Here is a 55,655-nt window from a genome sequence, read left to right as displayed (position 1 = left end):
GTGTTCTCGATCATGCTGTGGATGCCCTCCTGGGGCGGCATGATCAACGGCCTGATGACGCTGTCCGGCGCCTGGGACAAGATCCGCACAGACCCGATCATCCGCATGATGGTCATCGCCATCGCCTTCTACGGCATGTCGACCTTCGAGGGCCCGATGATGTCCATCAAGGCCGTCAACTCGCTCAGCCATTATACCGAATGGACCATCGGTCACGTTCACTCGGGCGCTCTCGGCTGGGTCGGCATGATCACCTTCGGCGCGATCTACTACCTGACGCCCAAGCTCTGGAACCGTGATCGCCTGTACTCCATGCGTCTGGTCAACTGGCACTTCTGGCTCGCCACGCTCGGCATCGTCGTCTACGCCGCCGTCTTGTGGGTTGCCGGCATCCAGCAGGGTCTGATGTGGCGCGAATATGATGCCCAGGGCTTCCTGGTCTACTCGTTCGCCGAGTCCGTCGCCGCCATGTTCCCCTATTACGTCCTCAGAGCTGTCGGTGGTGGCATGTATCTGCTGGGTAGCTTGATCATGGCCTACAACATCCTGATGACCATCCTCGGCTATGAGCGCCAGGAAGCCCCGATCCCCGGTTCGGTCGCTCCCGCCGCCGTTCCGGCTGAATGAGAAGGAAGGTTTCCATGTCCATTCTTGATAAACACGCAATCCTCGAGAAGAACACGAGCCTTCTCTTCCTCGGTTCGCTGCTGGTGGTCACCATCGGCGGCATCGTGGAGATCGCCCCGCTCTTCTACCTGGAGAACACCATCGAAAAGGTAGAGGGCATGCGCCCCTACTCGCCGCTCGAACTGGCCGGCCGCAACATCTATGTCCGTGAAGGCTGCTATGTCTGTCACAGCCAGATGATCCGGCCGTTCAAGGACGAGGTCGAGCGTTACGGTCACTACTCGCTGGCTGCGGAGTCGATGTACGATCATCCGTTCCAGTGGGGGTCGAAGCGCACCGGGCCGGATCTCGCCCGCGTCGGCGACCGCTACTCCAACGAGTGGCACGTCCAGCACCTGAGCGAGCCGCGCGATGTCGTGCCGGAATCGATCATGCCGAGCTACTCCTATCTCAAGGAGACCCCCCTCAAGGTCACCAATGTTCAGATGGACCTGAAGGCGAACCGCCTGGTCGGCGTGCCCTATTCGGACGAAATGGTCGAGCTGGCAGCGGCCGATCTTGCCGCCCAGGCCGATCCGAATGCCGATACGTCGGGGCTGCTCGCGCGGTATCCGAAGGCCAAGGTCGGCGACTTCGACGGCAATCCGGCCCAGCTCACCGAAATGGATGCGCTGATTGCCTATCTGCAGATGCTCGGCACTTTGGTGGACTTCTCCACCTATGACGACGCGACCGGTTACCGCTGAGGAGAGACCCATGGAAACCTATACCGCCATGCGTCACTTCGCCGACAGCTGGGGCCTGCTCGCCATGGCGCTGTTCTTCGCCGGCGTCGTCGTCTTCACACTCCGTCCGGGCGGCAAGAAGTCCGCCGATGATGCAGCCAGCATCCCTCTCAAGGAGGATTGAAAAATGGCAGACCAAAAACACATCGACGAGATCAGCGGCGTCGAAACCACCGGTCACGAATGGGATGGCATTCGCGAACTGAACAATCCCATGCCGCGCTGGTGGGTCTGGACCTTCTACGTGACCATCCTCTGGGCGATCGCCTATACGGTCTTCTATCCGGCCTGGCCGCTTCTCACGAGCAACACCAAGGGGCTGCTGGGTTATTCCAGCCGCGCCGAAGTGGCGCAGGAACTGGCGGCAGCCAAGACCTCGCAGATGGTCTATCTGGACAAGATCGCGGCCCTTCCGCTCGACCAGATCGTCGCTGACAAGGAGCTCAACCAGTTCGCCATTGCCGGCGGTGCAGCCGCCTTTAAGGTCAACTGCGCGCCTTGCCATGGTTCGGGTGCCGCCGGTGGCCCCGGCTATCCGAACCTCAACGACGACGATTGGCTCTGGGGTGGCGATCTCGAATCGATCCACACCACGATCGCCCACGGCATCCGTTATGACGGCGATGCGGATACCCGCGTGTCTGAAATGCCGGCCTTCGGCGAAATCCTCGACGCTGATCAGATCAAGCAGGTGGCAGCCTATGTCATCAGCCTGACCGGCACGCCGAGCGATGCCGCTCTAGTCGAACCGGGCAAGCAGGTCTTTGCCGACAACTGCGCCTCCTGCCACGGCGAAGATGCCAAGGGAGGTCGTGATTTCGGTGCCCCGAACCTTGCCGATGCCATCTGGCTCAAGGTCGACGGCGAAGCCGGGATCGCTGCCCAGGTGCGCCAGCCGCGCCACGGCGTGATGCCGGCCTGGACTGCGCGTCTCGGCGACAGCACGGTCAAGCAGCTCACCGTCTTCGTGCATTCGCTGGGCGGTGGCGAGTAAGCCTCGATCCTCTCAATCGATCAACGAACGAAGGCCGCATCCCCGATGCGGCCTTTGTCTTTTCTGCTGGTGTCCGGTCCGTCGCGGGGATTGCGGCGCTTCGCCGCTGCTTGACTTAAGTCAAGGCGGGGTGGCGGTGGAGGTGGGACAACGCGAGCATCAGAAAGGGTCCTTGTGCCATGAACATACATGCCGATCAGAACCAGGCCGCCGAGGCGGCCGAGATCGAAAGACATGATGCCGAAGCGGTCATGTCCGCGAAGAATCGCAAGCCGCTCTACGAGGCGCGCAAGAAGATCTTCCCCAAGCGTGCCAATGGCCAGTTCCGCAAATTCAAATGGATTGTCATGGCGATCACGCTCGGCATCTACTACCTGACGCCGTGGCTGCGCTGGGACCGTGGACCCTATGCGCCGGACCAGGCCGTTTTGATCGACATCGCCCATCGCCGCTTCTATTTCTTCTTCATCGAGATCTGGCCGCAGGAATTCATTTATGTCGCGGGCCTGCTGGTCATGGCGGGGTTCGGCTTGTTCCTGATCACGTCAGCGGTCGGGCGCGCCTGGTGCGGTTATACCTGTCCGCAGACCGTTTGGGTCGATCTCTTCCTTGTGGTCGAACGCTTCATTGAGGGTGACCGAAACGCCCGTATCAAGCTCGAAGGTGCCCCCTGGACCTTCGACAAGATCTGGAAGCGGGTGAGCAAACATATCGCCTGGATTGCCATCGGGGTCGCGACCGGTGGTGCCTGGATCTTCTATTTTGCCGATGCGCCGTCTCTTGCCGTCGATTTCTTCACCGGCCAGGCCGACCCGGTCGCCTATATCACCGTCGCCATCCTGACGGCCACGACCTATGTCTTCGGTGGGCTGATGCGCGAGCAGGTCTGCATCTACATGTGCCCCTGGCCGCGCATCCAGGCGGCGATGCTCGACGAGAAGTCGCTTGTCGTCACCTATAACGACTGGCGCGGCGAGCCGCGCACCCGGCATGCCAAAAAGGCGATCGCAGCCGGTGAGCCGGTTGGCGATTGCGTCGACTGCAATGCCTGCGTCGTCGTCTGTCCCATGGGCATCGACATCCGCGACGGCCAGCAGCTCGAATGCATCACCTGCGCGCTGTGCATTGATGCCTGTGACAGCGTCATGGACAAGACCGGCAAGCCGCGCGGCCTGATCGCCTATGCGACGCTCGAGGAATACCAGTCGAACATGGCGCTCGCCACCAATGGCAATACGACACCCATCCAGCCGTCCAAGGTTCGCAATGCCGACGGATCCTTCTCCGACAAGATCCGCCACTTCGACTGGCGCGTGATTTTCCGGCCGCGCACCTTGCTCTACATGGGTGTCTGGAGCGCGGTCGGGATCGGACTTTTGATCTCTCTCGTCGGTCGCGACCGGCTCGAGGTGAACGTATTGCATGATCGCAATCCCCAGTTCGTCCTCGAATCGGATGGTTCGATCCGCAACGGCTACACGGTTCGCCTGCTCAACATGATCGCGACACCGCGCGAGATTGAGGTCACGCTCGACAATCTTCCGGAGGCGGTCATGAAGATCAATGGCGTCAACGAGCCGCCGGCCCGCACTTTCACCGTTTCCGTCGAGCCGGATGAAGCGACCACGCTCAAAGTCTTCGTCACGCTGCCTGCCGAATATGCCAAGTCCGCGACCCAGGAAGTCACCTTCATCGCGAAGGACAAGGACAGCGCCGAGCAGGACAATTACACTGCCATCTTCAATGCCCCGGGAGCCAAGAAATGACCGCCAGAGCCGCAAAGCCGTTCACCTTCACCGGCCGCCACATGCTGGCCGTCATGATCGCCTTCTTCGGCATCATCATCGCCGTGAACTTCACCATGGCCTATCTTGCGACGTCGACCTGGAGCGGTCTGGTGGTTGCCAACACCTATGTCGCCAGCCAGCAGTTCAACGGCAAGACCGAAGCCATCCGCCAGATGCTGGCGACGGGGATCAATGGCGAACTCGCCGTGAAGCGTGACGGCATCCGCTATCATCTGACCCTCCCGGGCAATGTGCCCGTGGTCGCCGACAGCGTCATCGCCCATTTCAAGCGCCCGGTTGGCGAACATCAGGATTTCGAACAGGTTCTGACACCGGCCGGCGACGGCGTTTATCTCGCCAGCCGCGAGGTTCTCGCCGGGAGCTGGATCGTCGAAATGAAGGCGGAGAAGGACGGTAAACTGGTCATGCATGAAGCCCACCGGATCACCGTTTCGGGAGAATGACGATGAGTTGCTGCGCAGCCGGATCGGAAGGGGCACTCGATATCGAGCGGGCAGGGCATGCGCTGCCGTCCGCCGAGGAACTGAGGCTGTCGAGCCGCGCGGTTGGCCCGGGGCTCTGGCAGGTCGATCTGAGTGTACCGGCGGTTCATTGTGGTACCTGCATTACGACAGTCGAGCATGCGCTCAAGGCGCTGGCGCAGGTCGAGCGTGCCAGGGTCAATCTTTCCACCAAACGCGTTTCCGTCGTGTGGAAGGAAAGCGTCGACGGGGTGGAGACCGACCCCGTTTCGCTGCCCCGCGCCATCGCCTCCACCGGCTACGAGTCGCATCTGTTCACGGCAGCCGAAGAAGCGTCCGATTCTTTGCGCAATCAGCTGATCCGTGCAGTTGCCGTCTCCGGTTTCGCCGCCACCAACATCATGCTGCTGTCGGTTTCCGTCTGGTCGGGAGCGGATGCCGCGACACGTGATCTGTTCCACTGGATCTCTGCGATGATCGCAGCGCCCGCGCTCATCTATGCCGGCCGCTTCTTCTACCAATCCGCCTGGAGTGCCCTGAAACATGGCCGCACCAACATGGATGTGCCGATCGCCATCGGCATCACGCTGTCCTATGCCGCCTCGCTGTGGGAGACCATCCATCACGGCGAACATGCCTATTTCGATGCCACGGCTTCGCTGCTGTTCTTTCTTCTGATCGGTCGCACGCTCGACCACGTCATGCGCGACCGCGCCCGCTCGGCGATTTCGGGGCTTGCACGCCTCAGCCCGCGTGGGGCCATGGTGATCGGTGATTTCGGCACCCAGGATTACCGCGCCGTCGAAGACATCAAGGTCGGCGACCGTATTGCAATTGCCGCAGGCGACCGCATTCCTGTGGATGGCGTGGTGATTGCGGGTAACAGCGATCTCGACGTCTCGATCGTCAATGGCGAAAGCGCCCCGCAATCCGTGGGACCGGGCAGCGCCGTTCAGGCCGGCACCTTGAGCCTGACAGGCTCGCTGACCATTTCGACGACCGCCACCGTCACCAATTCCTTCCTCGCAGAAATCATTCACCTGATGGAGGCGGCCGAAGGGGGCAGGGCACGTTACCGCCGGATCGCCGACCGCGCCGCCCAGTTCTATTCGCCCGCCGTGCACCTTCTCGCCATCACCTCCTTCGTCACCTGGGGCCTCTATGACGGCGACTGGAAGCACGCGATGATGGTTGCGATCGCCGTCCTGATCATTACCTGCCCCTGCGCGCTTGGCCTCGCCGTGCCTGTCGTGCAGGTCGTTGCCGCCGGCCGGTTGTTCAAGGCCGGCATCATGGTCAAGGATGGCTCGGCGATGGAGCGGCTGGCGCAGGTCGATGCCGTCGCCTTCGACAAGACCGGAACGCTGACCCTTGGGCGTCCGCGCCTCGTCGATGGTCCCTCGGTCACGGCCGAAGCTTTTGCGGTTGCCGCAGGCCTTGCCGCCCATTCCCGCCATCCGCTGTCGCGGGCTCTGTGGAGCGCCTATACGCTGCAGCCGCGCAGCTTCGACGGCGTGCGCGAGGTTCCGGGTGCCGGCGTCGAGGCCGCAACTTCTGAAGGCATTTGGCGGCTCGGTCACCGTGCTTTCGCCTGCGGCGAGGCGAAGGCCGAACTTATCGCCACGCCCTATTCGGAAGTGGTGCTGTCGCGCGATGGCGCGGAGATCGCCACCTTCCATTTCGAGGACATTCTGCGTCCGCGCGCCGAGACTGCGGTTCGGCAGCTGAAGGCCTCCGGCTTCCGGCTCTCCATCCTGTCGGGCGACAGGGCCGTGGTCGTTGCCAAGATCGCTCGCGAACTCGGGATCGACAGCTGGCGTTCGGGGCTCAATCCGCGCGAGAAAGCGGAAGCCTGTGCGGAAGCTGCCGAACAGGGGAGCCGGCTGTTGATGGTCGGCGACGGCATCAATGATGCGCCGGCGCTTGCGGCCGCCCATGTCTCCATGGCACCGGCGACGGCCGCCGATGTTGGCCGTCAGGCCGCCGATTTTGTCTTCATGCGTGATGGGCTGGAGGCCGTCCCCTTTGCCATCGAGGCCTCTCGCCGCGCCGGGCGGCTGATCCGCGAGAACTTTGCCCTCGCCATCGGCTACAACGTCATTGCCGTGCCGATCGCATTGCTCGGCTATGCGACCCCGTTGATCGCGGCGGTCGCGATGTCGACCTCTTCGATCATCGTCGTTGCCAACGCGCTCAGGCTCAATCGCCTGACCCTTAAAGAGGTGCAAAGCGGAGAGGTCGAAACGGGCGCGCGCGCCGCTAGCCCCACCGCACAGCCGAGGCTTGCCGCATGAATATGCTGATCTTCCTCATTCCGATCGCGCTTTTCCTTGGCGGTCTCGGTCTCTTTGCCTTCCTCTGGTCGCTGAAAAGCGGCCAGTATGACGATCTAGACGGCGCTGCATGGCGCGTGATTACCGACGACGAAGACAAACCCGCATCGTGACAGGTCCTTTACCGTCCGATCAAATTTCTGCCTTGCCGCCAAGCGCCATGAATGCGAGAAAGCCCGCGTTCTTGTATTTTGCATAGTGAGGTCTCGTCGTGCAGCAGGCAGAAATCGGACTGATCGGTCTCGGAGTCATGGGCTCCAATCTCGCGCTCAACATTGCGGAAAAGGGGAACCGGATTGCCGTCTTCAACCGAACGCCAGCGCGCACGGACGAATTCCTCGGCGAGGCCGGCGATCTTGCCGGGCAGATCATCGGCTGCCACACGATCGAAGAGTTTGTCGCTGCCATCCGCCCGCCGCGCCCGATCATCATCATGATCAAGGCCGGCGACGCCGTCGACCAGCAGATGGCCGCCCTGATGCCGCATCTGGCACAGAACGACATTATGATCGACGCCGGCAATGCCAATTTCCGGGATACGGTCGCTCGATTCGAGAAGCTCGCCGGCACCGGCTTCACCTTCATCGGCATGGGGGTGTCCGGCGGTGAAGAAGGCGCCCGTCATGGCCCGTCGATCATGGTCGGCGGCACGGAAGAAAGCTGGAAGCGCGTCGAGCCCGTGCTCACCTCGATTGCCGCCAAGTTCAATGGGGACCCTTGCGTCGCCTGGCTCGGCACCGATGGCGCCGGCCACTTCGTCAAGACCATCCATAACGGCATCGAATATGCCGACATGCAGATGATCGCTGAAGTCTACGGCATTCTGCGTGATGGCCTGAAGCTCTCGGCCCACGAGATCGGCGAGATCTTCGGCCAGTGGAACAAGGGCCGCCTCAACTCCTACCTGATCGAGATCACCGAGAAGGTGCTGAAGGCGACCGATCCGGAAACGGGCAAACCGATGGTCGATATCATCGTCGATGCCGCGGGCCAGAAGGGTACGGGCAAGTGGTCGGCCATTGAGGCGCAGAACCTCGGGGTCGCGGCCTCCGGCATTGAAGCTGCCGTTGCCGGTCGCGTGTTGTCGTCGCTGCGCGAAGAGCGCATGGCAGCCGAGACGCTGTTCGGCCTGCCCGCCGCCGTTGAAGCACCGAAAGATCGTGCCGCCTTCATCGCCGATCTGGAGAATGCGCTGCTGGCTGCCAAGGTTGCCGCCTATGCTCAGGGTTTTGCTGTCATGACGGCCGCATCCGGCGAGTTCGGCTGGTCCCTGCCCATGCCGACGATTGCCCGAATCTGGCGCGCCGGCTGCATCATCCGCTCGCAGTTCCTCGACGAGATCACCTCGGCCTTCACGAAGGACCCGAACGTGCCGAACCTTGTGGTGACGCCGGCCTTCGCCTCCATCGTCAAGGACACCGACGGGGCGCTCCGCCGCGTCGTGGCCCATGCCGCCTTGGCAGGGCTGCCGATCCCGGCCTTGTCTTCGGCCCTGTCTTACTTCGACACCTATCGTCGCGGGCGCGGCACGGCGAACCTCATTCAGGCCCAGCGCGACTTCTTCGGCGCCCATGGCTTCGACCGTCTTGACGGCAAGGATATTCACCACGGTCCGTGGGCCGGGCAATTCTGATAGCGCTCACGTCCTGCCTCAAGCTTAGCAGCCCGCCTCCATCAGAGGCGGGCTTTTTCGTGCCGGAATGCGCACAAGCGTCTTCAGTCTCCAAGACCCGCCAGCACGCTAGGATTGCGCTGAAGAGGGCTGTGTAGAAACCTGGATCGTTCAAATCCTAATGATTACATTGAGGAGTGTTTAAAGCCTGCGCCCTAGCGTTGTCACACGGTTAATGTCGTTGTGCGCAATCGAGGCTTTTCTTTATGTCCTTTGTAAACGTTCCCACCATCATGCTCTGCGGTTTCCTTGTGCAGGCAGTGTTCGCCTGGCTGTTCTGGCGCAACTGGCGGACGGAACCGGGCCGGCAGGAATTTCTCGTATGGTCGGCCGCTGCCAGCACGGCCTCTATCGGTTCGCTACTGATGGCCTTTTATCCTGGCGCCTACAGTCTCGGCAGCGTCACCATTGGCCCCGGCCTCGTGCTGATGAGCCTCGCGCTTGCCTGGCAGGGGTCCCGGCGCTTCGACCACCGCGATGTCGATCTCAATCTCGCGTCTGCCGGTCCGCTCTTGTGGATGGCGCTCACCAGCATCGTGCCGATCTTCCAAACGGGCATCATTGCGCCCCTGGTGCTCTGGGGTGTGCTGACCGGCATTTATGCGGGTCTCGTCGTGCAGGAGCTTCGCACATCCGTGCGGGAGGAGCATCTGCCCAGCCGCCCGATGGTCATGAACTGGTTCGGCGCGCATGGGGCCATCGCCATGCTTGCGGTCCTCATGGCTCTGGCCTGGTCGTTGACGGGCGAGGGGGCCTCCCTGCCGCAACAGTCGCTCTGGTTCGGCCTGCTTGCGCTTGAGCTTCTCTTACATGGGATCGTGACCGCAGTTTCGCTCCACATCCTGGTCAAGGAGCGGTTGCAGCTTGAGCATCATTGGGCGGCGGCGACCGACACGCTGACCGGCCTTGTCAATCGCGGCACCTTCCTCGACATGCTGCAGACGCTATCAATGAAGGTCCGCGGCGAGGGCGCCTTCCTCTATGTCGACGTCGATCACGTCAAGCGGATCAATGATCGCTTCGGTCATTCCGGCGGCGACCACGTGTTGAAGACCTGTGCCGATCTCATCGCCCGCGAACTGCCGCAGCATGCGCTGCTCGGACGCCTCGCCGGTGCGGAATTCGCGGCCTATATCCCCTTTTGCGATCTGGAAAAGGCGGAGGCGCTCGGGCATGTGATCTGCGAAAGTGTCGCCCAGCAGATCTTCGCGCTCGGCGACGCCCTGGTCAGCGTGACCGTCAGCGTCGGGGTCGCCCATGGCGCGGTGCAGGTGACGCCTGACGAATTGCTGAAACGGGCCGACGCTGCCCTCCACTCGGCAAAGGTGAATGGCCGCAATTCCGTTGTCGTCTGGCACGAGGGCGAACGGCCGTCTTATGCCTGAGTGGGCGCAGGCGGGGCTGCAACCCCGCATACCCGTCGCCAATGCGTTTCCGGCAGGATCAGTCCCAGCGAGGCTCGCTGATACTCTGCAGCAGTTGCGGCTCGACACCGTCGATGCGGGCGATCACTGCTTTGGCAAGTTCGCGCCCCGCCTGCCGCACATCCTCATGCACCGTGATGATCTCGGGCCGGATCCATTTCAGGATCGGCGTGCTCTGCTTGGCAACAAGATCGAGATCGCGGCCGATCCTCAAGCCCGCTGCCTCGATGCCGGCGTTGGCGGCAATCGCACTGCTGCCCGACGACGAAACCAGCCCGTCCGGAGCATCCGGCCCGCTCATCAGGTCTTGCACCCGAGCGCGGATCTGCTCGAGCGGCGCGTCGATGTTGATGTGCAGCGGCACCTCTTCCGCCCCGAATGCCCTCAGTCCCCGCATGAAGCCGTTGAAGGTGTGTTCGTAATAGGTGAGTTTGCTCGGCGGCGGCAGAAGCGCAATCCGGCGGCGCCCCTTTTTCACCAGCCGCTCGACGGCGCTGAAGGCGAAGGCCTCATTGTCGAAATCGTGATAGGGATGGGCATCGCGCATGTTCGTTCGCCCATGGGTGGCGAACGGCATGTTCTGCTCCATCAGCAACTGAACCCGCGCGTCGTCGGGCTCCGTGCGGGAAATGATCACGCCATCCGCCGATCCCGTCTCCAGGATGTAGCGGACCGGCAGCATCGGATCCTTGGTATGGGCATGCGGCGTTACCACGATATGGTAAGGCGTGCCGGACAGGACCTCCGAAATTCCAACGACCATCTGGTTGGAGAAGCCGAGGATTTCCTCGTCGATGCCGAGAACAAGTGCGATGACATTGGTCTTTCCGGTTCGCAGACGCACGCCCGCACGGTTAGGCTGATAGCCCAGCTGCCGGGCCACCATACGGACGCGCTCTTTCGTCTCCGCGCCGATATCGGGCGCGTCCTTCAGTGCCCGGGACACGGTTGTGATGCCGAGACCCGTCATGAAGGCGATCGTTTTCAGCGTCGGCCGTTCCTTCGGTGCCGTCGACCGGTCCATGACCCCGCTTGCCTGCTGTTCTGTCATCGTGTCCCCGCCATCGCATAAGCCCCGCTTATAATTGGCTTTTCCCCGACTGCAAACCCACGGTCCCGGAGCTCCTCCCGATCACGCAGAGGAAAAATCTGAAACGATACAGTCGATTTGTCGAGCCTTTTCTTATGCTGCGCTGCGAAGCTGTTCAACCAAAGGTGGGTAATCCCCAAGCGTGGAACCTGGCATCGGACGAAACACAGGTTCCTACCGTTTCGCAGCATATTCATGCGGTAAGTTGCCTAAAGTCCCGGCTGTTAAGCGTTATTCTTCTGCTGCAGCGCAAAATTCATTCGTCTCAAAGCGTTTTGGATTGACTGCCTTACAGGCCGTTTCCGACCGGATCACTGTCTTCAGACATTTTTTCTCGAACACGTGGTTGCGCTTCAAAATTCTTTGACATAAGTTTTTCCGGCAACGTTTCAGTGAGGGAGGAGACTCATGAATTACCGTAGCTTCGCGGCAGCTTTGGCCGCAACCGTCGTTATGCCGTTCGCAGCAGCGCAGGCAACCGATCTCGAAGTCACGCATTGGTGGACGTCTGGCGGCGAAGCCGCAGCGGTCGCCGAGCTGGCAAAGGCATTCGATGCCACCGGCAACAAGTGGGTCGACGGCGCCATCGCAGGTTCGGGCGGCACCGCCCGCCCGATCATGATCAGCCGCATCACTGGCGGCGATCCGATGGGCGCCACTCAGTTCAACCATGGCCGTCAGGCTGAAGAACTGGTCCAAGCCGGCCTGATGAAGGACCTGACGGCTGTCGCCGAGAAGGAAAAGTGGAAAGAGATCGTCAAGCCGGCGAGCCTGCTCGACAGCTGCACCATCGATGGCAAGATCTATTGCGCACCTGTAAATATCCATTCCTGGCAGTGGCTGTGGCTGTCGAACCCGGCCTTTGAAAAGGCGGGCGTGCCTGTGCCGAAGAACTGGGACGAGTTCGTCGCAGCCGCTCCGGCGCTCGAAAAGGCAGGCATCATTCCGCTCGCCGTCGGTGGTCAGCCGTGGCAGTCCGCTGGTGCTTTCGACGTTCTGATGGTCGCCATCGCCGGCAAGGACACCTTCTACAAGGTGTTCAAGGACAAGGATGCCGACGTCGCTGCTGGCCCCGAGATCGCCAAGGTCTTCAAGGCTGCCGACGACGCCCGCAAGATGTCCAAGGGCTCGAACGTCCAGGATTGGAACCAGGCCACGAACCTCGTGATCACCGGCAAGGCTGCCGGCCAGATCATGGGTGACTGGGCCCAGGGTGAATTCGCGCTCGCCGGCCAGACCGCCGGCAAGGATTACACCTGCCTTCCGGGTCTGGGTGTGAACGAAATCATCTCGACCGGTGGTGACGCCTTCTACTTCCCCGTCTTGAAGGACGAGGCCAAGTCGGCGGCACAGGATGTTCTTGCTGCCACGCTTCTGGCGCCGGCAACGCAGGTCGCCTTCAACCTGAAGAAGGGCTCGCTTCCGGTTCGCGGCGACGTGGATCTGGCAGCCGCCAATGACTGCATGAAGAAGGGTCTCGAAATCCTCGCCAAGGGGAACGTGATCGAGGGAACCGACCAGCTGCTCTCGGCCGATAGCCAGAAGCAGAAGGAAGACCTGTTCTCCGAATTCTTCGCCAATGCATCCATGACCCCGGAAGATGCGCAGAAGCGCTTCGCCGAGATCATCGGGTCTGCCGATTGAGCTGAATGGTGACACGACCGGCAGGAGCCTTGGGGTTCCGGCCGGTCGCTGCCAGCAACTTGACCGGGAGGACGATGCCGATCGTCATGGTGGCCGCAGGCGTTTCGCGCCATGCCGTTCCGCCGTCTTCTTCCCCCCGTGTCCAGGACCAGGAGGACTGACCCATGGCGACGCGTGTGCATGCCGGGCGACCCAGCAAACTGTTTCGCAATCTGAACGCCAAGATTGCTTCCATACCGATGATCCTGACGGCTCTCGTCATCTTCCTCGGCGGGACCATCTGGACGGTGGTCTATTCCTTCACCAATTCCAAGCTTTTGCCGCGGCTGAAATTCGTCGGGCTCGACCAGTATGACCGATTGTGGGATTCGCCACGTTGGGTCATGTCGATCTCAAACCTCGCCATTTACGGCATCCTGTCGCTGATCTTCAGCTTGGTGATCGGCTTCCTGCTGGCGGCGCTCATGGACCAGAAGATCCGCTTCGAGAACGCTTTCCGCACGATCTTCCTTTATCCCTTCGCGCTGTCCTTCATCGTCACCGGCCTTGTCTGGCAGTGGATCCTCAACCCGGATTTCGGGGTGCAGTCGATCGTGCGCTCGCTGGGCTGGGAAACATTCGTCTTCAATCCGCTCTACAATTCCGACATCGTCATCTACGGCATCCTGATTGCTGGCTTGTGGCAGGGCACGGGGCTCGTCATGTGCCTGCTGCTTGCGGGGTTGCGCGGCATCGACGAGGACATCTGGAAGGCCTCGCGCGTCGACGGTATCCCGATGTGGAAAACCTATCTTTTCATCATCATTCCAATGATGCGGCCAGTCTTCATCACCACGCTCGTCATCATCACCTCCGGCATCGTCCGTCTCTACGACCTCGTCGTTGCCCAGACCAGCGGCGGCCCCGGCATCGCGTCCGAAGTGCCGGCGAAATATGTCTATGACTACATGTTCCAGGCTCAGAATCTCGGCCAGGGCTTTGCCGCCTCGACGATGATGCTGCTTACCGTCGCCATCGTCATCATCCCCTGGGCCTATCTGGAATTCGGAGGCAAGAAACGTGGCTAATCCCGGTTCTCTCAACACAACCGCCGCCGGCTTCGACGCCGTCACAGATCGTGTCGCTTCCGATCGCCTTGCCTCCGGGCCGCGCGGGGCTCGTCCCAAGCGCGTCTTTTCCGGGCGCAACATCATGCTCTACGGCGCGCTGATCTTTTTTGCGCTCTATTATCTCCTGCCGCTCTACGTTATGATCGTGACGTCGCTGAAGGGCATGCCGGAGATCCGGCTTGGCAACATCTTCTCGCCGCCGGTCGAGATCACCTTCGAGCCCTGGGTCAAGGCCTGGGCCACCGCCTGCACGGGCCTCAATTGCGATGGTCTGTCGCGCGGCTTCTGGAACTCGGTGCGCATCACCATCCCCTCGACGCTGATCTCGATCCTGATCGCCTCGGTCAATGGTTATGCGCTCGCCAACTGGCGCTTCAAGGGTGCCGACCTGTTCTTCACCATCCTGATCATCGGCGCCTTCATCCCGTATCAGGTGATGATCTATCCGATCGTCATCGTGCTGCGCGAACTCGGCATCTACGGCACGCTCACCGGCCTGATCATCGTGCACACCATCTTCGGCATGCCGATCCTGACGCTGCTCTTCCGCAACTATTTCACCTCGCTGCCGGAAGAGCTTTTCAAGGCGGCCCGCATCGACGGGGCAGGCTTCTGGCAGATCTATTTGAGGATCATGCTGCCGATGTCGCTGCCGATCTTCGTGGTCGCGATGATCCTGCAGATCACCGGCATCTGGAACGACTTCCTGTTCGGCGTCGTGTTCACCCGGCCTGAATATTACCCGATGACGGTCCAGCTGAATAACATCGTGAACTCGGTGCAGGGCGTGAAGGAATACAACGTCAACATGGCCGCCACGCTGCTCACCGGCGCCGTTCCGCTCATCGTCTACTTCATTTCCGGACGCCTGTTTGTCCGGGGCATCGCCGCCGGCGCAGTCAAGGGTTAAGCTCATGTCGCACAGTGTATCGATCAAGGACCTCTCGCTGAGCTTCGGCGCCGTCACGGTTCTGGAAAATCTCAATCTGGACATTGCCGAGGGCGAGTTCCTGGTCCTGCTCGGCTCTTCCGGCTGCGGCAAGTCCACGCTTTTGAACTGCATCGCCGGCCTGCTCGAGCCGACCGACGGGCAGATCTACATCAAGGGCAAAAACGTCACTTGGGAAGAGCCGAAGGACCGGGGCATCGGCATGGTGTTCCAATCCTACGCACTCTATCCGCAGATGACGGTGAAGAAGAACCTCTCATTCGGCCTGCAGGTCGCCAAAATGCCGAAGGAGGAGATCGAAAAACGCGTGCAGCGTGCCGCCGATATCCTGCAGATCGGCCCGCTGCTCGACCGCAAGCCGTCGGCACTGTCAGGCGGTCAGCGCCAGCGCGTGGCGATCGGCCGTGCCCTGGTGCGTGACGTCGACGTCTTCCTGTTCGACGAGCCGCTCTCCAACCTTGACGCCAAGCTGCGCTCGGAGCTGCGCGTCGAAATCAAGCGCCTGCACCATAACCTCAAGAACACGATGATCTACGTCACCCATGACCAGATCGAGGCGCTGACGCTGGCCGACCGCATCGCCATCATGAAGAGCGGCGTCATCCAGCAGCTTGCCGATCCCGGCACGATCTATAACCGGCCGAAGAACCTCTTCGTTGCGGGCTTCATCGGCTCGCCGTCGATGAACTTCCTGCATGGGGAACTGATCAACGAGGGCGGCCAAATCTATTTCCGCACCAACGATGTGCTCTTTTCGATGAACGGCTACGAAGCGCAGGAGCCGCTTTCGGGCGGCCGCAAGGTCATCCTCGGCGTCCGGCCGGAGCATATCAAGGTCGATGAGGAAAACGGCATCAGTGAATTGCACGAGGCCACGGTCGACATCGAAGAGCCGATGGGCGCCGACAATCTGCTCTGGCTCAACCATGCCGGCCACACCATGTCGGTGCGCATCAGCGGCACCCGCCGCTATGCGCCCGGCGCGAAAGTCCGCCTCGGTTTCGACATGGGCGTTGCGTCTCTCTTCGACGCCAAGACCGAAGAGCGCATCTGACAAGCTCCCCCTCTCGTCCCGGCTTCGGCCGGGGCGTCTTTTTATTCTGCAAGGACTGGTAGCATGAGTGAGACGGCAAGCGGCAGCGTCATCGATCTTCACGGGATGTGGGAGATTTCCACGGGCGAGGGGGATCATCAGACCGCCATGGCCGTGCCGGGCGACGTGCATTCCGCACTCCATGCTGCTGGCGTCATTCCCGATCCTTATTTCGGTCGCAACGAGGAAGTGGTCCAGTGGGTTGCCGAGCGCGACTGGTCGCTGGAACGGCGCTTCGTGCTCTCCGACATCTTTGGCAATTGGTACCTCGACATAGACTTCCTCGATACCGTCGCTGTCGTCTTCATCAACGACGTTCCGGTGCTATCCGCCGACAACTGCTTCCGCCGTTATCGCCCCGATGTCAGCCATGCGCTGCAGCCCGGCGAGAACACGATCCGCATTCACTTCCACTCCAACATCACGGCGGGTGCCGAGCGTCAGGCGCGCCAGCCCTTTTACATTCCCTATTCGACCGGCAATTGCCCGATCCCCAACGGCAACATGCTGCGCAAGCCGCAATGCCATTTCGGCTGGGACTGGAACATCGCGATCGCGCCGCTCGGGATCTACGGCACGCTGTCCTTGAAGAAGCTCGATCCGGCCCGCATCGAACATGTCGAGACCGAGCAGGTGCACCACGCGGACGGCCGGGTCGATCTCAAGGTGACGGCCACGCTCTATGCCCCTGAGCCTGCCGTCGTTCCCGTCCATTTTGCGCTGGAAGGCGAGCGCGTGCGCCTTGATGTCGGCATTGCTGCCGGCGAGACGAAGGTCGTCCATGTTTTCGAGATCGACAGCCCGCGCCTCTGGTGGCCGGCGGGATCTGGAGAGCAAGCGCTTTATACGCTGACGGTCGATCTGCCGAGCGAAACCGTGACGCGCCAGATCGGTCTGCGTACGGTCGAGCTGATCACTGGTCCGGATGCGGCCGGCAGCCGTTTCGCTTTCAAAATCAATGGCTTCGAGATCTTCTGCCGGGGTGCCAACTGGATACCGGCCGACGCGCTCTTTTCGCGTTCTTCCGAGGAGAAGACCCGCGATCTGCTGCAGTCCGCCGTCGACGCTCACATGAACATGATCCGCGTCTGGGGCGGCGGCTTCTACGAGGCCGACTGGTTCTACGACCTCTGCGACCGGCTCGGCCTGATGGTCTGGCAGGACTTCATGTTCGCCTGCAATCTCTATCCCTGCACCGACGACTTTCTCGACAATGTCGCGCACGAGGTCGAGTACCAGGTCAAGCGCTTGTCCAGCCACGCCTCGATCGTGCTCTGGTGCGGCGACAACGAGCTTGTTGGCGCGCTCACCTGGTTCCCGGAATCACGCGACAACAGAGACCGCTATCTTGTCGCCTATGATCGGCTCAATCGCGTTATCGAACAGGGCGTGAAGAAGACCTTTCCGCAGGGGCTGTGGTGGCCGTCGAGCCCGGCCTCCGGCTATCTTGACTATGGCGATGCCTGGCATGCCGATGGCTCCGGCGACATGCACTACTGGTCGGTCTGGCACGAAAACAAGAGCTTCGATAATTACCGAACTGTCAAACCGCGTTTCTGCTCGGAATTCGGCTTCCAGTCCTACACCTCGCTGCCGGTGATCGAGAGCTTCGCCGACAAGACCGACATGAACATCGCCTCACCGGTCATCGAGCTGCACCAGAAGAATGCCGGCGGTAACGAGCGGATCGCGGGCACCATGTTCCGCTATTTCCGTTTCCCCAAGGATTTCGCCAATTTCGTCTATCTGAGCCAGATCCAGCAGGGGCTCGCCATCAAGACGGCCGTCGAATACTGGCGCTCGCTCAAACCCCATTGCATGGGGACTATCTACTGGCAGCTCAACGACACCTGGCCGGTCGCGTCCTGGTCCAGCCTCGATTACGGCGGCAGCTGGAAAGCCATGCATTACATGGTGCGCCGTTTCTTCCAGCCGGTCGCCGTCGCGGCCATTCCGTCGGAAGATGGAACGAGCATTGCTCTCTCCATGGTCAACGACACGCCGGATACCGTGACCATCGACGCCAATCTCTTCGTGTTGACGCTATCTGGCGATCGCATCCCGCTGAAAAGCGTGCAGGGCGACTGCGGCCCCGACGCCGCCGACGTGCTCGTTACGCTCGACGCCAGCGAAATCCCGGCCGGCGGATTGCTGGCCTGGAGCTTCATCGCCTCCAACGGCATGAGCGGGGAGGGGCACTTCCTCAACGGTACCTACAAGTCGCTTGATCTCGAACCATCACGTCTCGAAACCGCAGTTACACCAACCGTGGATGGCGGCTTCGAAGTCACCGTGACCGCTCATGGCCTCGCGCTCTTCGTCATGTTGGAGAGTGTGACCGCCGGGCGCTATTCCGACAACGCCTTTGACCTCTCGGCCGGCGAAAGCCGCCGTATCATCTTCAAGCCGGAGACGGCTCTGCCCGCAGGCGAGCTACCGGAGTTTCGCATCTACGATCTCTACACCTGCCAGTCGGCGGACTGACAGCCATCATATTTAAGGTCCTGGGCGCCCGATCCAGGACCAAGCGAGGAGGAGACTACCCATGACAACGCTCGGCTTCCAGCTCTACAGCGCCCGCAATTTCCAGCCCTTCAGCGGCATCTATCCGAAGCTTCAGGCCGCCGGTTACGGCGAGGTCGAGGGTTATGGCGCGCTCTACGCGTCGCTTGCCGATGGCGAACTGAACGCCTTCCGCAAGGAACTCGACGAGAACGGCCTGACCATGCCGACGGCGCATTTCGGTCTCGACATGATCGAGAACGACCCGGCGCGCGTCATCAAGATCGCCAAGACGCTCGGCATCGAAGCGGTCTACTGCCCCTATCTGATGCCCGACCAGCGCCCGTCGGACGCTGCCGGCTGGTTCGCTTTCGGCCAGCGCCTGCAGGCGGCCGGCAAGCCGCTGCGCGATGCGGGCCTGGTTTTCGGCTGGCACAATCACGACTTCGAATTCGCAGCACTGCCCGACGGTTCGACGCCGCAGGAGCAGATTTTTGCGGGCGGGCCCGAGCTCGACTGGGAAGCCGATATCGCCTGGGTCATCCGCGGCGGTGCCGATCCCTTCTCGTGGATCGAAAGTTACGGCAAACGCATCAGCGCGGTCCACGTCAAGGATATCGCACCGGCAGGTGAAAACACGGACGAAGACGGCTGGGCCGATGTCGGCCATGGCACTGTCGACTGGAAGGGCCTGATCGCGGCGCTGAAGAGCACGCGCGTCAAGCATTTCGTGGTCGAGCACGACAACCCGAAGGACATCGACCGGCTGATCACCCGTTCGATCGCTTCCTTCAACGCCTATTGATCCCATCGCAGCAAGCAGGACATTTCCATGGCACGCGAACTCGGCGTCGGCATCATCGGATGCGGCAATATCTCCACTACCTACTTTTCGCTGGCGCCGCTGTTTCGCGGCCTTAAAGTCGTCGCCTGCGCGGATATCAATCCAGCAGCGGCGGAAGCCCGGGCCGCCGAATACGGCGTGAAGGCACAAAGCATCGACGAACTGCTCGCCAATCCCGAGGTCGACATTGTCGTCAACCTGACCATCCCCGACGCCCATTACCCGGTGTCCAAGCGCATCCTCGAAGCCGGCAAACACGTCTATTCGGAAAAACCGCTGGTTCTCTCGCTGGAGCAGGGCGAAGACCTGCGCCGCATTGCCCGTGAGAAGGGCCTCTCGGTCGGCTGCGCACCGGACACTTTCCTCGGCGGCGCGCACCAACTGGCGCGTGCCTTCATCGACAAGGGCGGCATTGGTCGCGTGACCTCCGGCACCTGCCATGTCATGAGCCCCGGCATGGAGATGTGGCATCCGAACCCGGACTTCTTCTTCCTGCCAGGCGGCGGACCCATCCTCGATCTCGGCCCGTATTACATTGCCAACCTGATCAACCTGATCGGTCCGGTGAAGCGTGTGGCGGCACTCACCTCCATGGCCAACGAGACCCGCACGATCACCAGCCAGCCGCGCAATGGCGAGACGATCCCGGTCAAGACCCCGACCAACATCCATGCGCTTCTCGAATTCCACAACGGGGCGACGATCACGCTGTCCGCCAGCTGGGACGTCTGGAGCCACCGCCACGCCAATATGGAGCTCTACGGCACCGATGGCTCGCTCTATGTACCCGATCCGAATTTCTTCGGCGGTCAGGTCGAGGCGTCCGGCCGCAACAAGGACATCCAGCCGCTCGACGCCTGGGATCATCCCTTCGGCCGTAACAATCAGGAAAGCCCGCAAGGCCCGCGCGCCAACTACCGCACCGCTGGTCTCGCCGACATGGCGGTTGCGATCCTCGAAGGCCGCGATGCCCGCTGCTCGCTCGAGCGCGCGCTGCATGGCGTCGATGTCATGGTCTCGATCCTGAAGTCCGGCGAGACGGGTGAATTTGTGACTTTGTCGACAACCTGCACCCAACCTGCCGCTTTGGGTATCGACGAAGCGCAAGCTCTGCTTAGATAAGGCATGTGATGTTGCTTGCCCCTCATCCCCCTGCCGGGACCTTCTCCCCGCAGGCGGGGAGAAGGGGGCACGCGGCAGCCGCATTGGCCTTCTCCCCGTTTACGGGGAGAAGGTGGCGGCAGCCGGATGAGGGGCAACATCGCGCCAATGACCTTCTGGGAGAGAACCATCCATGACCTATACCCCCGCCGAAAACCGCTATGAGCGGATGACCTATAATCGCTGCGGCAAGAGCGGGCTGAAGCTGCCGGCGATCTCGCTCGGCCTCTGGCATAATTTTGGAAATGATACGCCGCACCAGACGAAACAGGCGATTTGCCGTAGGGCTTTCGACCTCGGCATCACCCATTTCGACCTCGCCAACAATTACGGTCCCCCGGCAGGTTCCGCAGAGGAAGCCTTCGGCGAGATCCTGAAAACCGATTTCCGTGGCTACCGTGACGAGATGATCATCTCCTCCAAGGCCGGTTACAACATGTGGCCCGGCCCTTACGGCGAATGGGGTAGCCGCAAATACCTTATCGCCTCCTGCGACCAGAGCCTGAAGCGCATGGGCCTCGACTATGTCGACATCTTCTACTCGCACCGCTTCGATCCCGACACGCCGCTCGAGGAGACCTGCGGTGCACTCGACCATATCGTTCGGTCGGGCAGGGCGCAGTATGTCGGCATCTCCTCGTATAATTCCAAGCGTACGCGCGAGGCCTATGACATCCTCAAAAGCCTGGGGACGCCGCTTCTCATTCACCAGCCCAGCTACTCGATGATCAACCGCTGGATCGAGGAAGACGGGCTGATCGACACGCTGGAAGAGCTCGGCGTCGGCTCGATCGTCTTTTCTCCGCTTGCCCAGGGCATGCTGACCTCGAAATATCTGAACGGTATCCCTGAAGGCACTCGTGCGACACAGGACAAGTCGCTCGACCCGAATTTCCTCAACGAGCGCAACATCGAAAACATCCGCGGCCTCAACCGCATTGCTGAGAAGCGGGGCCAGACCCTGGCACAGATGGCGCTCTCCTGGGTGCTGCGGGGCGGCCATATCACCACGGCGCTCATTGGTGCTTCCAAGCCGTCTCAGGTCGAGGACTGCGTCAAGGCAATCGACACGCCGGAGTTTACAGCGGAAGAGTTGGCTGAAATCGACGTCTTCGCCAAGGACGCCGACATCAATCTCTGGGCGGCGTCAGCCGAGCGCAAGGGTCCGCCGCGGAAGAAGAAGTAAGGCACAACTTCACCCTCCCCTTGAGGGGGAGGGTCGAAGCTAAGCTCCGGGGTGGGGTGACGTGCAGGAGGTTGGCTTCACCGGACGGTGTCGCACTCATGGCTCATCACCGCCACCTGCCGCTTTGCGGCGACCTCCACCGTCAAGGGAGAGGTGGGTATCGCCGTCAGCGACTTATCTCCCCCCTTGCGGGGGAGAACGGGATTTCAGCGGCTTAGCGTCAGCTAAGCGCTAGAAATCCCAAGAGAGGGGCTTGTCAGTCAGGCTTGCCACTCTCCTGAAAAATCTAGGGCTTGAGCCTTCGGCTAAGACCCTGATTTTTCTTCCTCTCCCGCAAGGGGAGAGGTCACTGCGGAGGAGAAACACGCCATGATCATCAACCCCATCCTGCCGGGCTTCAATCCGGACCCGTCGATCTGCCGCGTGGGCGACGACTACTACATCGCCACCTCCACCTTCGAATGGTTTCCGGGTGTGCAGATTCATCATTCGCGCGACCTCGCCAACTGGGAGTTGGTGACCCGACCGCTTAACCGCGCCAGCCAGCTCGACATGCGCGGAAACCCGGACAGCTGCGGCGTCTGGGCGCCGTGCCTGTCCTATGCTGATGGCCTGTTCTGGCTCGTCTACACCGACGTGAAACGCTTCGAGGGCTCCTTCAAGGACGCGCACAACTACATCGTCACGGCACCCTCAATCGAAGGCCCCTGGTCCGACCCCATCTATGTGAATTCCTCCGGCTTCGACCCCTCGCTCTTCCACGATGACGACGGTCGCAAGTGGTTCCTCAACATGCAGTGGAACCACCGCCCCGAAGCCCGCAACACGATCGGCCACGCCAAGTTCGACGGCATCCTGCTGCAGGAATGGGACCCACAGACGCAAAAGCTGGTGGGTCCGATCAAGAACATTTTCGAGGGCAGCAAACAGGGCCTGGTCGAAGGCCCGCATGTCTTCAAGCGCAATGGCTGGTATTATCTGACCACGGCGGAAGGCGGCACAGGTTATGACCATGTCGTCACCATGGCACGGTCCCGCGCGATCGACGGCCCCTACGAGATGCATCCCAATACGCATCTGATCACCTCCAAGGACAATCCCGAAGCCGCGCTCCAACGCGCCGGTCACGGCCAATATGTCGAGACGCCCGATGGCCAAGGCTACCACACCCATCTCTGCGGCCGGCCGATGGCGCCGAAGCGCCGCTGCACGCTCGGTCGGGAAACCGGCTTGCAGAAATGCGTCTGGAAGGACGACGGCTGGCTCTATCTCGAACAGGGCGGTGTGGTGCCCGCTGTCGAGGTTCCGGCGCCTCGCGGTGCAATCAAACGGGAGGAACCGGTCGAGATAATCAGGACGTTCGACAGCCCCGACTTACCCTCCGAATTTCAGTGGCTGCGCACGCCGCATCCCGAGCGCCTGTTCAGCCTGACGGAGCGGGCAAGGCGCTTACGCCTCTTCGGCCGCGAAAGCATCGGCTCCTGGTTCGAACAGTCGCTCATTGCCCGTCGGCAGGAGCATCACTGCTTCCGTGCCGAAACGCGTCTCGACTTCTCGCCGGAAACCTATCAGCAGGTGGCTGGCCTCACGCATTACTACAACCGCTTCAAATTCCATGCGCTCGGCGTTTCCAGCGACGAGAAGCTGGGCCGCTCGCTGATCGTCCTGTCCTGTCCCGGCAATTATCCCTCCGGCGATCTCACATTCCCGATCGGCATGGGCCAAGCCATTCCGGACGGCCCGATCGACCTCGCTATGGAGATCACTGACAACGATCTGCAATTCTTCTGGCGGGTCGCAGGCGAGGGTGCCTGGCAGGCCCTCGGCCCAGTTCTCGACGCCGGCGTCGTCTCCGACGAAGGTGGATTTGGCGAACACGGCTCGTTCACCGGTGCCTTTGCCGGCCTGTTCTGCTTCGATATCAGCGGGCGCGGAAAGCCTGCCGATTTCGAGCGGTTTGTCTATCGCAGGGGTTAAGCGTCAGGCGTGGCCCTGGACACCCGTCTTCGGCTGCGCCCGCGCAACGATGATGACGCCCGCCAGTGAAACGACCAGCCCGATGGCCATGGAGAGCGAGAGCGGTTCACCGAACATCAGCCAGGCCCAGATCATGGTGACGGGTGGGCTCAGATAGACAACCGAGGTGACGCGCGCCGGCGAAGAGCGGCGGAGCGCCATATAATAGAGCGTCCAGGAGCCGAGGGTTGCGACCAGCGCCAGCCAGAGGACGCCACCGATGAAACCGACATTCATCACTGGAAGGACGCTGCCTTCGTAGCCTGCAAACACGGAGAAGATGGCCGCCGCCGACAGGCATTGAATGCACAGGCTCTGATGCACGGGCATGGCGATGCTGGGGCTGCGCTTCTGCAAAAGGGTAGCCACCGCGAGAGACAGGGTGCCGAGCACGGGCAGGGCATAGGCCCAGAGCGGAACCGTGCCGAGCGTCAGCGAGTGGGCCGATGCGACGAGGACACCGGCGAAGCCGATCAGCGAACCTAGCCATTGCCGCCCGGTCAGCGCCTGACCGAGGATCGGCCAGGAAAGAACCGCGACGGCGAGCGGCAGCATGTCGGTGATGAGCGCCACCAGCCCGGTCGGCACGCCGAAGCCGATCGCCAGCGCAAAGCCTGCGAGATAGCCGGACATGGCGAGCGCTCCATAGAGCATCTGCGGGATCACATCGCGCCAGCGCAGTCTCGGTCCCCAGGTCAGTGCGAGCGGGAGGAGCAAGAGGCCCGATACGAGGCTGCGCCACAAAAGAATCAGGAAGATCGGCGCGTGATCGCTGGCAAACCGTACCCCGACAAAACCGCCGCTCCAGGAAACGACGAGGGCGGCTTCGAGCAAAACGAGAAGCAGGAGGGCAAGACCGGGTGAGCGGGCGGGACGCGGATCAACGACGGTCAGTTCAGTCATGTCGACTTGGCCTTCGCAGAAAACTGCGCGAGGATGTTTGACGCCAGCAGCCGGGCCTGTTTCAGCCTCGTGTCATGGCCATCAAGGCCTGCCAGGGCCATGGCACCTTCGAGTAGGAAGGCGAGATGGGCCGCCGTTGCCTCAACCTCGTCAGCACGATCGGGTGCGATCTCCGTCAGATGAAGCCGGAATAGGTTTTCGACCTCAGCCTTCTGGCTGGCAACGATGGCGCGACCGGGATCATCAACCGGCAGTTCGGCTGCCGCATTGAGGAGACCGCAGCCGCGAAAGCCCCATTGATAGGCCCGGCCGGCGTGTTCGACATAGGAATCAAAGACCGCCAAGACACGCGCCTCCGCGGTCGATGCCGTCTCCATATGGCGCGCCAAAACCTTATGCCACTCCTCGAGCCGGGCCGAGAGATAAGCGTGCACGAGATCTGCCTTCGATCTGAAATTGTTGTAGAGGCTCATCTTCGCGACCCCGGCCCGCGCGGTGATCGTATCGATGCCGGTCGCGCCGACGCCCTCTGCATAAAACAGCTCCGCCGCCGCCTGTAGCAGTTTCTCGCGTGCCGATATCCGTTCGCCCATGCCGCACCTCTGTCACTATGTAGACAGATCTACCTACATTTGTTGCGGGTCAAGAGGGCTTGGTCCGAGAGAGGCGGATTATTTGACGGAACGGGGGACGGATCTGAAAGGTGCGGCAGGAGGAAGGGGTGGAAGCTCCGCCAGATGACGACGCTTGGTTCTCCTGTCTCACCCCAACCGTTCCGCATGCCACTTCAGATGATCCTCCATGAAGGTCGAGATGAAGTAGTAGGAGTGGTCATAACGCTCGTGCATCCGCAGCGTCAGGCCGATCTCTGTGCCCTTCACCGCCTCCTCGAACTTCCAGGGTGCGAGGCCCGTCTCGAGAAAGCTGTCGGCCTTGCCCTGGTCGATCAGAAATTCCGGGAAACGGGCGCCATCCTCGACCAGCGCGCAGGCATCGTATTCACGCCACATTGCCCGGTCAGGGCCCAGGTATTTCTCGAAAGCATCCTGCGTCCAGTCAGCCGTCAGCGGATTGACGATCGGCGCGAAGGCTGAGCAGCTCCTGAAACGATCGGGGTTTTTCAGCGCAATCGTCATTGCGCCATGGCCGCCCATCGAATGGCCAAAGATGCCCTGGCGGCTCATGTCGGCGCGGAATTGGTCGGCGATCAGCGCCGGCAATTCCTCGGTGATGTAGGAATACATCTGGAAATTTTCCGCCCAGGGTGCCTCGGTGGCATTCAGATACATGCCGGCACCCTTGCCCATCTTCCAGTTGGTCAGCTCGTCCGGCACGTCATTGCCGCGCGGACTGGTATCCGGGCAGACGACGATCAGGCCAAGTTCGGCAGCCATCCGGCGGTATTCGCCCTTTTCCATGACATTGGCATGCGTGCAGGTCAGGCCTGAGAGATACCAGAGCACAGGTCTCTTTTCGGCGATCGCCTGAGGCGGCACGAAAACGGCAAAGGTCATCTCGGTGCCCGTTGCTTCCGACTGATGGGAAAAGACGCCCTGCATGCCGCCGAAGGCCGTGTTCTGGGAGAGGATGTTCATGTGCGTTCCTTGTCGTTTACGTCAACCAGCCAGCGAGACGGCCGCATTGACGGCGGCTGCCACGAGGACGGTGTTGAAGAAATAGGAGACGGTCGCATGCACGAGGTTGAGCTTGCGCATCGAGGTCGATGTGATCACCACGTCCGATGTCTGCGCCGTCATGCCAATGACCAGCGAAAAGTAGAGAAAGTCGTGGCCGCAGGGTTCCGGCGTTTCCGGGAACTCAAGACCGCCGCGATGAACCGTCGGCTTGCGGCGGTTTGGTCGCCAATAGACATGGGCATAATGCATGGCCGCCATGGTGTGGATGGTGATCCAGCCAAAGACGACCGAAGCAAAGGCGAGAAGCAGTTCGACCGGGTTGGAGGATCCGTGACTGTTGAGCGCAAGGAAAAGCGAGCCGATGGCTGCCACGATCGCCAGCGCCGTCACGGTGAGAATGATGAAGGTCGGAGCGTCGGCCACATCCGCATGCTGCTTGAGATAGGCGGCCGTGAGTCGACGAAGCCTCAGAAAGGCAAGGGCCAGATAGGCCGCGAAAAACACCAGTGCCGGCACTTCGATTGCGACTTCGGGCGCGTAGGACAGCATCAGCGGCAAGCTGGCGATTGCCAGAGCGCCGGCGACCATGAAGGAGCGGTAACGATGGTCGAGCACCGAATTCAACAGATTATTCAAAGCGTAGCGCCCGTTTCGTGGTGGCCGTTCTGTGCTGGCCTTTGAGGCTCACTTCTTGATCCGCCGGCAGAGCCTGTCAAGCGTTTCGAGAAAGGCCGAACGGTCGCGGGCCGAGAAGGCGGCATTATAGCCCTTGCTCTCGCCGGTCTCGCGCAAATGCGCACCGAGATCGCGCATGGCGGTCGACATGCCGATATTGGCCTTGTCGAAGATCCGCCCCGTGGGGCCTGTCACGTGAGCACCTGCCGCCACGCAGCGGCCCGCGAGCGGCACATCCGCCGTCACCACGATATCGCCTTCGCCGCAACGCTCGGCAATCCAGTCGTCGGCTGCATCGAACGCGCCTGAGACGATGACATTCTTCACCATCGGGTCGCGCGAAGGCCGCAGACCGGAATTGGCGACGAAAGTCACCGGCAGATCGTGCCGTTCGGCCACTTTCAGGATTTCCGGCTTTACCGGGCAGGCATCGGCATCGACATAGATTTCGGGCATGGGATCAGTCGTCAAAGAATCTGCGATAGTCTCGCGCCGCATGCAGGAGACGGATGAGCTCGATCCCGTCCCCGGTATCGAGCGGCTGGTAGATAATCAGGTATCGTCGGAAGGGGAAGAGGCGGAGAGACGGATAGCGGTTGAAACGCCTGGTCCCAAGCTGTGGAAGTTCAGCAAGCATCCGGTAGCGGTCTTCGAGTTCGGACAGGAGATGATTGGCTGCGGATTCATTGTCAGATGCGATGAAGGTCCACGTTGCATAGAGATCCTCGACGAAGAGTGGTCGCCGCAAGATCCGAGGCATGGATTACCGCCGCTTCCGGAACGCTGAGATCAAGTCGTCCGCAGTTTCCATCGCAACTGCCGGGCCGCTTGCGAGCCCGCGAGCCGCTTCCTTTTCCAGTTCAGCGACAAACTGGGCAGCCTCCGCTTCCCTTTGCTCAAGCAGGTCAAGGCTATAGCCGATGACATCGGTTGTTGAATTGAAACGACCCGATTGGACCAGTCGCTCAACCAGAGCTGCTTGTCTGTCATCCAACAAAATTCGGTCATGCTTCATGGCATCAACTCCGGGCTGTGGTGCAAGTTTAGCAGGTTTTGCCGTCAACAGCCACAGAGCTTCATCGCGGCGTAACGCTATCGCCGCCTGATCATGTCCACATGTGGGATCCCATCCTCCAGATATTCCTCCGAGATCACCTCGAACCCAAGCGACCCGTAGAACTTCTGAAGATGGCTCTGGGCCGAGATCTCGATCGGTTCGCCCGGATGGCGTTTCTCGACCTCGGCAATCGCCTCGCGCATCAGCGCTTCGCCGAGCCGTTTACCCCGATGGTTTGGAGACACCGCCACGCGACCGATGCGCGGATGATGCTCTCGCGTTGGCCGCCACAGCCGTGCACAGGCGAGCAATTCCCCATCCTGAAGCAACCGAAGATGCAAACAGTCCTTGTCGTTGCCGTCGAGCTCGGGATAGGGGCAGTGCTGCTCGACGACGAAGACGTCGACGCGCAACTTCAGCATATCGTAGAGGTCGGCGGCGGAGAACTCGTCGAGCCTCCGCACATCGACGCGATAGTCCATCTTGTGGCTCAATAGACGACGACGCCTCGGATGCTTTCGCCCTTGTGCATCATGTCGAAGCCCTTGTTGATGTCTTCGAGCGGCATGGTGTGGGTGATCATCGGATCGATCTGGATCTTGCCTTCCATGTACCAGTCGACGATCTTCGGCACGTCGGTGCGGCCGCGCGCGCCACCAAAGGCGGTTCCCATCCAGTTGCGGCCAGTGACCAGCTGGAAGGGGCGCGTCGAAATTTCCTGGCCGGCGCCGGCAACGCCGATGATGATAGACTTGCCCCAGCCGCGATGCGAGCTTTCGAGCGCCTGGCGCATGACCTTGGTATTGCCGGTGCAATCGAAGGTATAGTCCGCACCGCCGATCAGGTCGCCGTTGCGCTTGGTCATGTTGACCAGATAGGGCACGATATCGCCTTCGACTTCCTTCGGATTGACGAAATGCGTCATGCCGAACTTTTCGCCCCATGCCTTGCGGTCCGGATTGATGTCGACGCCGATGATCATGTCGGCTCCGGCGAGGCGCAGACCCTGCAGCACGTTCAGACCAATGCCGCCGAGGCCGAAGACGATCGCGGTAGCGCCGATCTCGACCTTGGCCGTGTTGATGACAGCGCCGATGCCGGTCGTGACCCCGCAGCCGATATAGCAGATCTTGTCGAAGGGCGCGTCCGGATTGACCTTGGCTACCGCGATCTCCGGCAGAACCGTGAAGTTCGAGAAGGTCGAGCAGCCCATGTAGTGGTGTATCTTGTCCTTGCCGATCGAGAAGCGCGAGGTGCCATCCGGCATCAGACCCTGACCCTGGGTTGAGCGGATCGCCGTGCAGAGGTTGGTTTTGCGCGACAGGCAGGAATAGCATTCGCGGCATTCCGGCGTGTAAAGCGGAATGACATGGTCGCCCTTCTTTACCGAGGTGACACCCGGTCCGACATCGACGACAATGCCCGCACCCTCATGGCCGAGGATCGCCGGGAACAGACCTTCCGGATCAGCACCCGACAAGGTGAAATCATCCGTGTGACAAATGCCGGTCGCCTTCACTTCGATCAGCACTTCGCCGGCGCGTGGGCCTTCCAGCTGAACGGTCATGATCTCGAGCGGCTTTCCAGCCTGAACGGCGACGGCGGCGCGGACATCCATGGTTTTTCTCCCTGACAAATCGTTGGCCGGACTTTCGCACGGCTTTGGCACCCGGCTCAAGGGGTGAGCCGGATTTTCTCAATAGTCTGATTTTTCTCGTCTATTCCCGACGCAAGACGGGGAAGTGCGGGGCCGCGTCGGCGCGCAGCTTGCCCGTCTGGCGCGGGTCCTCGAAGATCTCGACCATGCGCTTGTAAGCCCTGAAGCCGGAGCGCTGATAAAAGGCGAGGGCTGCCGGGTGATCAAGGTGGCAGGTGTGCACCCAGAAACGCGAGATCGGCTTTTCCCAGGCCTTTTCGATGGCCACATTCATGAGGATGCGGCCGGCCCCCGAGCCGATCAGGCTCTGGTCCAGGCCAAAAAAGGAAAGCTCGCACTGACCCGCCTCACGGAAGTCGAGTTCCAGCAGGCCCAGCCGCTCGCCGTTCCGGGTCAAGGCATAGATCTCGACCTGGGGATGGCCGATGATGGCCTTGAGCGAGTCGTCGTCCATCACGGCGCGCGATACCCACAGCCAGTCTTCGCCGACGCGGCGGTAGAGTGCGCGGTAATCGTCGAGGGCAGGCGAGGGCCAGCGCTCGACCGTTAGGCCATCGGCGGGCGGATTGGGGCGCAGCGCCGGTCTCGCTGTCATTTCAAGGCAGGTGACGATCGTCGCGAGCATGGTGTCGGCGACGTCGTGGTAGCCGGCGGGGAGGGGCGTGGTGTTGGTATCCATGCGTCTGTTGGAACGCGCGGCACGGTCGCTGTCAAGCGCCTGATGTGCCGTTAATGTTCAGGCAAACAGCCTGTCACAGGCATAGATCACCGCATAGACATGCATGGCGAGCGCCGCATAATAGCCGAAGCCGGTCATCAGCTTTTCAGCCGAGGTCATCGCCACCAGTTCCTCGCGTGGCCTTGCGCCCGTCGTGCGGATCAGGCTGAGCAAAGTGAACACCGCAAGTCCCACGATCAGTGTCTGGGCCGAGAGGCCGATCCGCCAGCCGGTCCACAGCACCACGCCGGATACGGCAAAGCTCGCCAGCGCCAGCATTGTCTGATTCTGAAAGATCTGGCGGAGCACCTGGCCGCCATCGAAACGAAAGGTCGGCAGCAGGTTCAGCAGATTGAACGCGCCTAGAATGACCAGGAAGATCAGGATCGGGCCTTCAGAACTTGAAGCATGGGGCAGCCCGAGAACCGATTCGTGCGTAGCAACCAGGGTCGGCACCAGGAAAGCCGAAACGCCGGCGCCCATCAGGGCACAACTCGCCACTTCGAACAGGGAGTTATACGGTCGGCCGCCCACCGCTATGCCGCCGAGCAGCGGCACGAAGATCATGCGGGCGCTCGGATGGCCGAAGGCGCGGTAAGCAACCATATGGCCGAGTTCATGCAGCACGATGACGAGGGTGAGGAAGGTCGACATCATCAGCCCGGTCCTGGTCAGGCCGAAGAATGGCCAGAGCAGCAGTGTCGAGAGAATGACCAGCAGCGTCTGCCAGAGCGGATGTTCGAGACGCGACAACGGGGAGCCGCGGCGCCCTTCTAGATGATCCCGAAGGGCTGCAAGCTCGCGCCGCAGCAAAAACAGGCGGAAGAGATAGAAGGCGAGGCCGCGATAGGTGTCGGTCTGCTCCACCGTCACCACACTGCCGGTTGCGGTGCGTTCCACCGTGCGCCGCTCGCTAAAGCCGTTCCAGAAAGTCTGGTCGAGCGTGCTGTCCGCGACCACCCTCAGTTCGCAGGAAAAGCTGCCGCCCGCCGTCATCGACGCACGGTCAACCACCATGGTGCGGCGGCTCGGGCGGCCATGGCGGTCAGGGTGGCGATAGGCGAATTCGACGAGGTCGGGATGGCCATCAACGGGCGTGACCGCGATCACGCTCGGGTGCCAGGCGGTGAGATCGCCTGCCGGTCGGGTGATGTTCCAGACGTCTTCGGCACGCTCGCGCAGGCTCTGGCTCACTTTCAGCGTCCGCCGCCCAAGCGGCACCGCCATCAGCAGCCACAAGAGGCCCAGATTGACGGCAAGCAGAAACAATGCGGCCTGATGCGTCGCCAAATCCCGGTCTCCCGATTGCCTGAAGGAGGCCCCAGTCTAGAGCCCGCCCGTTAGCATTGAATGTAGGGAAAGGCTTAAATGCCGCACAAATACCGCCTAAAAACCGCTCTCAAGTGCTGGGCTCGATCGCTACGCTGTCTACGGCGCGCTTGCGCTCGCGCCATAGAATGAAGAGGCCGGAGCCGACGATGATCGCGATGCCCAGCCACTTCGACACAGTCGGGAATTCGCCGAACAGGACGTAACCCAGGATCACCGCGGCGATAATCTCGAAATACTGGAACGGTGCCAGCACCGAAAGCGGGGCAAGGCGGAAGGCGCGCACCACGAGCAGGTGGATATAACCCGAAATCGTGCCGAGAAGGATGAGCAGGCCCCAGGCCAGCGGTGAGCCGGGCAGTGAGACGGCAAAGTCATTGTCCCCAACGCTCGATCCTCCCAGCAAGGCCAGGCCCATGAATAGCGTGCCGCCGATGCCGGCCATTGTCTGCATGGTCATCGGCGTATCCGCCTCACCGATGGCGCGGTTGAGGAACATGTAGAGTGCATAGAGGAAGGCGCAGACGACCGGCAGCAGCGCCGTCAGTCCGAAGACTTGATAGCTCGGCTGGATGACGATCATCGCACCGCCAAAGCCGACGGCGATCGCCAGCCAGCGGCGCCAGCCGACTTTCTCCTTCAGGAACACCGCCGAGAGCGCCGTCAGGATGAAAGGTTCGACGAAATAGATGGCGAAGACGTCCGCGAGCGGCATGTATTTGACCGCCATGAAGAACATCAGACTCGCAGCCCCGTGGATTGCGCCCCGCAAGAGGTTGATCCACGGCCGTTTGGCCGAGAGTGCGTGGGACCTATTTAGCAGCACCAGCAAGGGCAGCACCGAGAGCAGCTGGAAGAAGAAGCGATAAAAGGTAATCTGCCCCGGCGACATGCCTTCGACATTCGCCATGTATTTCGCGATTGCATCCATGATCGGCAGGATCAGCATGCAATTGGCCATCAGGACCATGCCACGGACGGGATTGGATGATGACGGCTGCATGAAGGACCTTGAGAATCGTGATGGGCAAGGCTGCGGCGCAACCTTGCGCACCCACCAACCACAAGGCCCTGCGTTGATCAAGGTGGCTCCAAACTCCAATCTTCGAGGTCACAACACAGGCCGTCGATGGCGTGGAACCTTTTGACGTGTGGTGCGTTTCAACGCGTTCGTATTCTCAAATCCCAAGTTGCCGCGACGGTTTCACGCCCGTCTCTGGCGCGGCGAAGGTGGCGCCCGATGTCCGTCTCGCTTATTCTTGCGGTCAGGGATGCGGAGAGGAGTGGCCGCCGGCCACGTCGATCAAGAGGAGACGGCCGATGAGCGCCCGCAGGATTTTTGCCCGGATGACCGATGCCAGCGACGACACGCTCGGTGGACGCCTGTCGACTGCCCGTGATGCCGTCGGCCTGTCGCTCGCCGATGTCGCCAATCGCGTCGGCGTGCGCAAGGAAAGTCTGCTTTCCTGGGAAGCCGACCGGGCGGAACCCCGACCCTCCAAGCTCGTCGATCTCGCCGGCATTCTCGGCGTTTCGCCGATGTGGCTGATGACGGGTCTCGGCTCAGGGCCGATCGAAGAGACCAGCGAATTGCCGCTCGAGGCGCTGCGCCTGCAGTTGCAGCGCCTGACCGACGCCCATCAGGAATGCGGACGGTTGATCGCCGACATGGCGCGTCAGATCGACCGTTACGAGGCGAAGTCCGCGTCTGATGGAAAGGGTCGCGATCTGGACGGCCCGGTCATGGGCCGCGCCTGAATGGGCTAGCGACGCTCACGCCTCGCTGACCGTCGGGCCGAAAACCTCTTCGAATGCCGCGCGCAGCCGCATGTCGACATCGGCCATCATCACCGGCAGGCCGAGATCGACAAGGCTGGTCACGCCATAAGCAGAGATGCCGCAGGGCACGATGCCGGAAAAATGGCTGAGATCGGGATCGACATTGATCGAAAGGCCGTGAAAGCTCACCCATTTCCTGAGGCGGATGCCGAGCGCCGCAATCTTGTCTTCGGCCATGGTGCCATCGGGCAGGGCCGGCCGCTCCGGCCGCCGCACCCAGACGCCCACCCGGTCTTCGCGGCGCTCGCCCTTGACGTTCATGCTATCCAGTGTGCGGATCACGACTTCTTCCAGCGCCCCCACATAGGCACGCACATCCTGGCGTCGGCGTTTCAGATCGAGCATGACATAGGCCACCCGCTGGCCGGGACCATGATAGGTGTATTCACCGCCACGGCCGGTGGCAAAGACGGGGAACCGCTCCGGCTCGATCAGATCTTTGGAATCGGCGCTGGTGCCGGCCGTATAAAGCGGCGGATGCTCCACCAGCCAGACCAGTTCCTCGGCTGCGCCATCGGCAATCAGACCCACCTGGCGCTCCATTTCCGCGACCGCTTCCTCATATGGCACGAGGCCGTCGGAAACCCGCCAGCGTACAGGCGGACAGTCCTCGCGGGCAAACATGTGATGGTCGAGATCGGTGCGCTGCATGAGAAATCCGCCGTCAGGAAGAAAGGCCGAAAAGCCTTGTTTTCCTTTTACTTGGCAAGAAAGTTGCGGCAGTTCAAGAGCCGCCCCTCCGGTGTTTCGGACGGGTTATCCACCGCCTCTGACGAATTTTCAAAAATCTATCATGGCGGGCTTGTGGACCCCGAATGCTTTTGCTACATGCACCCCCGCCGGAGCAATTCGGCCTACCACGATGCGGTCGTGGCGGAATTGGTAGACGCGCAGCGTTGAGGTCGCTGTGGGGCAACCCGTGGAAGTTCGAGTCTTCTCGACCGCACCAAAAAAACCCGGCGCTTGCGCCGGGTTTTTTGTTTTCGCTGGGGAAATTGCAGGGCGTTTCAGTTCCCATCGTCCGGAATATGGCTATCCACCCCGAGCGTGGTGATGAAGTTCTTGACCTTGCTCACGCCGGTGACACCCAGCACCTTGAGCTCGATGGCTCGGCGTTCTTCGGCGGTGTCCACCGCGCCGCGCAGCGTCACCGTGTGACCGTCGACATGGATGTCGAGGCCGTTCAGCACGCCGTCATCGAATTCTTCCAGCGCGGTGGCCACATCGGATTCGAGCTGGTCGTCGTCCTCGCGTCCGTCGGTCGTCGGGAACGCGGTCGCGGCCGGTTGCGGTTCGAAGCCGTCGGCATTGACGTCATCGACGCGAAAGCCCTGGTTGCGGTCCTGGTCGAAATTGGCGCCGGTTTCGCCGTAGCCGCGATTGCCGATCGGGGCCGCTGTCGCGCCTTCACCATCGGCATAAGGCCAGCCGTCGGCAATGTTGCGCTGATCGTCGTCGCGGAATTCCTCTTCGGTGGAGAAATCGGTCTTGCGGTCATCCTTGGCCATGGGGTGGCTCCTTCATCATGAGAGATGCAGATCAACGCCTTGGCCGGGCTTTTGTTCGGTCCCGCCACCCTCAGCGGTTTGCCTTCTCCCATTTCTTCAGGATCCGTTCGCGCTTCAGGCGTGACAGGCGCTGGATCCAGAACAGGCCGTCCAGTTGATCCACCTCGTGCTGCAGGCAGATGGCAGGGAACCCCTCGAAGTCTTCCGTCATCACCGTGCCGTCGGCCGTCTGGTAACGCAGGGTGATGCGGCGCGGGCGCGTCACCTCTTCGGTGAAACCCGGCATGGAGACGCTGCCTTCGACATGGGTCATGGTCTCGGCCGATGTCTCGATCACCTCCGGATTGACGAAGTCGCGCCGTCCGCCGATCTCCGGCAGATCGAGCACAACGACCCGTTTGAAGATGCCACAATGGGCAGCCGTGATGCCGACGCCGGGGGCGGCCTTCATCGTCTGATCGAGATCGTCGAGCAGGCGAACAAGTGCCGCGTCGAAGTCGGCAACGGGTGTGCAGGGTGTTTTGAGGGCGGGGTCCGGATAGCGGCAGATGGGAAGCAGGGTCACGGGGCTCAGGCTTTCTGGAGACGGCTCTGCCCGGCAGGCTGGACCGGGCACGGAAATCAGGGTAGCAGCATGCACGCAGCTTTGAACAGGCATTGCGGTATCGCGCTATCCGATTGTTGACATGAGGATATTTGCCGCCATTCTCCGGGGCAGCGAACCAAGGCTCAGGGCAGGCGAGGGCGGGCAGATGACAGAGACCGAAGAGGATATCCTCGACCGCCCGGTGGCCGAAGAGGTCCAGGCCGACATCTACGACGACGAAGGCTATATCCGCCATGAGTTCCTGACCATGGTCGGGGCGGCGATCGCCGATCGCGACGTGCTGTTCCTGCGCCAGCACGTGGCAAAGCTTCACGAATCGGAACTCGGCCACCTGATCGAGGCCATCCAGCCGGACCAGCGCGTGGCGCTGGTGCGCCTGCTCGGCGACGATTTCGACATGACGGCGCTGACCGAGGTCGACGAAGCGATCCGCATGCAGATCGTCGACCAGATGCCGAACGAGCAGATCGCAGCTGCGATCGGCGATCTCGATTCGGACGACGCGGTCTACATTCTCGAAGACCTCGACGACGAGGACCGTGAGGAGATCCTTGCCCAGCTGCCATTTACCGAGCGGGTGCGCCTGCGCCGCGCGCTCGACTATCCGGAAAGCTCGGCCGGGCGGCGCATGCAGACGGAATTCGTCGCGGTGCCGCCGTTCTGGACGGTCGGCCAGACGATCGACTACATGCGCGAGGAAGAAGAGCTTCCGGAAAACTTCACCCAGATCTTCGTCATCGATCCGACCTTCAAACTGCTCGGGGCCGTCAAGCTCGACGCCATCCTGCGCACCAAGCGGCAGGTGAAGATCGAAAGCATCATGCACGAGACCAACCACCCGATCCCGGCCGAAATGGACCAGGAAGAGGCGGCCCAGCTTTTCGAGCAGTATGACCTTTTGTCGGCCGCCGTCGTCGATGAAAACGACCGGCTCGTCGGTGTGCTCACCATCGACGACGTGGTCGACGTCATCCAGGAAGAGGCGGAGGAAGACCTGCTTCGCCTCGGCGGCGTCGGCGACGAAGAACTGTCCGACAGCGTGGCCGAAACGTCGCGCTCGCGCGTTCCCTGGCTCGCCGTCAACCTTGTGACCGCGATCCTGGCCGCCTCCGTCATCTCGCTGTTCGAGGCGACGATCGAGCAGATCGTGGCTCTTGCCGTGCTGATGCCGATCGTGGCGGGTATGGGCGGCAATGCCGGCTCGCAAACCATGACGGTGACGGTGCGCGCGCTTGCCACCCGCAATCTCGACATTCACAATGCCGTCCGGGTCGTCCGACGCGAGGCGGGGGTCGGGCTTCTGAACGGCATGATCTTCGGCGTTTTGATCGGGATCGTTGCCGGTTTCTGGTTTCACGACGCCAATATCGGCGGCATCATCGCGGCTGCCATGTTGATCAACATGATGGCGGCAGCGATCGCCGGGATCCTCATCCCGCTGCTGCTAGACCGCATCGGCACCGATCCGGCCGTAGCCTCTGCCGTCTTCGTCACCACCGTCACCGACATCACCGGCTTCTTTTCGTTCCTCGGCCTTGCGACTTGGTGGTTCATGTAAATCTTGCGAAAATTGACTTGTACGTAAAAGTCAATATTATGTCCCGACGCACAGGGACGAACCGGACGTGAAGAAGTATTATAGCATTACAGAATTGACGCGTGAATTCGGCGTTTCCACGCGCACGCTCAGATTCTACGAAGACGAAGGCCTGATCCATCCGGAGCGGCGAGGACGCACGCGGCTTTACCGTGCCGCGGACCGGCGTCTGTTGCAGGAAATCCTGCGCGGCCGGCGCATCGGCTTCACGATCAACGAAATTCGCGAAATCGTCCATGTCTACAAGGAGCCGCCGGGCGAAATCGGTCAGCTCAAGCTGATGATGAAGAAGATCGACGAGAAGCGCGAAGACCTTCGCCAGAAGCGCCGCGATATCGACGAGACCCTGACGGAACTCGATCAGGCCGAAGAGGCCTGTCTGACGCGCCTCGTCGAAATCGGCGTCGGCAGCTGAGTGAGCTCCACTAGACCTCCCGTCGCAGTTGCTCAGATCCAGCGGCGGGTGCGCTTGCAATAACATTCATAGTCGAAGCCGAACCGCTGTTCGAGATGCTGTTCCTCGCAGCGGATGACCACCCACTGCGCGGTCAGTGCCGCCAGGAGTGCTGCCGGGAGAAACCAGGCACTGGCGCTGATCAGCCCGAGCGAGAGTGTCAGCAGCGTGTAGCCGAGATAGATCGGGTTGCGCGTGAAGCGGAAGGGACCGCAGGTGACGAGATGGCGGGCGCAGCCTGTGCCGAGCACCGCAGTCTGTCGCTCCAGCAGCGTCTTCACCGCCCATATGTCCAGGCTGACGGCAAAAAGCGCTAGGGCGAACCCGGCAATCGGCAGCAAGATAGGGTTCGGCGATGAAAGCGGGATCGGCGTCACCAGCCGCTCTGCGGCCAGTGCCAGGGTCACGGCGCCGCCGTAAATCACCGGCGGCCAGGGATAACGCAAGGGCTTCGCACGGTAGGCATTCATGATGAATTTCCCCGTTACGGCGTGGTCTGGATCTTGGCCGTGCATTCGGAGGCCAGCGCCAGAATACGCTCATCCTGATCCGGCAAGATTGCGCCAGACTGGAGCGGTTCCAGCAGGCTCTGGGCCTGCAGACGGTCCAGCGTACAGGCGCAGAAGGCCTTGCAAATCTCGGCGGAGTTTCCCTGCTGTTGGCAGGCCGGCTCGCAGCTGCCGATATAGGATTCGATCGGATCCGGCGTCGGCGGCGGAACGATGTGGCTTGCGGCAAAGACCAGCGCAATCAGCACCGGCTGGTGCAGGAGATAGACGGTGAGCGAGTGCCGGCCACCCCAGCGCAGCCAGGCGGGACCTTTGGGCAGGCGCGACAGGCGACCGAGAAGGTCGTGGTCGACCAGCAGGCGGGCAACCACGATGCCGATCAGAAGCGCGCCGATCCAAGGGAAGAGGGGTACATAGTCGTTCGAGCGCGGCAGGTGTTCCGAGAGACCGGCAAACCATAAGATAGGCGTGTCGAAGATCGACGAGCGATAGAAGCTTGGCAGCACCATGGCGCCAACTGCTGCTGCGAGCGTGATGATCACCGGCAGGCGCAGGAAAACCAAACCCACCAGGCTGCCGAGCGCCATGGCATGCAGGATGCCGAAGAAGATCAGTCCATCCGGCACAAACCACCAGGTGGCTGCCGTGATCGCCAGCGCTGCGGCGAGGATCACCGCGAAGCGGCGCAGGAAAGCCTGTGGGCGCAGTCTTGGATAGTGCGCGAGCACGAGGCTGAAGCCGGCGAGGAACAGGAAGGTCGACGCGATCGAGCGGGCATAGAGCCGCAAAAACCCTTCGGTGGAGGTGCCCGGCGCGAGATAGCCGAAAAATTCCAGGTCCCAGCTGAAGTGGTAGGTCGCCATCGCGATCAGCGCCAGACCGCGAAACGCGTCCAGCCAGAGCAGGCGGGGCCGTGCGCGGGTGATCTCGGTCGAAGTCTGCGCGTTGTCCGGAATGCTGTCTGGCACGCGTCGTCCTCCCTCGGTCGTTCTGATCGCCGCACGAATTGCGGCCTGCGCTTGTGGCGGTGCCTCATCGTGCAAAGGCGGCGATTTCATGACCGGGGGCGGATTGTCCCCGCTGTCCTCACCCTTTGCGAGCGGTCAGTCGGTCGGGTCGTTCAGAAGCGCGCGGCGCGCCTCGGAGAAATATTGGCGCCGGATCAGCACCACGAAGACCGTGCCCGATGCCAGCATGAAGATCCACGGGCTGACGAACCAGCCGAGATAACCGATCGAATAGAAGATCGCCCGAAGTCCCATGTTGAAGTGGCTCGCGGCGATGATGTTCATCTGGATCGCGCGCTCAGCCGCGGCCATGGTGCGCGCCGGATGCTCGCGCGCCTCGTCGGTCATCGGAATGGCACCAAACAGAATGGTGCAATAGTTGAAGAGCCGGTAGGACCAGCCGAACTTGAAGAAAGAATAAGCAAACAGCGCGATCAGCCCGCACACCTTCAATTCGAAAGTCGCCCGGCCGCCCTGGACGATGAAGGGAATGTCTTTCAGGATCGCATCCACCTGCTCGGTCGCGCCCAGCAGGGCAAAGCAGCCGCCAATCGCAAAGATGGTGGTGGAGGCGAAAAAGGCCGTCCCGTTCTGCAAGCCGCCCATGATCTGGGTATCGATCATCTTCAGGTCGCGCGTGAGCGAGTTGAGGATCCATTCCCGGCGCCGTTCGGCCATGGCCTTGGTCAGGCTGGTGCGAGACAGGATTCGGCGGCTGCCGGTGATCCAGGCATAGGCAACCCAGAGCAGGACGAACAGCGCAAGAGCGGCATAATCGGTGACGAGCATGAAACGATTCCCCCTTCTGGCTCGCGGAATTATCCCGCGCCTGCGGTTCTCCACAATGGCAATTAACCAGTTTCAAGACTTTGGTCCGAATTGGGGCGGTCTCCAGGCTGATTACGTTAAGGATTGCGCCAACTATGTCATTGAAATTTCACATATCCATGCGCTGCGTGCATGCCTGCACCGCAAAATGCGCCATGCTTTTGCCATTTTTGCAGTTGCGAAACGGGCCGGGTTTTAATACATGAGGGTCCATAAAGCGGTCGGGGGACGGCTTTAATCACCACGTGACTTCATCTGGAGTTTCCATGGAAAGCAGTTTCCAGAAGTCGTGCTGGGGTGTCACATTTCGCGCTCTGATGGGTTTCGCCGGCGTCCTTTGCCTGGCTTATCTGTTCGGCAGCATCTGACACTTCACATGCAGCATTCCAAACAGCGCGGTCTTCTCGACCGCGCTGTTTGCTTTTCAGGCTCCCGAACACCATCTCCGTCATGTCGCGGCCATGAAAGCCGATGTCGATTGCAAGGCGCATTCGTGATAGGCGATGCTCTAGCCTTTGCGCTTTGATGACTGCAGGCGAGGAGCCCCATGTTTCTTTCGGTTTTCGACGTGTTCAAGATCGGCGTCGGCCCCTCCAGTTCCCACACCATGGGTCCGATGACGGCGGCCAACCGGTTTCTCGACCTCATTCTCTCCGACCAGTGGCCACGACCGGTCGGCGCCCATGTGGCAGCGCTGAAAGCCAGTCTGCACGGTTCGCTTGCCTATACCGGCATCGGCCATGGTACCGGCAATGCCGTGATCATCGGGCTGATGGGCGAGGCGCCTGACAGTATCGATCCGGATCGCATGGACGGCATTATCGCCGAGGTCGAGCGCACCGGCCGCGTCACGCCTCCCGGGCATCCGGCCTATTATTTCCAGCCGAAGGACGATCTGGTCTACGACAAGAAGACACCGCTCTCCGGCCATGCCAATGGCATGCGGCTGTCGGCCCTCGACAAGGATGGTCGCGTTCTCCTCACCCAGATCTATTATTCGATTGGCGGCGGTTTTGTCGTCACCGATACCGAGCTTCTTGCCCTGCAAAAGCAGAAGAAGCAGGCGTCGAGCCAGAAGGTGCCTTATCCCTTTGCCTCGGCCAAGGAGATGCTGGCCATGGCCGCATCCTCCGGGCTCACCATCGCGCAGATGAAACGGGCGAACGAGGAAGTCGTGCGCTCACGCGAGGATCTCGATGCCGGGCTCGACCGGATCTGGGATGCAATGCTCAGCTGCATCGATCGCGGTTTGCGACAGGACGGCCAGCTGCCGGGCGGCCTGAAGGTTCGCCGGCGCGCAAAGTCGATCCACGACAAGCTGCAGGAGGAATGGCGCTCCAACCGCCTGAACCCGGTTCTGGCCAATGACTGGCTGTCGGTCTATGCCATGGCAGTGAACGAGGAGAATGCGGCTGGCGGCCGTGTCGTGACCTCGCCGACCAATGGCGCTGCCGGCGTCGTGCCGGCGACCATCCGCTACTACCTGCATTTCCATCCCGATGCCGATCAGGACGGCATTCGCGACTACCTTCTAACAGCGGCTGCCATCGGCGGGATCATCAAGCACAATGCCTCGATCTCAGGCGCCGAAGTCGGCTGTCAGGGCGAAGTCGGCTCGGCATCTGCTATGGCCGCCGCCGGTCTCGCCGCCGTCATGGGCGGCACCCCGGAGCAGATCGAAAACGCCGCTGAAATCGCGCTTGAACATCATCTGGGCATGACCTGCGATCCCGTTGCGGGTCTCGTCCAGGTACCGTGTATCGAACGCAACGCACTCGGTGCCGTCAAGGCCGTCACCGCCGCCTCTCTGGCGCTGAAGGGTGACGGCGTGCATTTTGTACCCCTCGACGCCTGCATCGAAACCATGCGCCAGACCGGCAACGATATGAGCGAAAAATACAAGGAAACCTCGCTTGGCGGCTTGGCGGTCAACGTCGTCGAATGTTGACGCGGGCAGGGGGGGCGTGTGGAGCGGCTGTCTTGACACAGTTCCGGCGTCATCCTCGGGCTTGTGCCGAGGATCTGCCACCGCTGCGATGCGCTCGGCGCCAGTGGCCTGTTCCTGCGTGGGCGTCCCATCCTCTGCCTCCCTCAGTAGATCCTCGGGACAAGCCCGAGGATGACGGCGTCAGCAGAAACCATCGAAACTGTTGAGCACGTCGCCCCTGCGACACCCCGGCCCTTGACCCTCTGGCCAGACCGGTTATCCCGGAGAGCATGGCACTGCATCTCCTCAAGCTCTGCGTCGGAGCCGACTCCATCGACGACCTGCGCGACTGGGTCGCCGAACGCTGCCTCGTGGCCGTCGCGGCGGGGCTGGAGCCGCATTCCTCGCATGTCACCCGCATGGTGCCGAAGCGCATGGATGAGTTGCTCGATGGCGGCTCGCTCTACTGGATCATCAAGGGTCAGCTCTCGGCCCGGCAGAAACTCCTCGACATCAAGACTTTTACCGGTGGCGACGGGATTTCCCGTTGCGAGCTGATCCTGGGCCCTGAGGTTATCGAAGTTGCTCCCGCTCCGCGTCGCCCCTTTCAGGGCTGGCGTTATCTGGATGCCGATGCCGCCCCGCGCGATCTTTCGGCCTCGGGCGCCAATATCGAGGATATGCCCGACGACCTGAAACGGGAACTGGCGGAACTGGGGCTGTTGTGACTCTAAAAGCAACGCGGCTTCCCTTTGCCGTCGCGGCAAAATGAGCCTGCGGATGCGCACGTGAGACTTTGGCGGACATCGTAAAGCGATATAGTGCTGTTGTGTTTTAGGTGTAGCGTCTGTTTTGCTGCTGCCGGTTAAAAATGATGATGCGGGACGGATAGGGGCTTTAGCGGTCATCGAAAGGTCCGAATTCAGTTCCATGGCCCCTTTCGGAAAAGGCTATTGGGATGATGGGGATGTTGATGGGCGCGCTTGACGTAGCTAGTCAAACTGCCGACGGCTCTGCGCGGCATCGGTCGCGCTGGCGCAGGATTGTGTTTCGCACCGGTCTGTCGATTGCCTCTGTGGCCGTTCTCTTCGGCGCCTATGTCGGCATTCTCATTCTGTCGGGCAATTTTCACGAGGTCGTTCCCGGGCGTTTCTACCGGTCCGCCCAGCTCTCGGGCGCGCGGCTCGGCGAGGAGATCGATCGCTATGGCATCAAGACGGTGATCAACCTGCGCGGCGAAGGTGTCGGCAAAGGCTGGTATGACGACGAGGTCGCGGCGACCGCCGCCCATGGCGCAACGCATGTCGATTTCGGCATGTCGGCCCGCAAGGATCTGACGCCGGAAAAAACGCAGCAATTGCTGGCGCTCTTGAAGGCTGCGGAACAGCCGATCCTGGTCCATTGTATGTCAGGCGCCGACCGCACCGGGCTTGCCTCGGTCATCTTCCTCCAGCAGGTGGCGGGCGTCGACGAAGAAGAGGCTGAATGGCAACTCTCGCCCCTCTACGGCCATATCAACCTGCCGTTTCTCGCCGCCTATGCCATGGATGATACCTGGGAAAAGCTGGAAAAGGTGATCGGCCTCGATAGCTGAGGGAAGGTCGGCGGCTGGGCTCGTCGGACGCGCGGCGTTCAGGGTTGGATCAGCCACCTTGGTTAATCAGGTCGGTCTGGCTGATGACTGAGACTGGCGACCCCCTACGGTGTGTCCTTTCGCTGAAAAGCATGATATGGCGCGGCCATGACGACGAATACCGACTTTCTTACCCGCGATATTCCCGGTCGGACGCCCTATGGCCGGCCGGTCTTTGCCGTTGCGCCGATGATCGACTGGACGGATCGGTCAGATTTTCTCAATTGACTCAATTGATTGCGCGATTCTGCATGTACCAAGTACCAGAAGATGGCGGTGAAGAAGTGTCTTTTGGTAGGCGCTACCTCCGCCAGCGAACCATTCAGTTGGCACGTGCGGTTTACGCGTGACGTGTGCGGAATTTGGTCAATAGCTTGATGGGCATTAGGCCACCACAGTGTCACAAACGCTTTGCGCATCATCTTGGTGAACTGAACCGCTTCGGTATCTTAATCAGTGTTGGCTTTTGATATTCGGTTCGTTGCAACGAAGACGATAGCGAAATGGAATGGCGGCTTTTAAGCCGAGACGTCGATCACACAACCATTCGCGATCGCGTTCCAGAGCACCTTCCCGAAGGATTTGCAGCCCACTGGCCTCGACCTCTGGACAAGATAGTGGATATGATCCACTATCTTGTCCAGCACATTGCGTGCAGTCGAACGCGAACAAAGTTACAAAAAACAAGGGGAACTTATGTCGCAAAACACCACGTCGGCCGACGTGGTGCTCTCCGTTCGTAATCTCACGGTGGACCTGCCGCCGGGAATGGAGCGTACCCACGCGGTCAAAGACATTTCTTTTGATCTTTATGCGGGGGAAATCCTCTGCATCATCGGTGAGTCCGGATCGGGCAAGTCCGTCACCGCCAATACCGTCATGGGGCTGCTTTCACCCGTGATCAAAGTCAGCGCGGGTGAGATCCATTTCCGTGGAATGGATATCCTTGCCGCTCACGAGGACGTTATCCGTCCTCTGCGGGGCCGGGCCGTCTCCATTATCTTCCAGGATCCGCTGTCCGCTCTCAATCCGCTGATGACCGCCGGCGACCAAATCGCCGAAGTCCTCGAAGCGCATGGATACGGCACTGCGGAGACCCGCAAGGCCAAGGTTCTTGCCCTGCTGGAGGAAGTGGGGCTGCCCGATCCGCCACTGATGCGACTGCAATACCCATTCCGTCTTTCCGGCGGCCAGCGCCAGCGGATTATGATCGCCATGGCGCTGGCGCTTGATCCGGAGGTGCTGATCGCCGATGAGCCGACGACGGCGCTCGATGTCACGACCCAGGCGCAGATCCTCGATCTCATCCGCGACATCCAGAAGCGCAAGGGTATGAGCGTCATGTTCATCACCCACGACTTCGGCGTGGTGGCCGAAATTGCCGATCGCGTCGTGGTGATGGAAAAGGGCCATCTGGTGGAGCAGGGACGGGCCGATCAGGTGCTGGTCCATCCCACCCACCCCTATACCCAACGACTTGTCGCTGCCGTACCGCGCATGCGTGCAAGCGCCGAAGCGGTCAGCGAGGCTCCGCCCGTCGTTCTGGAAGTGGAAAATCTCGAAAAGGAGTACCGCAGCACAGGCTCAATGTTTCACAAGGCGCGCGTCGTCAAAGCAGTCGATGGCGTGAGCTTCCGGCTCCGCAAGGGCCAGACCCTTGGTGTCGTCGGCGAAAGCGGGTCGGGCAAGTCCTCTCTCGGCCGGATGCTTGTGAAGCTTCTGGAGCCGGATGGCGGATCGATCCATTTTGCCGGGCGCGACATTGCCGCGATGCCGGAAGATAGTTTCCGATCGCTACGCCCCTATATCCAGATGATATTCCAGGATCCCTTTGCCTCGCTTAACCCACGCCATACGATCGGCAGGCTTCTGACGGTCGGGCCGGTTGCCCATGGCACCTCCGTGGCGGAAGCCCGGTCGAAGGCGCTGAGTCTCCTGAGGCTGGTCGGTCTCGACGAGCAGGCCTATGACCGTTTCCCGCACGAATTTTCCGGCGGTCAGCGCCAGCGTATCGGCATCGCCCGGGCGCTGATGTTCGATCCCGTGGTGCTGGTGGCCGACGAGGCGGTTTCAGCCCTCGACGTCTCGATCCAGGCCCAGATCCTCGAACTGCTTGCCCGCGTGCAGAGGGACATGAAAGTGGCCATGATCTTCATCACCCATGATCTCAGGGTCGCAAGCCAGATCTGCGACGAGGTGCTGGTCATGCACAAGGGTGACGTGGTGGAGGAGGGGCCGCCGACGAAAATCTTCCGCGATCCGCAGCACGATTACACCCGCAAGCTCGTTGCCGCGATCCCCGGCGCAGACTGGGAACCGGCGGCCGCGACTGGCTGATCACGAGAGCCGACGGGAGGCGCTGTCGCGGCGCCCGTCGGCCGCTCTACTGCCTTCGGGGCACCCGTTCACGCTGGCTTCGTATGAAGCCGGCGGAAAAGTCGTTTTCCCGATAACTGCATGAAACGTAACAAAAATATTTTGATCTTGGCCAATAATTTAGTTGATATTGTCCACTAATTATCCTTTCATGTCCCCATCGAATTGCAATAGGAGATGGTCGGAGACCCGCACGGCGACGCCAGGAGATGGCGCTGTCGGACTGGAACCCTTGTGTCGATTCGAACGGAACCCCTGATGAGCAAACCGCCTGCCAAACCGCCGACAGTGCCAGAGGACATCAATATTGATGTGCTGGAAGACACGCTGAGCTTTTACATCCGCACCATCAACCTCGCTGTTTCCCGCGATCTCGATGAGCGGCTGGAGGGGCTGGATGTGGCAAAAGGCACTGGAAAGATCACAACACTGCTTCTTGTCGACGACTATCCAGGCATCCGGCCATCGGTAATCGCGCATCTGATCCTCAAGGACCGTTCGGCCATGGGGCGGCTGATCGATCAGATGGAACAGCACGGGCTGATCCGTCGCGAAGTGTCGCCGGAAGATAGCCGTGCGCAGGAGCTTTATATCACCGAGGCCGGTGCCGCCCTTGCAGTCAAGGTGCGCGAGATTGTGCCAAAGCAGTCGCGGGACTTCTTCTTCTTCATTCCGGAAGACGAGCAGAAGTTGGTGATTGACATCCTGCGACGCGCCTATCGGCGGATTGTGGGGCTGCCATGATGATGTCTCCCGAAGGTGCCGTCGTTCTCGTCTCCGGTGCAAGCCGTGGTATCGGCGGCCATCTGGCAGCAGAATTGCTGCGGCAAGGATGGTCAGTGTCGCTCGGCATGCGCCAGCCGGTGCTGCCCGCCTGGGCGCAAGGCCTTGAGGATCGAGTGCATCTGATGGCCTATGACGCCGATGACGTCGGCGCCGAACAGCGCTGGGTCGAGGCGGCCTTGGCGCGCTTCGGTCGCATCGATGCTCTCGTGGCCAATGCCGGCATCATGATCCCCAAGTCGGTGATAGAGGCGGACGACGAGGATATCGACGCCATGATGTCGGTCAACGTCAAGGCGCCGCGGCGGCTGGCAAAGGCTGCCTGGCAGTCTCTATGCGAAACCGGGCGGGGCCGCGTCATCATCCTTGCCTCTCTGTCCGGAAAGAGGGTCAAATCCGCCGGCGCCGGTAGCTATTCGCTGTCGAAATTTGCGGCCGTTGCACTCGCCCACGGCATCCGCCAGGCCGGCTTCGACATGGGCGTCCGGGCTACCGCCGTGTGCCCCGGTTTCGTCGCAACCGACATGGCCGCCGCCCTAACGGAACGCCCGGCCGAACTGCTCACTCAGCCGGACGATCTCGCCCGCATCATCGCCATGCTGCTTTCGTTGCCGAACCAAGCCTCCGTCGCCGAATTCGCCGTCAATTGCCAACTCGAGGAGTTCTTCTGAAATGCCCGGTCCTTTTGTCGTTCCCGTCCACGGCGATGCCGAACTGCCGAAAGAGGTGGATGTCGTCGTCATCGGTGGTGGGATCATCGGAACCTCGACGGCGCTCGAACTCGCCGAGAGTGGCCTGCGGGTTGCGCTGTGCGAAAAAGGTGGCATCGGTCACGAACAGTCCAGCCGCAACTGGGGCTGGGTGCGCATCTCGCGCCGCGACCCGCGCGAAGTGCCGCTGATGGCGGAAGCACTGCGCATCTGGGCCGATCTAAACCGCCGCACCGGCCGCGAAACCGGCTTCAAGCGCTCCGGCATCGTCTTCACCTGCGCGGACGAGAAGCAGTTCGACGAGCACGAGCGCTGGAACCGCAATCTCGAGGGTTACCAGATCGAAAGCCGCATGCTGAGCGCGGCCGAATTCAACGCGAAGTACCCCGGCAACCGAATGAAGATTGCCGGCGCGCTCTATACCGCCGGCGATTGCCGCGCCGAGCCGCAGAGGGCGGCGCCTGCGATTGCGGAAGCCGCGCGTGATCGCGGGGCGCATATTCTCACCGAATGTGCGGTGCGCGGCCTGCAGATGTCCGGCGGTCGGGTATCGGGTGTGGTCACCGAACGTGGTGAAATCGCCTGCTCGTCTGTCGTGCTGGCGGGCGGCGCGTGGTCCAGCCTGTTCATGGGCTGTCGGGCCGAACGATGTCTGGGCAATGGACTTTGTCCACGAGGCTATCCCAAGACGATCAGGGTGGACAATGGCAGTGAGTTCATCTCCCGTGATCTCGACCTCTGGGCCTATGCCAACAACGTCACCCTGGACTTCTCACGCCCTGGCAAACCGACTGACAACGGCTTCATCGAGGCGTTCGACAGCAAGCTCAGGTCCGAGTGCCTGAACGCTCATTGGTCCCTGACCCTTGCGGATTCCCGAGAAAAGTTGGAGACTTGGCGCAGGTACTACAACGAGGAACGTCCTCACTCGGCAATCGGCTATAACGTCCCGATCGCCCTGCATAATCCCGGTGGCGCAACCAGCCAGCCATCGTGATCAGAGCCGGAAAACTCCAGCTTCCGGCGGTCCAAGGTTTGGTCCCAGAGCAGAAAACCCAAGACTCTCCCGAAAATTGCAGGGAAGTCGGGTCTCAGGTCAGTCCTGCATGCAATCGTCTGACGTGGAGCTTGGTCGACCCCCAAAGGCTATTCGCGGCGGGTGGCTCTTCTACTGCATGCTCCCGGGTCGCATATAGATCGAAGTGGGCTTTCGTGACCTTCGTTCGCCGTGACGAATGCGTATCATCGAACGGTGATTGGAACTCCCGTGCGCCGCATCCAGCGGTTCCGCAAAGCGGATCGGGTTTCCGAGCCAACCAGGATAGTCATAGGTGCCTTTAGCGGCATGGTCGAAAGTTTGTAAACGCACGCCTGCTATATCATGAGCACCTACAATTTTCAGAGACCAGGACAGCCTTTGGACCAACTCCTCGCTTTACGCACTTTCGTACGCGTCACCGAGTCCGGATCGTTTGCGAAGGCCGCAGCCTCGCTAAACCTGCCGCGATCCACGGTCAGTAAGCTCGTGCAGGACCTGGAAACGCATCTCGGTGCCAAGCTTTTGGAGCGAACCACACGCTCTGTTACCATCACCGCGGAAGGTGCTGCCTATCGGGAACGGGCCCTTCGTCTTCTTGCCGATTTGGAGGACATGGATGGACATGTTACCGGGGCCCGAGCTTCGCCGAAGGGGCGGTTGCGCGTGGATATTGGCTCGGTCATGGCAAACAAGATCCTCATTCCGCGGCTGCCGGAATTCCAGGAGCTTTATCCTGACATAGACCTGATGTTTGGCGTCAATGATCGGTCCGCCGATCTTGTCGGCGAAGGTATAGACTGCGTCATCCGCGGCGGCCCACTCGCAAACTCGACGCTGAAGGCCCGCAAGCTCTGCGAATTCGATTTCATTGTCAGTGCAGCGCCTGCCTATCTGGCCGGCAGACCAGTACCGAGGCATCCGAATGACCTCGCGGAACATCGCATCACCAGCTATTTCTCTGCATCATCGGGAAAGCGCTTTGCCCTACTCTTTCAGAAGGGCGAGGAGCGACATGAATATACACCGGTCACGCCGGGCATTTCGGTCAATGAAAGCACGGCACACCTGAACTGCATCATCGCCGGTCTCGGCATCGGCCAGACCTTCGGTTTTCTCGTAAGACCACATCTCGAAGACGGATCTCTCGTAGAACTGCTCCCGAAGTGGAAACCGGCACACCGGCCGCTGCATCTGGTTTATCCCGCCGAGCGCTATCCGAACGCGCGGCTGCGGGCGTTTACCGAATGGGCAGCCGAGGTTTTCAAGCCATTCGACGCGCGCCGGCAGATGGATGGCATTATCCATTCGGCTGAATAATCTCTTCAGAATGCGCGTCTTCCGACAGCAGGTTCAGGCGCCTATCTTTGAATCATCGGACGGCGACGACGTTCTAAGCGCCACGCCACCTCCCGAAAAAGCCAGACACTCAACAGGCCGGTTGCGCTCGGGCTGACCCCTTTCGCGTGGCCAAAGACAGGAGATTGATATGACTAACCGACTTAAGGACAAGATTGCCCTCGTCACCGGCGCCACCAGCGGCATTGGCCTTGCAACAGCCAAACTTTTTGCAACCGAAGGCGGGGGCGTCTACATCACGGGACGTCGCAGGGACGCCCTTGACCAGGCTATCGCCGAGATCGGCCATGGGGCAGTGGGAATCCAGGCGGACTCCAGCAGCAACACCGACCTTGACCGGCTCTTCACGCAGATCAAGGCCGAGCAGGGCCGGCTGGATGTTCTCGTGGTCAATGCCGGCGGCGGCAGCATGCTTCCGCTGGGCCAGATCACCGAAGAGCAGATCGACGACACCTTCGGCCGCAACGTCAAGGCGGTGATCTTTACGGTACAGAAAGCCCTGCCGATGATGGGCAAGGGCGCCTCCATCGTGCTCACCGGCTCGACTGCCGGCACGGAGGGCACCGCAGCTTTTTCCGTCTACTCTGCATCCAAGGCCGCGGTTCGTAACCTAGCCCGCTCCTGGGCGCTTGATCTGAAAGGAACCGGCATTCGCGTCAACGTCGTTTCGCCCGGTGCAACCCATACGCCAGGCCTCGTGGAGCTGGCCGGCAGCGACGAGGCGCAGCAGCAGGGATTGCTCGACTTCTTGGCAAGCCGCATCCCGCTCGGTCGCGTCGGCAATCCGGACGAAATCGCCAAAGCCAGCCTGTTCCTGGCGTCCGACGACGCGAGCTTTGTCAATGGCGCGGAACTGTTCGCAGATGGCGGCCAAGCGCAGGTGTGATGAGAACTGGAGGGAGCGGCGGGGGACCGCTCCCCACACTTTCCTCATCCGCAACTCAATCCCTCGCCACATTTTCGGCTCTACGCGTCCCCAGGTACCTAGCAGTCAGCGGGTAGCTAGCGCGTCTTGATGACCGTCGGAAGGCCGTGCCAGCTAGCATATTTATCGCCAGTGTCGCGAATGTGCGCATATCGCTTGAGGCTGACCCAGGAACGATGTCCACTCACCGCAGCCACGTGCGGGATGTTCAAGCCCATCTCGAACAATCGTGAAATGCCCTCATGGCGCAGGTCGTGGAAGCGCAAATCCTCGATATTCAAAAACTTACAGGCTCGCGTGAAATTTGCCGAGATTGCATCGGTGGAGTAGGGGAATATCTCAGCCTTGCCCTTTGGCATGCTGTCGATGATCTGAATTGCTTGATCAGGAAGGTCTACCCAAGTGTGATTGCCGATCTTTTCTCCAGGATGTTTCATATCGCGCACAAGGACGCGCCTGTGCTCTCTCTGGAAGTCCTTCCATCTGATCCGCGTAATTTCCTCCTGGCGCCGGGTCGAAAATAGCGCGAACGCGATGACCTTGTGCATCGGCATCGCCTGGGGAACCTTCTTCCATCGGTCAATAAAATGGCCGATCAGCCGATCGAGTTCATCCAAAGTTGGTCTTCGATCGCGTTGCACTGACCGGGAGATAAGACCCATCCGACGGGCGACCTTGACGGCATCCTTCATCTATTGCTCGTCGAGCGCGATCGCGAACATCGCGCCTTGATGGCTGGCGTAGTTCCCGCCGGACTGTGGCTTTGCCGTGAGTGACTGTAGGAATTCAACGATGTCTTTTGCTTTGATCGAAGAGCAGGGCATGTTGGCGATGTCATAGTTCTTGATCGCCATCAGGACCTGCGCTTTTGTGCGACCAATCTCCCTGATGGTCTCCTCGGTGTAGCGATCGATCACTCTGGCCAATGTCGTCGGGTCTTCATTTTTAGATTTGGCGACTGCTCCTGGTCTGGAGAGTTCTCGTTCTCGTTTTGAAATTCAGGCTGCAGCCGCAGGACGTCTGTCAAAGGTTTCGGTCTCGTGATAAGTCACGCCATCCTGCATGACCCGCACTCGCGCCCGGTAAGCAACGCTGCCATCCTTGCGCTTGCGCGCGCTGATCGTGCCCATGGCCGGCTCCTAAGTTGGTCCACAGATTGTCATATCGGGCCACTGGACCAAATCCGGTTTTAAAATGGGCGGAAAATGCCTGGAACAAGCGTAAACAAGACGATGAAGAAAGTGCCGTAAGTGACTGTTAAAGAAGAAGACGTCGATTATTTCAAGGCTCCCGTCTTTGCCGTTGCGCCGATGATCGATTGGACGGATCGGCATTGTCGTTTCTTTCACCGGCAGCTCTCGGCCCATGCGCTTCTCTATACCGAGATGGTGGTGGCGGATGCGATCATTCATGGGCCGCGGGAGAAGCTTCTGTCGTTCAACGGCGAGGAGCATCCCGTCGCGCTGCAGCTTGGAGGCTCTGATCCGGGCAAGCTGGTTGAGGCGGTGAGGATCGCATCCGATTACGGCTATGACGAGATCAACCTCAATGTCGGCTGTCCGTCGGACCGGGTGCAGTCGGGGACATTTGGCGCCTGTCTGATGCAGACGCCGGAGGTGGTGGAAGCCTGTGTGTCTGCCATGAAGAAGGTGGCAACGGTGCCGGTGACGGTCAAGTGCCGGATCGGGGTGGATGAGCAGGAGCCGTCCGAGGTGTTGCCGGATTTCCTTGCGCGGATGATCGGGGCAGGTGCCGATGCGATCTGGATCCATGGCCGCAAAGCCTGGCTGAAGGGGCTTTCCCCGAAGGAGAACCGGGAAATTCCGCCGCTGGATTACGAGCTGGTCTATCGGATGAAGCGGGAGAACCCGGGTGTTTTTCTCGGCATCAATGGCGGGATTTCCGATCTGGATCAGGCACTTCTCCATCTGTCCGTCATGGATGGGGTGATGCTTGGGCGGGCGAGCTATCACAATGCCACTCTGCTCACCGAGGTCGATGCCCGGGTCTATGGTGCGCCGGCCGTGCCCGTCGACTGGGATCGCGTGCGCGATGCGATGATCGGTTATGCCGAGCGGGTGATCGCGTCCGGCGGGCGGCTCAACCATGTCACACGGCATATGGTCGGGCTGTTCCAGGGTTATGCCGGCGCCCGGCGCTATCGGCAGATCCTGTCGTCGGAGGCGACGAAGCCGGGTGTTTCGCCTGACCTGATTGCCGAGGCCTTTGCGGCGGTCGATATTGGAGGTGGTCCGAAGACACAGGGCTCTGCCGGAACCTCTGCCGCCGCGGAGTAATCTCGCACGGCTTTCCGGCGATTTTCAGGCTCTAAAAGCAAAAATGGCGTCCCGGGGGACGCCATTCGAAAACTTTAAATCAGGCAGACTGGATGTTGACGGCCTTCGGGCCCTTGCCCATGCGGTCCGGCTCGGTGTCGAAGGTGACCTGCTGGCCATCCTGCAGGGTCTGCAGGCCCGAGGCCTGGAGCGCGGAGATGTGCACGAACACGTCCTTTGCGCCGCCTTCCGGGGTGATGAAGCCAAAACCCTTGTCCTGGTTGAAGAATTTAACGGTGCCCTTGGTGGCCATGGGAGAGTTCCTTATTCCCGTGTTGGTCGTCTGCGCCACGGCCGGCGGACCGGAAGCGGCTGGTTGAAGTTCCGCCGAAACGGAACCGTCGAGGGATCGCGATAACGGGGAAAGAACGTCTACCGGCGGGAGAAGGCCCCCATGACCGCGAGACGCGGTCCATACAAGTCAGTCCAGTCTCCGGGATCATTGCTGCCCGAACCGCATAAGAGGTAGGGTCATTTCGGAATCTTGGCAAGTATGAAAAGTCACACTTCGGATCGCAAAATCGTGTCAAGGATCTGAATTCCTTGAGATTTGATGGGTGGTAACGATGCCATGCCGCCTCTGCTCCGTGGCCGGACCACCTGCGGCCATCCCAAACGCCGCCGGGGACGGCGCGGTGTTCCGTCTTGAAGCGGCCTCCATCCCGGTTTAGGGGAGGGTAGGTCGGGGGCAGGGCTGAACCGGGCGGACGCGGGAGTGGATGAGTATGGCGAAAACGGGTGCCGCGATGATCGACCCTTACGAGCTCCTGGGCGTGGCGCGCGACGCCGACGAGGCCGCGATCAAGGCGGCCTATCGAAAGCTCGCCAAAAGCGCGCACCCGGATGGCGGCGGTGATGCCGAGGCGTTCGCGAAAATTTCCACCTGTTACGAGCTGTTGAAGGATCCGGTGCGCCGGCGGGTGTTCGACGATACCGGTTATGATCCGCAGCTCGCCGAACCCGCCGATCTCAAGGGCGTCATGGTCCTGGAGACGCTGATCAACGACATGATCCTCGACGAGCGCGAGCCGGGGTCCTTCGATCCTGTGGCCGGGCTGCGCCGCAAGCTGACCGACGATATTCTCAAAGCCCGTTTCCATATTCTCGAGCTGGAGCGCCACCGGGCGCGGGTGCGCAAACATCTCGACCGGCTCGGCCGCCGGCCGGATGCCGATGTGCTCGGCTCGATGCTGAGGGCCCGGGCGCAGTCGATCACCGATGCGATCAAGAATGCCGAGGCGCAGATCGCTGCGATCGAGCGGGCCTATACCATGCTCGAGGGCTATTCCTACGAAATGGAGCCGCTGGCGCCCGGCGTCGAGGCCGAGGATCTGCCGAAGGCGGCGGAGTAGGGGCTCCGTCCTTCCCCTCCCAAACCCTCCCCACCCAAACCCTCCCCACCCAAACCCTCCCCACAAGGGGGAGGGCCTAACCCGGCGGCACTGTCCGCGGGTGTCCTTGCCCGCGGCATACCCCCCTCTGTCGGCTGCGCCGACATTGCCCCGAGACGGGGGGAGAGTGGTGGCTGCGGTCATGCCGGGGCACTCGTGCCGCCCGCGGGGCGCTTTTCCGGTTTGCGGTGGCGCCAGATGCGGCGGTAGAGGGCGGTCTCGTCCGGGTCGGGATCGCTGGCGGACCAGGCGGCCAGTGATGCCCGCTCCGCGTCCTGATGCAGGCCCGGACGACCATGGATGCGGTGCAGAAGGCCGAGGTGGACGCGCAGTTCCGTTGCGGCCGTCTCATCCTGCGGCCACAGACGCGGTCCGTCGACCGGGGCGATGCAGGCGGAGAGCGTATCGGCCAGCGTCAGCAGGTTGCGCCGCAGGGTGGGCTCGGCACGGCGCAGGCAGGGCGGCAGGCGTTCGCCGGTCGTGATCGGCCGTTCCGCCGGGGCGGCGGGGCCGCCGCAGATCCGGCTGCGACGGCATTGGCGGATGCGGCAGAGCTGGGGGATGCGCCACTCGGCGGCCGTGTCGCGCATGAGGCGCAGGTGCATCGTTTCGGGGGTGGGGTGGTGGGTGGTCTGTTGGTCTGACATGTCGGTCTCCTTTCTGTGGTTGGGGTGGGGCGGCCCATCTCCCCCCTTGCGGGGGAGAAAGCGAAATCGAGGAATTGGCTCGATCAGGGCCAAACCTCAGATTTCGCAAGAGGGGGGCTCGGTGAGGTTGTCGCCGCTGGAACGGAGCCCCTCTCTTGGAAAATCTGAAGTTTAGGCGGCTTGCGCTCGCCTAAGCCTTCTCACAGCCTTCGCGCGGCGTCGCGCTCAGGCCTCCGTTCGCTGAAATCGATTCACTGGATCGATTTCTGGCCTTCGGCCACCGCTCCGGAGTCTCCCCCGCAAGGGGGGAGATAAAGCCTCGCATGCTTCGCCGCCGGTCGGGATCATCTCCCTCCGGATCGGTCAAAATTTGTCTCGGACGAGGCGCCAGAAGCAACCTGTCTAAGTAGTTTATGTGGCTCCTTCCGGCGCCCCGTTCGGCGTTTTTTCCCGCTGCATGCGTCCCTCTGGCAAGGCGGCGACGGGCGTCGGTCCTCGGGTCAGGCCCG

The 55,655-nt window shown here is 61.3% G+C and carries 57 protein-coding genes, 1 tRNA gene and 1 pseudogene (1 of these 59 running past the window's edge); 36 read left to right on the top strand and 23 right to left on the bottom strand.

Annotated elements, in window-relative coordinates:
• The 10 genes from ccoN to ASE36_RS09195 all read left to right on the top strand — a co-directional run.
• A protein-coding gene (gene ccoN / locus ASE36_RS09240) for a cytochrome-c oxidase, cbb3-type subunit I (RefSeq protein WP_062278498.1) crosses the window boundary here: on the top strand, positions 1-627 show its 3' portion. Its footprint begins 1,011 nt before the window's first position; the window shows 627 of its 1,638 coding nt (coding positions 1,012-1,638); its start codon lies beyond the left edge, outside the window; its stop codon occupies positions 625-627.
• A gap of 14 nt (positions 628-641) precedes the next feature.
• Positions 642-1,373 (top strand): cytochrome-c oxidase, cbb3-type subunit II, encoded by a 732-nt coding sequence (ccoO, locus tag ASE36_RS09235; protein WP_062278496.1) that lies wholly within the window; start codon positions 642-644, stop codon positions 1,371-1,373.
• Between the two features lie 10 nt (positions 1,374-1,383).
• Positions 1,384-1,536, top strand: coding sequence for a CcoQ/FixQ family Cbb3-type cytochrome c oxidase assembly chaperone (locus ASE36_RS09230; RefSeq protein WP_062278494.1), 153 nt, complete (start codon positions 1,384-1,386; stop codon positions 1,534-1,536).
• 3 nt (positions 1,537-1,539) lie between these two features.
• On the top strand, positions 1,540-2,406 hold the full coding sequence (gene ccoP, locus ASE36_RS09225; protein ID WP_062278492.1) for a cytochrome-c oxidase, cbb3-type subunit III: 867 nt from the start codon (positions 1,540-1,542) through the stop codon (positions 2,404-2,406).
• A 179-nt stretch (positions 2,407-2,585) separates the two neighbouring features.
• Positions 2,586-4,172, top strand: coding sequence for a cytochrome c oxidase accessory protein CcoG (ccoG, locus tag ASE36_RS09220; RefSeq protein WP_062278490.1), 1,587 nt, complete (start codon positions 2,586-2,588; stop codon positions 4,170-4,172).
• On the top strand, positions 4,169-4,657 hold the full coding sequence (locus ASE36_RS09215; RefSeq protein WP_062278487.1) for a FixH family protein: 489 nt from the start codon (positions 4,169-4,171) through the stop codon (positions 4,655-4,657). The genes ccoG and ASE36_RS09215 overlap by 4 nt, the downstream gene beginning before the upstream one ends.
• Positions 4,658-4,659: 2 nt before the next feature.
• Positions 4,660-6,969, top strand: coding sequence for a cation-translocating P-type ATPase (locus ASE36_RS09210; RefSeq protein WP_082510991.1), 2,310 nt, complete (start codon positions 4,660-4,662; stop codon positions 6,967-6,969).
• Positions 6,966-7,121 carry a cbb3-type cytochrome oxidase assembly protein CcoS gene (gene ccoS / locus ASE36_RS09205; protein ID WP_062278484.1) on the top strand — a complete coding sequence of 52 codons (156 nt, stop codon included), beginning with the start codon at positions 6,966-6,968 and terminating at the stop codon, positions 7,119-7,121. The genes ASE36_RS09210 and ccoS overlap by 4 nt, the downstream gene beginning before the upstream one ends.
• A 98-nt stretch (positions 7,122-7,219) precedes the next feature.
• Positions 7,220-8,641 (top strand): NADP-dependent phosphogluconate dehydrogenase, encoded by a 1,422-nt coding sequence (gndA, locus tag ASE36_RS09200; protein WP_062278482.1) that lies wholly within the window; start codon positions 7,220-7,222, stop codon positions 8,639-8,641.
• Between the two features lie 245 nt (positions 8,642-8,886).
• Complete coding sequence (locus tag ASE36_RS09195; RefSeq protein WP_062278481.1) at positions 8,887-10,065, top strand: GGDEF domain-containing protein; 1,179 nt, start codon at positions 8,887-8,889, stop codon at positions 10,063-10,065.
• A 58-nt stretch (positions 10,066-10,123) separates the two neighbouring features.
• Here the strand turns inward: ASE36_RS09195 and ASE36_RS09190 are convergent, their stop codons facing one another.
• Positions 10,124-11,155, bottom strand: a complete 1,032-nt coding sequence (locus ASE36_RS09190; RefSeq protein WP_062278479.1) for a LacI family transcriptional regulator — start codon at positions 11,153-11,155, stop codon at positions 10,124-10,126.
• Positions 11,156-11,602: 447 nt separating this feature from the next.
• On the opposite strand from ASE36_RS09190, the gene ASE36_RS09185 reads away from it, so the two are divergent.
• Positions 11,603-12,838 carry an ABC transporter substrate-binding protein gene (locus ASE36_RS09185; protein WP_062278477.1) on the top strand — a complete coding sequence of 412 codons (1,236 nt, stop codon included), beginning with the start codon at positions 11,603-11,605 and terminating at the stop codon, positions 12,836-12,838.
• Here ASE36_RS09185 and ASE36_RS22775 read toward each other — a convergent pair.
• Positions 12,819-13,004 (bottom strand): hypothetical protein, encoded by a 186-nt coding sequence (locus ASE36_RS22775; protein ID WP_062278474.1) that lies wholly within the window; start codon positions 13,002-13,004, stop codon positions 12,819-12,821. The two genes, ASE36_RS09185 and ASE36_RS22775, sit on opposite strands and share 20 nt — an antisense overlap.
• On the opposite strand from ASE36_RS22775, the gene ASE36_RS09175 reads away from it, so the two are divergent.
• The 8 genes from ASE36_RS09175 (at position 13,003) to ASE36_RS09140 (ending at position 23,659) form a co-directional block, all read left to right on the top strand.
• Positions 13,003-13,905, top strand: coding sequence for a carbohydrate ABC transporter permease (locus tag ASE36_RS09175; RefSeq protein ID WP_062278472.1), 903 nt, complete (start codon positions 13,003-13,005; stop codon positions 13,903-13,905). The genes ASE36_RS22775 and ASE36_RS09175 overlap by 2 nt on opposite strands.
• Positions 13,898-14,857: a carbohydrate ABC transporter permease gene (locus tag ASE36_RS09170; RefSeq protein WP_062278469.1), complete on the top strand. Its 960-nt coding sequence runs from the start codon at positions 13,898-13,900 to the stop codon at positions 14,855-14,857. Before ASE36_RS09175 ends, ASE36_RS09170 begins: the two co-directional genes overlap by 8 nt.
• A gap of 4 nt (positions 14,858-14,861) precedes the next feature.
• Complete coding sequence (locus tag ASE36_RS09165; RefSeq protein WP_062278467.1) at positions 14,862-15,950, top strand: ABC transporter ATP-binding protein; 1,089 nt, start codon at positions 14,862-14,864, stop codon at positions 15,948-15,950.
• 63 nt (positions 15,951-16,013) lie between these two features.
• Positions 16,014-18,473, top strand: a complete 2,460-nt coding sequence (locus ASE36_RS09160) for a beta-mannosidase (protein ID WP_062278465.1) — start codon at positions 16,014-16,016, stop codon at positions 18,471-18,473.
• A 61-nt stretch (positions 18,474-18,534) separates the two neighbouring features.
• Positions 18,535-19,296 (top strand): sugar phosphate isomerase/epimerase family protein, encoded by a 762-nt coding sequence (locus ASE36_RS09155; RefSeq protein ID WP_062278463.1) that lies wholly within the window; start codon positions 18,535-18,537, stop codon positions 19,294-19,296.
• Between the two features lie 27 nt (positions 19,297-19,323).
• On the top strand, positions 19,324-20,457 hold the full coding sequence (locus ASE36_RS09150) for a Gfo/Idh/MocA family protein (protein ID WP_062278461.1): 1,134 nt from the start codon (positions 19,324-19,326) through the stop codon (positions 20,455-20,457).
• 172 nt (positions 20,458-20,629) lie between these two features.
• Positions 20,630-21,682: an L-glyceraldehyde 3-phosphate reductase gene (gene mgrA / locus ASE36_RS09145; protein WP_062278459.1), complete on the top strand. Its 1,053-nt coding sequence runs from the start codon at positions 20,630-20,632 to the stop codon at positions 21,680-21,682.
• A 369-nt stretch (positions 21,683-22,051) separates the two neighbouring features.
• Entirely contained in the window at positions 22,052-23,659 is a 1,608-nt protein-coding gene (locus ASE36_RS09140) for a glycoside hydrolase family 43 protein (protein WP_062278457.1), read from the top strand.
• Between the two features lie 3 nt (positions 23,660-23,662).
• Here the strand turns inward: ASE36_RS09140 and ASE36_RS09135 are convergent, their stop codons facing one another.
• From ASE36_RS09135 to ASE36_RS09080, 12 genes are all read right to left on the bottom strand, one after another.
• Positions 23,663-24,601 (bottom strand): DMT family transporter, encoded by a 939-nt coding sequence (locus tag ASE36_RS09135; RefSeq protein WP_062278455.1) that lies wholly within the window; start codon positions 24,599-24,601, stop codon positions 23,663-23,665.
• Entirely contained in the window at positions 24,598-25,194 is a 597-nt protein-coding gene (locus ASE36_RS09130; protein WP_062278453.1) for a TetR/AcrR family transcriptional regulator, read from the bottom strand. Before ASE36_RS09130 ends, ASE36_RS09135 begins: the two co-directional genes overlap by 4 nt.
• A 168-nt stretch (positions 25,195-25,362) precedes the next feature.
• Entirely contained in the window at positions 25,363-26,196 is an 834-nt protein-coding gene (gene fghA, locus ASE36_RS09125) for an S-formylglutathione hydrolase (protein ID WP_062278450.1), read from the bottom strand.
• A 21-nt stretch (positions 26,197-26,217) separates the two neighbouring features.
• Positions 26,218-26,826: a DUF1345 domain-containing protein gene (locus ASE36_RS09120; protein WP_062281170.1), complete on the bottom strand. Its 609-nt coding sequence runs from the start codon at positions 26,824-26,826 to the stop codon at positions 26,218-26,220.
• 96 nt (positions 26,827-26,922) lie between these two features.
• A complete protein-coding gene (locus ASE36_RS09115) occupies positions 26,923-27,369 on the bottom strand; it encodes a YaiI/YqxD family protein (protein ID WP_062278448.1) in 447 nt (148 codons plus the stop codon).
• A 4-nt stretch (positions 27,370-27,373) separates the two neighbouring features.
• Complete coding sequence (locus ASE36_RS09110; protein WP_062278446.1) at positions 27,374-27,673, bottom strand: type II toxin-antitoxin system RelE/ParE family toxin; 300 nt, start codon at positions 27,671-27,673, stop codon at positions 27,374-27,376.
• A gap of 3 nt (positions 27,674-27,676) precedes the next feature.
• Entirely contained in the window at positions 27,677-27,928 is a 252-nt protein-coding gene (locus tag ASE36_RS09105; RefSeq protein WP_062278444.1) for a type II toxin-antitoxin system ParD family antitoxin, read from the bottom strand.
• A 77-nt stretch (positions 27,929-28,005) separates the two neighbouring features.
• Positions 28,006-28,452: a GNAT family N-acetyltransferase gene (locus tag ASE36_RS09100; RefSeq protein WP_062278442.1), complete on the bottom strand. Its 447-nt coding sequence runs from the start codon at positions 28,450-28,452 to the stop codon at positions 28,006-28,008.
• Between the two features lie 8 nt (positions 28,453-28,460).
• Entirely contained in the window at positions 28,461-29,588 is a 1,128-nt protein-coding gene (locus tag ASE36_RS09095) for an S-(hydroxymethyl)glutathione dehydrogenase/class III alcohol dehydrogenase (protein ID WP_062278440.1), read from the bottom strand.
• 100 nt (positions 29,589-29,688) lie between these two features.
• Positions 29,689-30,306 carry a GNAT family N-acetyltransferase gene (locus ASE36_RS09090; protein ID WP_062278438.1) on the bottom strand — a complete coding sequence of 206 codons (618 nt, stop codon included), beginning with the start codon at positions 30,304-30,306 and terminating at the stop codon, positions 29,689-29,691.
• Between the two features lie 57 nt (positions 30,307-30,363).
• Entirely contained in the window at positions 30,364-31,635 is a 1,272-nt protein-coding gene (locus ASE36_RS09085; protein WP_062278435.1) for a hypothetical protein, read from the bottom strand.
• A gap of 109 nt (positions 31,636-31,744) precedes the next feature.
• A complete protein-coding gene (locus ASE36_RS09080) occupies positions 31,745-32,677 on the bottom strand; it encodes a DMT family transporter (protein WP_062278432.1) in 933 nt (310 codons plus the stop codon).
• A 317-nt stretch (positions 32,678-32,994) separates the two neighbouring features.
• Here ASE36_RS09080 and ASE36_RS09075 point away from each other — a divergent pair, with 317 nt between their 5' ends.
• Positions 32,995-33,432 carry a helix-turn-helix domain-containing protein gene (locus tag ASE36_RS09075; RefSeq protein WP_062278430.1) on the top strand — a complete coding sequence of 146 codons (438 nt, stop codon included), beginning with the start codon at positions 32,995-32,997 and terminating at the stop codon, positions 33,430-33,432.
• Between the two features lie 15 nt (positions 33,433-33,447).
• Here ASE36_RS09075 and lipB read toward each other — a convergent pair whose 3' ends face one another.
• Entirely contained in the window at positions 33,448-34,164 is a 717-nt protein-coding gene (lipB, locus tag ASE36_RS09070) for a lipoyl(octanoyl) transferase LipB (RefSeq protein WP_062278428.1), read from the bottom strand.
• Between lipB and ASE36_RS22560 the strand changes: the two genes are divergently transcribed.
• Both ASE36_RS22560 and ASE36_RS09065 read left to right on the top strand, forming a co-directional pair.
• Positions 34,141-34,413, top strand: coding sequence for a hypothetical protein (locus ASE36_RS22560; protein ID WP_156378618.1), 273 nt, complete (start codon positions 34,141-34,143; stop codon positions 34,411-34,413). The genes lipB and ASE36_RS22560 overlap by 24 nt on opposite strands.
• Positions 34,378-34,462 (top strand) — tRNA-Leu (locus ASE36_RS09065). The genes ASE36_RS22560 and ASE36_RS09065 overlap by 36 nt, the downstream gene beginning before the upstream one ends.
• 58 nt (positions 34,463-34,520) lie before the next feature.
• Here ASE36_RS09065 and ASE36_RS09060 read toward each other — a convergent pair.
• Positions 34,521-35,021 (bottom strand): BON domain-containing protein, encoded by a 501-nt coding sequence (locus ASE36_RS09060; protein WP_062278426.1) that lies wholly within the window; start codon positions 35,019-35,021, stop codon positions 34,521-34,523.
• Between the two features lie 70 nt (positions 35,022-35,091).
• Entirely contained in the window at positions 35,092-35,586 is a 495-nt protein-coding gene (locus ASE36_RS09055) for a peptide deformylase (protein ID WP_062278423.1), read from the bottom strand.
• A 187-nt stretch (positions 35,587-35,773) separates the two neighbouring features.
• On the opposite strand from ASE36_RS09055, the gene mgtE reads away from it, so the two are divergent.
• Both mgtE and ASE36_RS09045 read left to right on the top strand, forming a co-directional pair.
• Positions 35,774-37,186, top strand: coding sequence for a magnesium transporter (gene mgtE / locus ASE36_RS09050; RefSeq protein WP_062278421.1), 1,413 nt, complete (start codon positions 35,774-35,776; stop codon positions 37,184-37,186).
• A 67-nt stretch (positions 37,187-37,253) separates the two neighbouring features.
• Entirely contained in the window at positions 37,254-37,640 is a 387-nt protein-coding gene (locus ASE36_RS09045; protein ID WP_062278418.1) for a MerR family transcriptional regulator, read from the top strand.
• Positions 37,641-37,672: 32 nt separating this feature from the next.
• On the opposite strand, the gene ASE36_RS09040 is transcribed toward ASE36_RS09045, so the two are convergent.
• The 3 genes from ASE36_RS09040 to ASE36_RS09030 form a co-directional block, all read right to left on the bottom strand.
• Positions 37,673-38,149 (bottom strand): methyltransferase family protein, encoded by a 477-nt coding sequence (locus ASE36_RS09040; protein WP_062278416.1) that lies wholly within the window; start codon positions 38,147-38,149, stop codon positions 37,673-37,675.
• A 14-nt stretch (positions 38,150-38,163) separates the two neighbouring features.
• Positions 38,164-39,156, bottom strand: a complete 993-nt coding sequence (locus ASE36_RS09035) for a DUF1624 domain-containing protein (protein ID WP_244474713.1) — start codon at positions 39,154-39,156, stop codon at positions 38,164-38,166.
• A 135-nt stretch (positions 39,157-39,291) separates the two neighbouring features.
• Entirely contained in the window at positions 39,292-39,984 is a 693-nt protein-coding gene (locus ASE36_RS09030) for a DUF599 domain-containing protein (protein WP_062278413.1), read from the bottom strand.
• Here ASE36_RS09030 and ASE36_RS09025 point away from each other — a divergent pair.
• The 10 genes from ASE36_RS09025 (at position 39,983) to ASE36_RS08980 (ending at position 50,733) form a co-directional block, all read left to right on the top strand.
• Positions 39,983-40,222 (top strand): hypothetical protein, encoded by a 240-nt coding sequence (locus tag ASE36_RS09025; RefSeq protein ID WP_062278411.1) that lies wholly within the window; start codon positions 39,983-39,985, stop codon positions 40,220-40,222. The two genes, ASE36_RS09030 and ASE36_RS09025, sit on opposite strands and share 2 nt — an antisense overlap.
• Positions 40,223-40,570: 348 nt before the next feature.
• Complete coding sequence (locus ASE36_RS09020; protein ID WP_062278406.1) at positions 40,571-41,971, top strand: L-serine ammonia-lyase; 1,401 nt, start codon at positions 40,571-40,573, stop codon at positions 41,969-41,971.
• A gap of 269 nt (positions 41,972-42,240) precedes the next feature.
• Positions 42,241-42,678, top strand: a complete 438-nt coding sequence (locus tag ASE36_RS09015) for a DUF1489 family protein (RefSeq protein ID WP_062278403.1) — start codon at positions 42,241-42,243, stop codon at positions 42,676-42,678.
• Between the two features lie 317 nt (positions 42,679-42,995).
• Positions 42,996-43,544, top strand: a complete 549-nt coding sequence (locus ASE36_RS09010) for a tyrosine-protein phosphatase (protein WP_244474712.1) — start codon at positions 42,996-42,998, stop codon at positions 43,542-43,544.
• A 735-nt stretch (positions 43,545-44,279) separates the two neighbouring features.
• A complete protein-coding gene (locus ASE36_RS09005; RefSeq protein WP_062278401.1) occupies positions 44,280-45,920 on the top strand; it encodes an ABC transporter ATP-binding protein in 1,641 nt (546 codons plus the stop codon).
• Between the two features lie 297 nt (positions 45,921-46,217).
• Positions 46,218-46,703 (top strand): MarR family winged helix-turn-helix transcriptional regulator, encoded by a 486-nt coding sequence (locus tag ASE36_RS09000; RefSeq protein ID WP_062278400.1) that lies wholly within the window; start codon positions 46,218-46,220, stop codon positions 46,701-46,703.
• A complete protein-coding gene (locus ASE36_RS08995) occupies positions 46,703-47,413 on the top strand; it encodes an SDR family NAD(P)-dependent oxidoreductase (RefSeq protein WP_200945174.1) in 711 nt (236 codons plus the stop codon). Before ASE36_RS09000 ends, ASE36_RS08995 begins: the two co-directional genes overlap by 1 nt.
• Position 47,414: 1 nt before the next feature.
• Positions 47,415-48,449: an FAD-dependent oxidoreductase gene (locus tag ASE36_RS23275; protein WP_082584744.1), complete on the top strand. Its 1,035-nt coding sequence runs from the start codon at positions 47,415-47,417 to the stop codon at positions 48,447-48,449.
• Between the two features lie 420 nt (positions 48,450-48,869).
• A complete protein-coding gene (locus ASE36_RS08985; protein ID WP_062278396.1) occupies positions 48,870-49,808 on the top strand; it encodes a LysR family transcriptional regulator in 939 nt (312 codons plus the stop codon).
• A gap of 169 nt (positions 49,809-49,977) precedes the next feature.
• The gene (locus ASE36_RS08980; RefSeq protein WP_062278393.1) at positions 49,978-50,733 is read left to right on the top strand and encodes an SDR family NAD(P)-dependent oxidoreductase; all 756 of its coding nucleotides are present in this window, start codon (positions 49,978-49,980) and stop codon (positions 50,731-50,733) included.
• A gap of 116 nt (positions 50,734-50,849) precedes the next feature.
• On the opposite strand, the pseudogene ASE36_RS08975 reads toward ASE36_RS08980, so the two are convergent.
• A pseudogene (locus tag ASE36_RS08975) lies at positions 50,850-51,902 on the bottom strand (site-specific integrase).
• A gap of 120 nt (positions 51,903-52,022) precedes the next feature.
• Between ASE36_RS08975 and dusA the strand changes: the two are divergent.
• The gene (gene dusA / locus ASE36_RS08970) at positions 52,023-53,069 is read left to right on the top strand and encodes a tRNA dihydrouridine(20/20a) synthase DusA (RefSeq protein WP_062278391.1); all 1,047 of its coding nucleotides are present in this window, start codon (positions 52,023-52,025) and stop codon (positions 53,067-53,069) included.
• 79 nt (positions 53,070-53,148) lie between these two features.
• Here the strand turns inward: dusA and ASE36_RS08965 are convergent, their stop codons facing one another.
• Positions 53,149-53,361: a cold-shock protein gene (locus ASE36_RS08965; protein WP_062278389.1), complete on the bottom strand. Its 213-nt coding sequence runs from the start codon at positions 53,359-53,361 to the stop codon at positions 53,149-53,151.
• Positions 53,362-53,854: 493 nt separating this feature from the next.
• Between ASE36_RS08965 and ASE36_RS08960 the strand changes: the two genes are divergently transcribed.
• Positions 53,855-54,460: a J domain-containing protein gene (locus ASE36_RS08960; protein ID WP_062281162.1), complete on the top strand. Its 606-nt coding sequence runs from the start codon at positions 53,855-53,857 to the stop codon at positions 54,458-54,460.
• Between the two features lie 179 nt (positions 54,461-54,639).
• Here ASE36_RS08960 and ASE36_RS08955 read toward each other — a convergent pair whose 3' ends face one another.
• Complete coding sequence (locus ASE36_RS08955) at positions 54,640-55,146, bottom strand: hypothetical protein (RefSeq protein WP_062278387.1); 507 nt, start codon at positions 55,144-55,146, stop codon at positions 54,640-54,642.
• Positions 55,147-55,655 lie beyond the last annotated feature (509 nt).

This window comes from Rhizobium sp. Root274, from assembly GCF_001429245.1.
Taxonomy (GTDB): domain Bacteria; phylum Pseudomonadota; class Alphaproteobacteria; order Rhizobiales; family Rhizobiaceae; genus Allorhizobium.
Note: the sequence above shows the minus strand (reverse complement) of the source record. Positions and strands in the feature narration are given on the sequence as shown.

What these genes read in the sequence shown, in the direction of transcription:
- ASE36_RS09100 (WP_062278442.1), bottom strand. Translation starts at nt 28,452, where the DNA reads ATGGACTATCGCGTCGATGTGCGGAGGCTCGACGAGTTCTCCGCCGCC.
- ccoP (WP_062278492.1), top strand. Translation starts at nt 1,540, where the DNA reads ATGGCAGACCAAAAACACATCGACGAGATCAGCGGCGTCGAAACCACC.
- ASE36_RS09025 (WP_062278411.1), top strand. Translation starts at nt 39,983, where the DNA reads ATGAAACGATTCCCCCTTCTGGCTCGCGGAATTATCCCGCGCCTGCGG.
- ASE36_RS08980 (WP_062278393.1), top strand. Translation starts at nt 49,978, where the DNA reads ATGACTAACCGACTTAAGGACAAGATTGCCCTCGTCACCGGCGCCACC.
- lipB (WP_062278428.1), bottom strand. Translation starts at nt 34,164, where the DNA reads ATGCAGCGCACCGATCTCGACCATCACATGTTTGCCCGCGAGGACTGT.
- ASE36_RS09140 (WP_062278457.1), top strand. Translation starts at nt 22,052, where the DNA reads ATGATCATCAACCCCATCCTGCCGGGCTTCAATCCGGACCCGTCGATC.
- ASE36_RS09015 (WP_062278403.1), top strand. Translation starts at nt 42,241, where the DNA reads ATGGCACTGCATCTCCTCAAGCTCTGCGTCGGAGCCGACTCCATCGAC.
- ASE36_RS09030 (WP_062278413.1), bottom strand. Translation starts at nt 39,984, where the DNA reads ATGCTCGTCACCGATTATGCCGCTCTTGCGCTGTTCGTCCTGCTCTGG.
- ASE36_RS08965 (WP_062278389.1), bottom strand. Translation starts at nt 53,361, where the DNA reads ATGGCCACCAAGGGCACCGTTAAATTCTTCAACCAGGACAAGGGTTTT.
- ASE36_RS09120 (WP_062281170.1), bottom strand. Translation starts at nt 26,826, where the DNA reads ATGGTCGCCGGCGCTCTGGCAATCGCCAGCTTGCCGCTGATGCTGTCC.
- ASE36_RS09215 (WP_062278487.1), top strand. Translation starts at nt 4,169, where the DNA reads ATGACCGCCAGAGCCGCAAAGCCGTTCACCTTCACCGGCCGCCACATG.
- ASE36_RS09020 (WP_062278406.1), top strand. Translation starts at nt 40,571, where the DNA reads ATGTTTCTTTCGGTTTTCGACGTGTTCAAGATCGGCGTCGGCCCCTCC.
- ASE36_RS09060 (WP_062278426.1), bottom strand. Translation starts at nt 35,021, where the DNA reads ATGGCCAAGGATGACCGCAAGACCGATTTCTCCACCGAAGAGGAATTC.
- ccoG (WP_062278490.1), top strand. Translation starts at nt 2,586, where the DNA reads ATGAACATACATGCCGATCAGAACCAGGCCGCCGAGGCGGCCGAGATC.
- ASE36_RS22560 (WP_156378618.1), top strand. Translation starts at nt 34,141, where the DNA reads ATGGTCGAGATCGGTGCGCTGCATGAGAAATCCGCCGTCAGGAAGAAA.
- ASE36_RS09095 (WP_062278440.1), bottom strand. Translation starts at nt 29,588, where the DNA reads ATGGATGTCCGCGCCGCCGTCGCCGTTCAGGCTGGAAAGCCGCTCGAG.
- ASE36_RS09110 (WP_062278446.1), bottom strand. Translation starts at nt 27,673, where the DNA reads ATGCCTCGGATCTTGCGGCGACCACTCTTCGTCGAGGATCTCTATGCA.
- ASE36_RS09160 (WP_062278465.1), top strand. Translation starts at nt 16,014, where the DNA reads ATGAGTGAGACGGCAAGCGGCAGCGTCATCGATCTTCACGGGATGTGG.
- ASE36_RS23275 (WP_082584744.1), top strand. Translation starts at nt 47,415, where the DNA reads ATGCCCGGTCCTTTTGTCGTTCCCGTCCACGGCGATGCCGAACTGCCG.
- ASE36_RS08960 (WP_062281162.1), top strand. Translation starts at nt 53,855, where the DNA reads ATGATCGACCCTTACGAGCTCCTGGGCGTGGCGCGCGACGCCGACGAG.
- ASE36_RS09040 (WP_062278416.1), bottom strand. Translation starts at nt 38,149, where the DNA reads ATGAATGCCTACCGTGCGAAGCCCTTGCGTTATCCCTGGCCGCCGGTG.
- mgtE (WP_062278421.1), top strand. Translation starts at nt 35,774, where the DNA reads ATGACAGAGACCGAAGAGGATATCCTCGACCGCCCGGTGGCCGAAGAG.
- mgrA (WP_062278459.1), top strand. Translation starts at nt 20,630, where the DNA reads ATGACCTATACCCCCGCCGAAAACCGCTATGAGCGGATGACCTATAAT.
- ASE36_RS09210 (WP_082510991.1), top strand. Translation starts at nt 4,660, where the DNA reads ATGAGTTGCTGCGCAGCCGGATCGGAAGGGGCACTCGATATCGAGCGG.
- ASE36_RS09005 (WP_062278401.1), top strand. Translation starts at nt 44,280, where the DNA reads ATGTCGCAAAACACCACGTCGGCCGACGTGGTGCTCTCCGTTCGTAAT.
- ASE36_RS22775 (WP_062278474.1), bottom strand. Translation starts at nt 13,004, where the DNA reads ATGGGTCAGTCCTCCTGGTCCTGGACACGGGGGGAAGAAGACGGCGGA.
- ASE36_RS09155 (WP_062278463.1), top strand. Translation starts at nt 18,535, where the DNA reads ATGACAACGCTCGGCTTCCAGCTCTACAGCGCCCGCAATTTCCAGCCC.
- ASE36_RS09185 (WP_062278477.1), top strand. Translation starts at nt 11,603, where the DNA reads ATGAATTACCGTAGCTTCGCGGCAGCTTTGGCCGCAACCGTCGTTATG.
- ASE36_RS09175 (WP_062278472.1), top strand. Translation starts at nt 13,003, where the DNA reads ATGGCGACGCGTGTGCATGCCGGGCGACCCAGCAAACTGTTTCGCAAT.
- ASE36_RS09135 (WP_062278455.1), bottom strand. Translation starts at nt 24,601, where the DNA reads ATGACTGAACTGACCGTCGTTGATCCGCGTCCCGCCCGCTCACCCGGT.
- fghA (WP_062278450.1), bottom strand. Translation starts at nt 26,196, where the DNA reads ATGAACATCCTCTCCCAGAACACGGCCTTCGGCGGCATGCAGGGCGTC.
- ASE36_RS08955 (WP_062278387.1), bottom strand. Translation starts at nt 55,146, where the DNA reads ATGTCAGACCAACAGACCACCCACCACCCCACCCCCGAAACGATGCAC.
- ASE36_RS09105 (WP_062278444.1), bottom strand. Translation starts at nt 27,928, where the DNA reads ATGAAGCATGACCGAATTTTGTTGGATGACAGACAAGCAGCTCTGGTT.
- ASE36_RS09090 (WP_062278438.1), bottom strand. Translation starts at nt 30,306, where the DNA reads ATGGATACCAACACCACGCCCCTCCCCGCCGGCTACCACGACGTCGCC.
- ASE36_RS09130 (WP_062278453.1), bottom strand. Translation starts at nt 25,194, where the DNA reads ATGGGCGAACGGATATCGGCACGCGAGAAACTGCTACAGGCGGCGGCG.
- ASE36_RS09230 (WP_062278494.1), top strand. Translation starts at nt 1,384, where the DNA reads ATGGAAACCTATACCGCCATGCGTCACTTCGCCGACAGCTGGGGCCTG.
- ASE36_RS09150 (WP_062278461.1), top strand. Translation starts at nt 19,324, where the DNA reads ATGGCACGCGAACTCGGCGTCGGCATCATCGGATGCGGCAATATCTCC.
- ASE36_RS09000 (WP_062278400.1), top strand. Translation starts at nt 46,218, where the DNA reads ATGAGCAAACCGCCTGCCAAACCGCCGACAGTGCCAGAGGACATCAAT.
- ccoO (WP_062278496.1), top strand. Translation starts at nt 642, where the DNA reads ATGTCCATTCTTGATAAACACGCAATCCTCGAGAAGAACACGAGCCTT.
- ASE36_RS09190 (WP_062278479.1), bottom strand. Translation starts at nt 11,155, where the DNA reads ATGACAGAACAGCAGGCAAGCGGGGTCATGGACCGGTCGACGGCACCG.
- ASE36_RS09195 (WP_062278481.1), top strand. Translation starts at nt 8,887, where the DNA reads ATGTCCTTTGTAAACGTTCCCACCATCATGCTCTGCGGTTTCCTTGTG.
- ASE36_RS09075 (WP_062278430.1), top strand. Translation starts at nt 32,995, where the DNA reads ATGAGCGCCCGCAGGATTTTTGCCCGGATGACCGATGCCAGCGACGAC.
- ASE36_RS09165 (WP_062278467.1), top strand. Translation starts at nt 14,862, where the DNA reads ATGTCGCACAGTGTATCGATCAAGGACCTCTCGCTGAGCTTCGGCGCC.
- ASE36_RS09115 (WP_062278448.1), bottom strand. Translation starts at nt 27,369, where the DNA reads ATGCCCGAAATCTATGTCGATGCCGATGCCTGCCCGGTAAAGCCGGAA.
- ccoS (WP_062278484.1), top strand. Translation starts at nt 6,966, where the DNA reads ATGAATATGCTGATCTTCCTCATTCCGATCGCGCTTTTCCTTGGCGGT.
- ASE36_RS09080 (WP_062278432.1), bottom strand. Translation starts at nt 32,677, where the DNA reads ATGCAGCCGTCATCATCCAATCCCGTCCGTGGCATGGTCCTGATGGCC.
- ASE36_RS08995 (WP_200945174.1), top strand. Translation starts at nt 46,703, where the DNA reads ATGATGTCTCCCGAAGGTGCCGTCGTTCTCGTCTCCGGTGCAAGCCGT.